The following is a 57,671-nucleotide window of genomic DNA, read 5'->3' as shown; positions in this document are numbered from 1 at the left end:
TCCCGACCTGCACCGCTACCTGCGCGAGAACGGCCCCTTCACCCCGGTCGCCGCCGCCCTGCTCACCGCGCAGATCGCGGACGCGCTCGCCGCCAGCCACGCCGACGGCGTGGTCCACCGGGACCTGAAGCCGGCCAACGTCCTGCTCAAGCAGGAGGGCGACCGGCTGCACCCGATGCTCACCGACTTCGGCATCGCCCGCCTCGCCGACTCGCCCGGCCTCACCCGCACCCAGGAGTTCGTCGGCACGCCCGCCTACGTCGCGCCCGAGTCGGCCGAGGGCCGCCCGCAGACCTCCGCCGTGGACGTCTACGGCGCCGGCATCCTGCTGTACGAGCTGGTCACCGGCCGTCCGCCGTTCTCCGGCGGCTCCGCGCTCGAGGTGCTGCACCAGCACCTGAGCGCCGAACCGCGCCGGCCCTCCACCGTCCCCGACCCGCTGTGGACGGTCATCGAGCGCTGCCTGCGCAAGAACCCCGACGAGCGCCCCAGCGCCGAGAACCTCGCCCGCGGCCTGCGCGTGGTCGCCGAGGGGATCGGCGTGCACGCGAGCACCGCGCAGATCGCCGCCGCCGAGAACGTCGGCGCGCTGCTCATGCCCGACCCGGCCCCCGCGCCGGTGCCCGGCTCGAACGGCTCGTCCGGGGACGCCGACCCCACGCAGGTGCTGCCGCAGGGAGCCGGCTCCTACGACCCGAACGCCGCGACCAGCGTGCTGCCGCAGACCGGCGGCCCGTCCGGGCCCGCCGGCCGGTCCGGCGCCGCCGACCCGACGGCCGTCATGCCTCCGGTGCCGCCGGGGCCGCCCGGCGGCCAGGCGCCCGGGCCCGAGGAGCCGCACCCCTGGCAGACCCAGCTGCGCGCGGCCCGCGACCGCAACGAGCAGACCCAGGTCCAGTACCTGGACCCCAGCCAGGACCCGCTGCGCCGCCGCCCCCAGCGGCAGGTCGCCCGGCCGCAGCAGCCTCCCCAGCGGCGCCCCCAGCCGCAGCAGCCGCCGGCCGGCTACGGCTACCCGCCCCAGCCGCAGCGCTACGCCACCCCGCAGCCGCCCGCGCCGCCGCAGCCCCAGCGGTACGCGCCGCCGCCCGCGCCCGAGCCGCAGCGGCCCCGGCGCGAACCCCGGCCGCCGCGGCAGCGCAGCGCCAACCCGATGCGGATCCCCGGCCTGGGCTGCCTCAAGGGCTGCCTGTTCACGCTGGTCATCCTGTTCGTCGCGGGCTGGCTGATCTGGGAGCTGAGCCCGCTGCAGGAGTGGATCGGCACCACCAAGGGCTACTGGGACCAGCTCACCGACTGGGTCGGCAGCGTGACCGGCTGGCTCGAGGAGCTCGGCGGCTCCGGCACGAACGATCCTGCGGCCTGAGAGCGGGCCAGAGCAGCCCTGGGCGGGATGGAGCAGTCCTGAGCGCCGACGGCGTGTTTGCTGATTTGTCGACATCCAGCAGGTGATTTCCGTCTCTGCGGTGAAGCCAGGCTTCCCGGACGCGTAGTTTTAGCGACAACACGCGTCGGTAGGAGCAGTCTTGGCACGGAAGATCGGCAGCCGGTACACCGCCCACCAGATCCTCGGGCGGGGCAGCGCCGGCACGGTGTGGCTGGGCGAGGGCCCCGAGGGGCCCGTCGCGATCAAGCTGCTGCGGGAGGATCTCTCCTCCGACCAGGAGCTGGTCGGCCGCTTCGTGCAGGAGCGCACCGCGCTGCTCGGTCTGGAGCACCCGAACGTCGTCTCGGTCCGTGACCTGGTGGTCGACGGCAACGATCTCGCACTGGTGATGGACCTGGTCCGCGGCACGGACCTGCGCACCCGCCTGGACCGCGAGCGCAGGCTCGCCCCTGAGGCGGCGGTGGCCATCGCGGCGGACGTCGCCGACGGGCTGGCGGCGGCGCACGCGGCCGGGGTGGTGCACCGGGACGTCAAGCCGGAGAACGTTCTGCTGGACATGCAGGGCCCGCTCGGCCCCGGCGGCTCGCACAAGGCGCTGCTGACCGACTTCGGCGTGGCGAAACTCATCGACGCCCCGCGCCGGACCCGGGCGACGAAGATCATCGGGACGCCCGACTACCTGGCACCGGAGATCGTGGAGGGCCTGCCGCCGCGCGCCTCCGTCGACATCTACGCCCTGGCCACGGTTCTGTACGAGCTGCTGGCGGGCTTCACGCCGTTCGGCGGCGGGCACCCCGGGGCGGTGCTGCGCCGGCACGTCACGGAGACGGTGGTGCCGCTGCCGGGGATCCCCGACGAGCTGTGGCAGCTGCTGGTGCAGTGCCTGGCGAAGGCGCCGGCCTCGCGGCTGCGGGCCTCGGAGCTGGCGGCGAGGCTGCGGGAGCTGCTGCCGCTGCTGGCCGGGATGCCGCCGCTGGACGTGGACGAGCCGGATGTGGAGCCGGTACGGGAGGAGGACGGCGAGCCGGAGGAGCCGGTGCCGTCGCCCGGGCCCGTGCGCAGGGGGGCGGTCCCGCTGGTGCCGGGTGCGCGCCCCTCCGACTCCAACCGGGACACCCACACGTCGATGCGGGTTCCCGCCCCCGACGAACTCGCCGGCGGCGCCCACGGTACGGCCCGGGCGCCCCGGGCCGCCGGTGCGCCCCGCCCGGGCTCCGCCCGCAACCGCGCCGCCACCCGCCGCCGGCGCCTCACCCTCGCGGCGTGCACCGTGGCCCTCCTCACCGCGGTGGGCGTAGGCACCTGGCTGGCCGCATCCTCCGACGAGGAGGCCCCGCCTCCCCAGGACACCAGGAACTCCGCCCCCGCCACACCCTGACCTGCCCGGTCCCCGCCCCTCGCGGCCCGGTGCGACCCACCACGGCCGGGCGCGCCTCGTGCTCCTGCCGCCTTCTCGCCGGCCTGCGCCGCCCGAGGCGTTGCGCGCGGGGTGGCCCTGGCGGTCGGGGGTGTGTGGCGGCCCGCGCGGTCGGGCGGGGCTCGTGTCCTTGCGCCGCCCTGTCGTCCTCCCGGGGCGCCCGATGGGGGGTGCCTTGAAGGGCTGGCTGCGCCCCGACGTGCGCGTTGGCCTTTCAGGTGACCGGTTCGGGTGGTGGGCGGGCACGGAACGGGGTCTGGGGCGCGGGGCCCCAGGCGGGAGCATTCAGGCTCGTCGGGTGGCGGGGTGGGCACCGGGCCCGGGGGCCGGGGCGGAGCCCCAGGAGGGTGCAGGAGGGTGGGGATGCAGCAAGGCGAGTCGCGTGGGTGGGAGGGAAGAGGGCGGGCCAGTGGGTGACCGGGGGCCGGACGGCGTGCACAGTGGGCGGAGGAAGCAGTACCGGGAGCCGTTACGCTGGAGGTGTGGCAGTCGTCGACGTATCCGAAGAGCTCAAGTCCCTCTCCTCGACCATGGAGTCGATCGAGGCCGTTCTGGACCTCGACAAGATGAGGGCAGAAATCGCCGTGCTCGAGGAGCAGGCGGCCGCGCCGTCCCTCTGGGACAACCCGGAAGAGGCGCAGAAGATCACCAGCAAGCTCTCCCACCTCCAGTCCGAGGTCAGGAAGGCTGAGGCACTGCGTGGCCGGATCGACGACCTCGCCGTGCTGTTCGAGATGGCCGAGGAGGAGGACGACCCGGACACCCGCGCCGAGGCCGAGGCCGAGCTCGCCGAGGTGAAGAAGGCCCTCGACGAGATGGAGGTCCGCACCCTCCTCAGCGGCGAGTACGACGCCCGCGAGGCGCTGGTCAACATCCGCGCCGAGGCCGGCGGCGTCGACGCCGCCGACTTCGCCGAGAAGCTCCAGCGCATGTACCTGCGCTGGGCCGAGCAGCACGGCTACAAGACGGAGCTCATCGAGACCTCGTACGCGGAGGAGGCCGGCATCAAGTCGACCACCTTCGCCGTCCGCGCCCCCTACGCCTACGGCACGCTCTCGGTCGAGCAGGGCACCCACCGCCTGGTGCGCATCTCGCCCTTCGACAACCAGGGCCGCCGCCAGACGTCCTTCGCCGGCGTCGAGGTGCTCCCCGTCGTCGAGCAGTCCGACCACGTCGACATCGACGAGTCCGACCTGCGCATCGACGTCTACCGCTCCTCCGGCCCCGGCGGCCAGGGCGTGAACACCACCGACTCGGCGGTGCGCATCACGCACATCCCCACCGGCATCGTGGTCTCCTGCCAGAACGAGCGGTCGCAGATCCAGAACCGCGCCACCGCGATGAACGTCCTCCAGGCCAAGCTGCTCGAGCGGCGCCGCCAGGAGGAGCAGGCCAAGATGGACGCACTCAAGGGCGACGGCGGCAACTCCTGGGGCAACCAGATGCGTTCGTACGTCCTGCACCCGTACCAGATGGTCAAGGACCTGCGCACGGAGTACGAAGTCGGCAACCCCGAGGCCGTGTTCAACGGCGAGATCGACGGCTTCCTCGAGGCCGGCATTCGCTGGCGCAAGCAGCAGGGCAAGTAAGCTCCCGCGGCGGGCGGGTCACCGCGCACGCCGCTTTGTCGACAAGGCAACTGCCGCCCCGCGGGCGGCGGTTGTCTTTCTCGTCGGTGCCACGCGCCCCGGATGTCTGGGTTTTACATCACACTCACAGCTTCGTCGTTCGGCAAAGCGCCCGTTCCAGGACATCGCGCACGCAACGCCCTTGACGTCCTTTTGAAAACTGGGAAGGGTGAAACGCGGCATGCGTATCTCTGGGGCGCATGTGAACCGGGGGGCGTTTCTGCACTGTCACCTCCGTCGATCACGGCCCCCGAGCGCCGCCTCACTGACGATGAGCTACTGGGGGTAGCAACCACATGACCAAGAAGACGCGGATCCGTGTCGCACGGATCGCGGCCGGCGCCGTGATCGCGGCCGGTGCCTCGCTGACCGCCGCCGGTGCGGCCTCCGCCCTCGACATAGGCGTGAGCGCCGGTGTCAACGAGGAGGGCGTCGGCGTCGGCGTCGGCGTGGGCCTCGGCGAGGAGGACGAGCCCGGCGAGGAGCCCACCGAGCCGGAGACCCCGCCCACCACCATTCCCGAGGAGCCCAGCGGGGAGCCGACGGAGCCGGAGGAGCCGACCGAGGAGCCCACCGAGCCGGGTGAGCCGACCGAGGACCCCACCGAGCCGGGTGAGCCGACCGGGGACCCCACCGAGCCGGGTGACGACGGCAACGCCGGCGGTGGCGGCAACGGCGTCGACCCCGACGGCGGCGCCGCCGCCCAGGAGGAGGGCTCGTCCTCCCTGACCGACACCGGCGAGGAGGCGCCCGCCGCCTCCGCCCAGGGCAACGGCAAGGAGCTCGCCGAGACCGGTGCCGCCGAGACGACCTTCCTGGTCATCGGCGCCGCCACGATGATCGCCGGTGGCATCGGCTTCCGTGTGCTGCCGCGCGTGATGGCCGGCCGCGGCGGTGCCGCCGCCTGACGGTAGCGGCCCGCGTACGGAGCGTACGCACAGGCGACACAGAGGGGCTCGGAGCGCGACCTGCGCTCCGGGCCCCTCGGGCGTTCGGGCGTCTGCCGCGTCCTGCCTGCTGCGTCCGCCGCGAGCAGGGGCGGGCGGCGGTGAGTCGGTGCGGCGGCTGCCGGCTACGTCACACGGTCTGGTGGGCGAGCAGCGCCAGCGCCGCCACCAGGACCGCGAGGAGCGCGATCAGCGTCATCGGGTTCAGCCCCGCGAAGAAGTTCTCCTGCTGCAGCCGCTCGCGGTTGGCGCGGCACACCGGGCACCGGCCCTCGTTCACGGGCGCTGCGCAGTTCGCGCACACCAGCCGGTCGTACGTCATGCGCTCGCCCTCCTTAGACCGGTTCCCTGCAGTCAACGCCCGCGGCGGTGCGAACGTTCCCCTTCCACTGTGCCAGGTTCCCGCCGAGCGTGCGCCGGACGCCCGCCAAAGGGGGGCTTGACAAGAGGGCGAAAGCGGCCTCCGGTGCCGGACAGTCCGTACAAAGCGCACAAGCCTCGCGCAACCCTCGCCGGTGACTGCGGTCCGGGTTCCGGTTCGCGTATGGTCACGCTCATCTACCCCCGGCGACCCGTGGTGCATCCGTGATCCGATTCGACAATGTCTCCAAGGTCTACCCAAAGCAGACCCGCCCCGCACTCAGGGATGTGTCCCTGGAAGTGGAGAAGGGCGAGTTCGTGTTTCTCGTGGGATCCTCCGGCTCCGGAAAGTCCACCTTCCTGCGGCTGATCCTCCGCGAGGAGCGGGCCAGCCACGGACAGGTGCACGTCCTGGGCAAGGATCTCGGCCGCATCTCCAACTGGAAGGTGCCGCAGATCAGGCGCCAGCTGGGGACGGTCTTCCAGGACTTCCGCCTGCTGCCGAACAAGACGGTCGCCGAGAACGTCGCCTTCGCGCAGGAGGTCATCGGCAAGTCCCGGGGCGAGATCCGCAAGTCCGTGCCGCAGGTGCTCGACCTGGTCGGGCTCGGCGGCAAGGAGGACCGCATGCCCGGTGAGCTCTCCGGCGGTGAGCAGCAGCGCGTGGCGATCGCCCGCGCCTTCGTCAACCGGCCCAAGCTGCTCATCTGTGACGAACCCACCGGCAACCTCGACCCGCAGACGTCCGTCGGCATCATGAAGCTGCTCGACCGCATCAACCGGACGGGCACCACCGTGGTGATGGCGACGCACGACCAGAACATCGTGGACCAGATGCGCAAACGCGTCATCGAGCTGGAGAAGGGCCGCCTCGTGCGCGACCAGGCACGCGGCGTCTACGGCTACCAGCACTGACCGACCGGCTCCACGGAAAGGCTTGACCAGACGCCATGCGCGCCCAGTTCGTTCTGTCGGAGATCGGTGTGGGTCTCCGCCGCAATCTGACGATGACCTTCGCCGTCATCGTCTCCGTAGCCCTGTCGCTCGCCCTGTTCGGCGGGTCGCTCCTGATGAGCGACCAGGTCAACACCATGAAGGGCTACTGGTACGACAAGGTCAACGTCTCGATCTTCCTGTGCAACAAGAACGATGCCGAGTCCGACCCCAACTGCGCCAAGGGCGCGGTGACCGAGGACCAGAAGAGCCAGATCAAGGCCGATCTGGAGAAGATGTCGGTGGTCGACACGGTCACCTACGAGTCGCAGGACGAGGCGTACAAGCACTACAAGGAGCAGTTCGGCGACTCCCCGCTGGCCAGCTCCCTCACCCCGGACCAGATGCAGGAGTCGTACCGCATCAAGCTCAAGGACCCGGAGAAGTACCAGGTCATCGCGACCGCCTTCGACGGGCGTGACGGGGTGCAGTCCGTGCAGGACCAGAAGGGCCTGCTGGACAACCTCTTCGAGCTGCTCAACGGCATGAACTGGGCGGCACGGGCGGTGATGGCGCTGATGCTGGTGGTCGCCCTGATGCTGATCGTCAACACGGTGCGCGTCTCCGCGTTCAGCCGCAGGCGGGAGACCGGCATCATGCGCCTGGTCGGTGCCTCCGGCTTCTACATCCAGGCGCCGTTCATCATGGAGGCCGCGGTCGCCGGGCTCATCGGCGGCACCCTCGCCTGTGCCTTCCTGCTGATCGGCCGGTACTTCCTGATCGACCACGGGCTCGCCCTGGCCGACCAGCTGGAGCTGATCAACTTCATCGGCTGGGACGTGGTGTTGGCGAAGCTGCCGCTCATCCTCGCCACGAGCTTCCTGATGCCGGCGTTGGCCGCGTTCTTCGCGCTGCGCAAGTACCTGAAGGTGTGACATGTGCCAAGAAGGGGCGTGCGGTCAACGGGCCGTGCGCCCCTTCGCGTTGTCCTAGACTCACCGGCATGTCAGGTCGTGACCTGTTCTGTCAGCCCCGCCGCATCCGCCGCGGGGCCGCCCTGACATTGGTGTTCGCCAGTGTGCTGGTCGCGGGCGCCGCCACCGGTTCGCTCCCCGAGGCGAACCGCAGGACCGCGGCGGAGTCGGGCCGTTCGGCCACCCGCGCCCCGCACCGGGCGGATGTCGCACGGGCGGCCGAGGAGGCGATGGCCGACGGCACCTCCCCGATGGAGGCCGCGCAGCGCGCCGTCAGCCGCAGCGGTGACCGCTGGGGCGCCGTCTACTCGGCGGGCGAGTACGAGGAGTTCGAGGAGATCCTCGACGGCGAGTACACCGGCGTCGGCCTGTGGGCCCGCGAGCGCGACGGCCGCATCGAGGTCACCCGGGTGGGCAGCGGCACCCCCGCCGAGGAGGCCGGCATCCGCCCCGGCGACCGGCTGCGCAGCGTCGACGGCCGGAAGGTGGACGGACGCCCGGTCACCGAGGTCGTCGCCATACTGCGCGGCGACACCACCGAGGAGCCCGCGGGCAGCTCCGTGCGCGTCGGCCTCGAGCGCGGCGCCCGGGTGTGGACCGAGACGCTGCGCCGGGTCCGCCTGTCGCGGGACTCCGTCACCGTCCGCGAGCTGCCGGGTCCGGTCACCCTGATCAAGGTGGCCGCCTTCACCAAGGGCTCCGGCGCCGAGGTCCGCCGGGCCGTGCGCCGCAGCCCGGCCGGCACCGGGATCGTCCTCGACCTGCGCGGCAACTCCGGCGGGCTGGTGGCCGAGGCCGTCACCGCCGCCTCCGCCTTCCTCGACGGCGGCCTGGTCGCCACCTACGACGTCGACGGCGAGCAGCGTGCCCTGCACGCCCGCGCCGGCGGCGACACCACCAGACCCCTGGTCGCGCTCGTCGACGGCGGGACGATGAGCGCGGCCGAACTGCTCACCGGCGCCCTGCAGGACCGCTCCCGGGCGGTGGTCGTCGGTTCCCGCACCTTCGGCAAGGGCTCGGTGCAGATGCCGACCCGGCTGCCCGACGGATCGGTCGCCGAGCTGACCGTCGGCCACTACCGCACCCCCTCCGGCCGTGGCGTCGACGGCCGGGGCATCACCCCCGACCTGGAGGCCGGTGAGCGGGCCCTGGAACGGGCCGAGACGATCCTCACCGGACTCGGCAGGTAGCGCCCCCGGCCTGGACCCGGCGGGCAGGGCTCTCGGTACGGCGGCCGCCCCCGCCGCCGTAAACGGCTTCCCGCCGACCCCCCGTGTAGTGCGAAAATGGCCGCACTATGGCTAAGGAAAAAGGGCGCAAGCTGATCGCGCAGAACAAGAAGGCGCGGCACGACTACCACATCATCGACACCTACGAGGCCGGCCTGGTGCTGACCGGCACCGAGGTGAAGTCGCTGCGCCAGGGCCGGGCGTCGCTGGTGGACGGCTTCGTCCAGCTCACCGATCACGAGGCCTGGCTGCACAACGTGCACGTGCCCGAGTACAGCCAGGGCACCTGGACCAATCACAGCGCCCGCCGCAAGCGCAAGCTGCTGCTGCACCGCGAGGAGATCGACAAGCTCGAGGCCAAGGCCCAGGAGACGGGCCACACCATCGTGCCGCTCTCGCTCTACTTCAAGGACGGCCGCGCCAAGATCGAGATCGCGCTGGCGAAGGGCAAGAAGGAGTACGACAAGCGGCAGACTCTGCGCGAGAAGCAGGACCGGCGCGAGGCCGAGCGTGCCATGGCGGCCGTGCGCCGCAGGCAGCGGGCCTAGGGGCCGGACGAGCCCGGCGGGGACGGAGCCCGGCGGGAACACCCCGGCGGCGCGGTGCGTTCCACCGAGTACGACGGCCGGCGGTACCACACCCGGGCGAGGGCCGGGAATAGGCTGGCATCGTCGGGCGTTGGTCACGTACGATGGCCCTGCACCTCACAGCGGGTGCATGCGACCCCTCTGCGGAGGGTTTGAGAAGTCAACATGGGGATGATCGGTTTCGACAGCGGCTGTCGAAACAGGGGAAGCGTGTCGAGGAAGCGGCCATGATCTCGTAAACCACAGGCCGAAAAAAATAATCGCCAATTCCAAGCGATCCATCTCCCAGGGCGAGCTCGCCCTCGCTGCCTGATCTTCAGGTAGCGAGCTGCGGCTCCCCTACTCAAAGGGAGTGTCAGCCCGGGGATGTTCCCGACCCGGTGTCTGGCATCAGCTAGGGAACTAAACCTCCAGCCCGGTCACGGGGCGAAGAGGGAAATCAAACAGTGACTGGGCCCGTCGGAGACTTGTCGGCGTGATCTCCGGGGCCGAGAAAAGCACAGCCGACTGCACACGGAGAAGCCCTGTTTCTGCACCGTTGGACGCGGGTTCGATTCCCGCCATCTCCACAATCTCCATGTGACGAGGCCCCGGTGGTGTGACACCACCGGGGCCTCGTCGTGCATGTGGGGCCCCGCCCCATGTCCGCGCGTCCCGTGGGCTCCTACGGCCAGCCCGTCGATCCGGGCACCGCGAGCGGCCAGTGCGGCACCACGGGTCCGTACTCCCCGACGTGAACCTGTGCGCCGCGCACCACCTCGCGGTCACCTGGAACCTCCTCTGACCGGCCTTCCGGCGGAACCACCCCTGACCAGGACCCCGACCGAGACCAGCAGCGCCGCCACGGCCGCTGGGCGGGATCGCCTGCGGCAGCGCGGCCGGGGACCGGGTGGTGGAGCGCGCCTCGGCCGCGGCCGGGCACGGCGTCCCGGTGGCCGCGGACCGGTGACCGCCGGCGTCATGCCCTCACAGCGTTCGTGCGCAGCACCCGGCGGTCACGCTCACCGCCGACGGGGAGCGGCTGCTGCCGTACGCACGCCGGGTGCTCCAGGCCCAGGACGAGCTGCTCGCCGCCGCGGGCGGACCCGGCCGCTGCTGGTGGACGTGAACTTCCCCGGCGCCGTCACCCCGCGCAGGGTGCTCCGGCGGGCGCGTCGGCCCGCCCACGGGCACGAGCTGCTGGCCCGCTACGAGAGCGGGCTGACCTGGGCGGCGGGGGAGTTGCTGGCGGGGCGGCTGGACGTGTCCTTCGGACGGTTCGCGGGGCTGGCTCCCGCGCTGCGCACCGGGCTGGAGCAGCAGCCGGTGCGGTACGAGCCGATGGCGGTGCTGTTGCCCGAGGAGCACGGGCCGGGCCGGCCTGGACCGGGGTGCCGCTCGCCCCCCCCGGCCGGAGAGACGGTGTACGCCGGGGCGGGCAATCCGCGTACGGCGGAGTGGACCGACCTGGCGCGGCTGCTGTTCGAGGGGCGGGACAAATCGCTCTGGCGCCGCCCGCGCCGCCGGTGCTGGGCGACGCGGAGTTCCAGCGGATCATGGCCGGGATGCACTGCCCGATCCTGGCGGTGGCGGACTTTCCGCTGCTGCCGGGAACCGTGCTGCGGCCGCTCGTGGACCCGGTTCCGCTGTCCCCTGTGTCGCTTGTATGGAGAAAAGGGCTGATTCACCCGGCTTTGGCCGACCTTCGACGGGCGGCGAACGAGCCGGCCCGCACGGAGGGGTGGTTGGACGGGTGGCTTCCGGCCATGGATCGTGTCGTCATGGCGTCCCCGTGATGTCTCACAATTGATACAGAAGGGCACGCTGCAAACACGGAACCTCCGCGTGCGCTACATTCGACGTCCGAGCACAGTGTGATAAACGGGGCGCTCGGACCTGGTGGGGGCCGGTCCGACGACGCGTGCTCCAGTCGAATGCGCACCCGTACCTGCCCGTGGGGGGAAGTGCGTACGCGTGGAGAAGTGGCGAGAAGACGCCCAACCGGAAGGCCCTGAGGCCCCGGAAGCGACCGAGGAACCCTCGGACGGCAAGAGGAACCGGGACCGGAAACCGGCCACCGTGCAGCGGGCTGCCGAGGGCGACGAGCCCGAGGACGCCCGTCCCGGCACGGCCCGGCCGGCCGATGCGACGCAGGTGCTGCGCACCCCGCCCGGCCTGACCGGGAAGCGGCCGGGCGACCGGGGCACCACCGGCAAGGAACCCGGGACTCTCAAGGAGTCCGCGGCGAGGGCCGCGCAGGGTGCCGGTGCGGCGGCGGACCGTTCCTCCGGCCCCAGGAGCCCCTGGGACGCCGTGACCGCACGTGCGCTCAAGGAGCGCGCCGCGCTGCAGGCCTCCGCGTCCCGCAAGGCCCCCGTGACCGCCGGTGCCCCGGCGGACGCCGTGCCGGACAGGCCCGCCGGGGGCGGGCGGCACGACGGCGAGCCGGCCGGTGCCGACGACGCGACCGCGATGCTGCCCCGCGCAGGTTCCGCCCCCGACGACCAGGACAAGACCACGGCCCTGCTGATCAAGCCGCGCACCTCGCCGGGGAACGGAGAGGCCATGCGTGCCCCCGGCGCGCCCGCCGCCCCCACCGCCCCCCTCGACCTGCCCGTGCGCGACCCCTGGGAGGAGGGCGCCGACGACGGCGCCGCCGAGGGCGCGCAGCACGACCCGCACGAAGTGACCGTGCAGCTGGACGCCGTGCAGTTCGTCGACGGCGAGCTGCGGCGGACCACCGGTCCCGGGCAGGAAGGTTCCGACGGGCCCGTCTTCGTCGACGAGTCCGGGCGCCGCAGCCGGCGCTTCCGCCGCATCGGCATGGCCCTCGGGCTGGCCTGCGCCGGGTACGCGGTCGTCATCGGCGCCACCCTGCTGTCCGGCAACTCCGACGCCCCCTGGCTGCCTGTGGAGGGGCCGGAGAAGGAGAAGCCCGCCAGCAAGGTGGAGACCACCCCCGGGCCCGGCGAGGACGACGCCACGCCCGGTTCCGGCAGCAGCCTCGACCCCGGCTCGGTCCCCTCGGCCGGCGCATCGGGCCTGCCCTCGCCCGGCACCAGCGTCCTCGCGCCCGGCACGACCGTGAGCGAGGGCCAGACCGGCGCGGCGACCGGCGACGCCGGCACCACGCCGAGCAAGAAGCCCACCCAGAAGGCCCCCACCGGAGGCGGCGCCGCGTCGACGCCGCCCGCCGAGACCTCGCAGGAGCCGTCGGCCGACCCCACGCCGCCGGCGGACGAACCGGCCGACGAGGTCACCCCGCCGGCCACCGGCGGAGGCGACGGCACGGGCACCGACAACGTCGTCGGAGCGCCCGCCCCCGACCCCGTCGTCGCCGACGGCGGCACCGCCGCCGAGCCGGACTCCGCCGCTCCCGCCACCCCCGCCGCACAGTCCCCGGAGCACATCCTCTGATGGCCATCCGCACTTCCCGCCCCGGGCCGCAAGCCCGCGCCCGAGGCGGCTCCCGGCGTCGCCGCGTGCCCCTGCGCCTGCTGGTGCCGCTGCTGTTCCTGATCGCCCTGATGGCGATGCTGCTGCTGCGCGGCTATGTGCACAGCGAGATCCTCGCCGACCACCGCATCAGCCCCGAGGCGGCCGCCGACAAGGTCCCGGACGAGATAAAGGACGGCGGCCCGGTCATCGACACCCGTGGCGACGAGCCGCAGTCCCTCACCGTCCCCGACGGGCATGTGGTGCTCACCTTCGACGACGGCCCCGACCCGGAGTGGACCCCCAAGGTCCTGGACGTGCTGAAGAAGCACGACGCGCACGCCGTCTTCTTCGTCACCGGGACCATGACCTCCCGCTACCCCGATCTGGTCGAGCGCATGGTCGAGGAGGGCCATGAGGTCGGCCTGCACACCTTCAACCACCCCGACCTGTCGCTGCAGTCCAAGGAGCGCATCGACTGGGAGCTGTCCCAGACGCAGCTCGCCCTCACCGGTGCCGCGGGCGTGCGCACCTCGCTGTTCCGGCCGCCGTACTCCTCCCAGGCCGCCGCCATGGACAACAAGTCCTGGCCGGTCACCGAGTACATCGGTGACCGCGGCTACATCACCGTCGTCAACACCGCCGACAGCGAGGACTGGCGCAAGCCCGGCGTCTCCGAGATCATCCGGCGCTCCACGCCCAAGGACGGCAAGGGCGCCGTGGTGCTGATGCACGACTCCGGCGGCGACCGCCACCAGACGGTCCAGGCCCTGGACCGTATGCTGCCCGACCTGAAGAAGCAGGGCTACGAGTTCGACAACCTCACCGAGGCCCTCGATGCGCCCAGCGCGCACAGCCCGGTCACCGGCCTCGAGCTGTGGAAGGGCAAGGCCTGGGTCCTCCTGGTGCAGGCCTCCGACAAGATCACCGGCGTGCTGGTGGTCGGCCTCGCGATCGTCGGCTTCCTGGTCATCGCCCGGTTCGTGATGATGCTGGTGCTGTCCGCGATCCACGCCCGCAAGGTGCGCCGCCGCGGCTTCGCCTGGGGCCCGCCGGTCACCGAGCCGGTGTCGGTGCTGGTCCCGGCGTACAACGAGGCCAAGTGCATCGAGAACACGGTCCGTTCCCTGGTGGCGAGCGACCACCCCATCGAGATCATCGTCGTCGACGACGGCTCCACCGACGGCACCGCCCGCATCGTGGAGTCCCTGGGCCTGCCCAATGTGCGCGTGGTGCGCCAGCTCAACGCCGGCAAGCCCGCCGCCCTCAACCGCGGTGTCGCCAACGCCCGCTACGACATCATCGTGATGATGGACGGTGACACCGTCTTCGAGCCCACCACCGTCCGGGAACTGGTGCAGCCCTTCGCCGACCCGCGCGTCGGTGCCGTCGCCGGCAACGCCAAGGTCGGCAACAAGGACAAGCTGATCGGTTCCTGGCAGCACATCGAGTACGTGATGGGCTTCAACCTCGACCGGCGGATGTACGACGTGCTGCAGTGCATGCCGACCATCCCCGGCGCCGTGGGCGCCTTCCGCCGCTCGGCGCTGGAGCGGGTCGGCGGCATGAGCGACGACACGCTCGCCGAGGACACCGACATCACCATGGCCATCCACCGCGACGGCTGGAAGGTGGTCTACGCCGAGAACGCCCGCGCCTGGACCGAGGCCCCCGAGACGGTTCAGCAGCTGTGGTCCCAGCGCTACCGCTGGTCCTACGGCACCATGCAGGCCATCTGGAAGCACCGCCGCGCCCTGGTCGAACGGGGTCCCTCCGGCCGCTTCGGCCGCGTCGGCCTGCCGTTCGTGTCCCTGTTCATGGTCGTCGCCCCGCTGCTGGCCCCGCTGATCGACGTCTTCCTCATCTACGGCCTGGTCTTCGGCCCCACCGGCAAGACGATCCTCGCCTGGTTCGGCGTCCTCGCCATCCAGGCGGCCTGCGCGGCCTACGCGTTCGTCCTCGACAAGGAGAAGCTCACCCCCCTCCTCTCACTGCCGCTGCAGCAGATCCTCTACCGGCAGCTGATGTACGTGGTGCTGTTGCAGTCCTGGATCACCGCGCTCACCGGCGGCCGGCTGCGCTGGCAGAAGCTGCGCCGCAAGGGCGGCGTCCAGGCCCCGCCCGGCGCCGCCCAGCAGCCCCTGGTGGACGGCCGCCCGGTGGCCTGAGCACCTCTCACCCCCCCGCGGGGGCCGGACACCACCCGGCCCCCGCACCACCAGAAAGACCCGCATGTGAACGCACCCGCTCGCCCGGCAGGCCACCGGAACTCCGCCGGGGCGGCCCCCGCCGGCCCGGCCACGCCCGGTCCGTCCCCGGCCGGTCCGACCGCCGCCGAGGCGGGCCCCCGCCCGCCCGCCCGCGACCGCTACTTCGACCTGCTGCGCGCCGTGGCCCTCTTCCGGGTGGTGCTCTACCACCTGATGGGCTGGGCCTGGCTGCCCGTCGTCTTCCCGTCCATGGGCGTGATGTTCGCCCTGGCCGGCAACCTCATGGCCCGCTCGCTGAAGCGGCCCGCCGTCCAGGTCGTACGCGGCCGGATGCGCCGCCTGCTGCCGCCGCTGTGGCTGCTCGGCGCGATCGGCGTCACCGGCATGCTCGCCCAGGGCTGGAGCCCGGATGAGGAGCACCCCGCCTGGTGGTGGGTGCACCTCACCTACTGGATCCTGCCGCTGAGCGACCCGCCCTACGCCGAGGGCGTCGCCGGGATCCAGGGCTGGATCGGCGAGGACTGGGCCGCCGAGCTCGCCGGTCCCCTCTGGTACATCCGCGCCTACCTCTGGTTCGTCCTGCTCTCCCCGCTGCTGCTGAGGGCCCTGCGCATCCAGCCCCTGGCCGCGCTCGCCGCGCCGCTGGTGCTCTCCGCCGCCCTGCAGTTCGGCTGGCTCACCATCCCCTTCGAGCGGGTCGACTCGGCGGTCACCGACTTCAGCACCTTCGGCGCCTGCTGGATCCTCGGCATGGCCCACCAGCAGGGCGTGCTGAGGCGCGTCCCGCGGTACGTGGTGCCCTCCATCGCGCCGGTCATCGCCTGCGCGGGCCTCTGGTACGCCTTCCACCAGGACTTCCGCACCGGCCACGACCTGGACTCCATCCCGTTCGCCCAGGCCCTGTGGTCCTTCGGCACCGTCCTGCTGCTCCTGCACCTCAGCCCGGCCTGGTCCGAGTGGCCGCACCGACTGCGCCGCTTCGACTGGCTGATCGGTCTCCTCAACTCCCGCGCGGTCACCATCTACCTGTGGCACAACATCTGCATCCTGACCGCCGCCACCCTCTACGACCGCCTCTGGAACGTCCCGGTGCTGGAGCAGAACGTCCCCTGGCTCCTGGAGAGCTCCTGGCCGGTCCTGCTCCTGGTGTGGATCCTGCTGTCCGCCTGCGTGCTCGCCTTCGGCTGGGTGGAGGACCTGGCGGCCAGGCGAAGGCCCCGCCTGTGGCCGTCCGCCTCCCGCTGAGCGGGCCCCGGTCCGGGGCCACCCCGCCCGACGCCCTATGATCACCTCACTGATGGCGAGGCCGAAGCGACGGGGGCGGAGGCGACGACGGCGTGGGCATACGTGAGCGAACCTCCGGGGGAGACACCGGGGCGGACCTGCGGGCGTCCGACCAGGACCTCACCCAGCTCGCCGAGGAACTGCACGACATGCAGGCGCACCTGGACAAGCAGTTCAGGCGCATGGACGCCATCGTCGACCGCATCGAGGCCGGCTGGCGCGGACCTGCGGGGAAGGCCTACCGCGGTTTCCACCGGGCCGCCGCCGAGGACGCCGTACGCATCCGGGACATCCTGCGCCACCTGGAGCAGGCCGTGCGGATGAGCCGCGACGGCTTCACGGAGCAGGAGCTGGACGTGGTGCGGCAGATGCGGCAGATCCAGGTGGACATCGACAGCGAGGTCGACCGGCTGTCCACGCCGAACACCGGGACCGCGGCGGCTCCGCAGACTCCTCGCAGCAGCCTGAGCTCCTACTGAGGCCGCCACCGGCCTCAGCTGCCGCCGACGCACGTCCTGGTACGACATGAACGGGGGAACCACCGTGGCCAACGGGGGCACCGACGACGATCACATCACCGTGTCGCTGGGCACGCTGAGCGAACTCGCCGGCGATCTCGAGGACATCCTCAAGAAGCTCAACGACCGGCTCGACGACCTCTACGACCGCGTCGTCCCGGTCGTGCTCTCCTGGGAGGGGGAGGCCCGGGAGGTCTTCGTCGACAAGCTGGACGAGTGGGACCGTTCGGCGCAGGACCTGGAGGCCGCGCAGAAGTGGCTGCACGCATGTGCCACCAGCAGCCACGTCAACTACACGGCCGCGCACCAGGCCGTGCTGCGGGGCTGGGGAGCGCGCTGATGGCCGGACCGGGAGCCCCGGCGGCCGGGCCGGGCGGGCAGAGCGGGACGATCGACGTCAAGCCGTCCGATCTGCACCGTGTCTCCTCCGGGGTCGCCGCTCAGCAGACGCCCATGGACAAGGGCGCCAAGAGCCTCCTCGAGGACCTCAGGAAGTACCCGGACGCCGGCGGCTGCGGAACCGCCCCCGAGGCGTTCGCCGCCTCCTACGTCAAGGTGGGCAACCGCTTCCTCGAGGTGTGGGCGCGCAGCGTGGTGAGCATAGGCGGCGCGGCGGTCGGCTTCGCCACCACGGCCAACAACTACGCCGAGGCGGAGGCCGCCAACGACCCCTCCGGCAGCACCCGCGCGCTCACCCAGCCGCCCCCGCAGGTCATCGACAAGGCGCCGTCGTACGGTCCCGTGCCCAACCTCACATGGGGTGACGACGACGGGGGCGACGACTTCATCAGGAGTCTGCTGGAGTGGGTGCCCGGACCCGTCAAGGAAGCGCTGCGGCCTGTCGTGAAGCACGCCTTCCGGATGGGGAAGGTGGCGGACGTCTACCCCTTTCCCCAGCAGCACTACCTGAGTTCGCTGTCCAAGGCGTGGATGACGACGACCGTCACGCTCTCCACGGCCGAGGGCGCGCTGACCGGCAACGTCAGCAGCATCACCCAGCAGAGCAACAGCGAATGGCACGACGCCATGCGCAAGTTCTGCAGCTCGCTGTGGGGGACCACGGCGTGGGGGACGCAGCACGAGGGCTACGAGTGGCGGCACGACTCCGGGTCGTCGGCGACGGCCAGCCACCCGGTGATGACGGTGCTGTTCGACACCGCGCAGAAGATCGGCGATCTGCTGTACGACTACGCCGAGGCCGCCGTCTACCTCAACGGCGAGGTGTGGGACGTCTATGTGGAGGCCGTCAAGGACGCGATCCCCAAGGTCGAGGTGAACCTCAAGGACGGCGTCGGCCTGGACGACGTCAAGGGCCTCATCAAGGGCGTGGCCAAGGGGGTCGTCAAGGGGGCCCAGCAGCTCGGCACGGGCATCGTCCTCAACATGGACACCGCCAGGCTCAACGCGATCGTCACCGAGTACAACCGGCGCGTCAACGCGCTGGTGCCCGAACTCGACGCGCTGATGGGGCCGCTGGACGAGGCCCACCGCAGCGCGCCGAGCTTCCACGCGGAGGAGGCGCGGGCCCAGGCCTTCGGTGCGCGGGCGCTCAACGAGTTCAGGACGGAGCACACGTACACCGTTCCGGGGGATGACCCCAGGGACCACTACTTCCCGCTGGACCTGGCCGGCCAGGAGGGCATCCACGGAAGCCATGTCGTGGACAAGCACGTCGGACTCACCGACGAACAGCTGACGCAGCGCCTGAGGGACCAGCCGAACGCACCGTCCGCCTCCGCCTTCAAGGACCTCGCCACGGCGCAGCGGCTGACCCAGCAGGTGCTCGACAACGACGCCAACGCGATCCGGGTCGACGAGTGGATCCAGGGCGTGGAAAGACGAATGGCCGCGAGGCCCAACTACAACCCCGATGCCTCCAGCATCCAGCCCCCGCTGCAGCTCACGGTGAACGAAGTGGTGGGGCGTACCGTGACCCGCGACCAGTACGACGCACACGGTATGAATGCCACCGCGCAGGACGTGCACACCGTGCAGGTCGCGCTGAAGTACAAGCGGGGGCTCGATCCGCCCTTCGTCGTCGTGACCGCGTACCCTGTCAGCCCTTAGGGGGTTCGACGGTGTCCAGGTGCTTCGAGGTGACGGTGAGGACGGTGACGGCTTGATCCTGCATACCGCGCGGCTTTTCATCGACGGCCCGGTCAAAAGAGTTCTGGATCTCGCCGCCACGGTACGCGAGTCCGAAGGGACGCTGGATCTCGATACCGAGCTGCGGCGTTTCATCCGGCTCACGCACACCACCATGGCGACGGACTGGATCTGCCCGATCGCCACGGTGAACGCGATGCTCGACCATGTGGCGCGTCTGTGCGCCGAGGGCGGCGAGGAGATCCCGCGCGAATTCCGGGCGCTTCTGCAGCGAGCCGCGGGCGATGCGGACGCCACGGAGTTCCTGCACGCGCTGGCGGGCAGGCTGCGCGCGCTGGAGCAGAACCGGTCCGAGGACTACGACGTGCTCCCCCTTTCGCGCTGGGAGATCGAGGTCCGGTTTCCGCAGCTCTACGGTTTCGGATACAACTGGCTCTACGAGGGGGAACACGAAAGCATTCGGGACGCCGTCGAGGCCTGTACGGCCGGCGAGCACCCCTACTGTGCCGAATTCCTGTCCCCCATGGCCGCCGAGGCGCAGACCGCACTCGTGCTCTTCCCGGGAGAGCAGGAAATGAAGGAGAATCTCGCCTCCGTCGTTTTCTGGGCGACCCCGGGGAACGTCCGTGAATTCCTCGACGCCGTGAACGAGCACATGCGGCGAGAACACGTCCCCCAGCCCTGAGCCCGCCACCCCCGAGGTCCTTCCGTCATGCCATCCGTGAACCGGTCCGCCACCTACCCCGACCGTGAGACCGCCCAGTGGGCCACCCAGCAGGTCGTCACCGCCAACGAGCAGCTCATCCACCGCTGGCTCGCGCAGGGCACCCGGCCACGCCTGACCATCGAGGCGTCCTGGCCCTCGCGGGCCGAACCGGTGGGCCGGGTGCTGCTGAGGGGGATGATGCTGGCCGGCCGGGACCCGGTCGACGTGCGTGCCGCGCGGGTCGTGCTCCGGCGGGAGCCCTCCGCCCCGCACGGCTTCGTCGTCCACGCCACCTTCCCCGTCTATCTGTAAGGCCGATCGCAGTGCCCCTGAGCCCCCTCGAACACGACCGCCGCTACGGCGAACTGGACCAAGTGATGCGTGCCTACACCGGGCAGGCGGCGGACGACACCGCGGACGCCCCCGGCCAGGCCTTCACGGCGTACCTGAGGCACACGTGGCACACCCGGCCCTGGGCGCTGGCCGTGGCGGAACGGCAGCTGCGGGAGTACGCCGAGAACCCGCCGGGACGGCTGCGCCTGCGGCTGGGGGAGTTCTACGCCATCCCCGACGTGGGCCTGCCCGAGGGGCAGGTGCGGCAGTGGCTGTTCCGTCTGGCCGACCACATCAGGCACAGCATCGACAACGGCGAGGTGCCGCCGCCCGCCACCCCGGCCACCCACTGGGAGTGGCACGCCCGCTTCCCCGAGCTGGGCCAGTTCCTCGGCGGCTGGTTCTCGCAGGACATGCCGGACGAGTTCGCGGACCACGAGGCGGCGGTCGCCGACTACCGCGCCACCACCGACCGGCGGCTGGTCGCCCGGCTCGTCGGCGAACTGCACGAGCTGCTGGCCCTCGGCCTCGACGAGGCCGACTACGCGCAGGCCCTCGCCGAGCTGGGCATGGAGGTCGATCCGCCGGAGTCGTACACCCACGCCGCCTGGCTGGCCCAGCTGGCCGGCCACCTGGCGCAGCCGCTGCCCGACTACGGCAACCCGGACGCCCGGTAGGGCCGAGGTGTCCCCGGCGCAGAGCGTGTGGAACACTGCACGGCGCCGCGGAAGCGGTCAGAGTGATCCGAGCTGGAACGGGGGCGGGCGGGAATGAGCAAGCGGCGGACGCAGGGCATGCTGCGTTTGATGGCGAGCGGGGAGCCGGTGGAGGTCACCAGCCCCATGGCGTCCGTGAAGACGCTGGCCAGGCTCGCCTTCATCGCCCAGCAGTTCGGGTACGAGTACGCCGATGTGCGCACCGGCGGGTACAACAACTCCTCGCTGGTGATGCTGATCGTGCCGGACCCGTCGCCGCAGGCGCGGGCGCGGGCCGCGCAGAACTGGGCGCAGTACCCGAACGCCGGCGACGGGGTGTCGCTGCCGCCCCTGGTGCCGGACGCGGTGGAGCTGCTCAAGGCCCGCATCAACTTCGACCTCACCGGCAGGAGCGCCGAGAAGCGGATGCTCTACGGGGCGATCGGCACCACCGTGGGCGCGGTGGTCGTCGCGCTCAGGAGCGGGGGTGACGGGCTGCTCTGGGGTGGTCTGTTCTGGGCCCTCCTGATGGGCATCCTCGCCGTCGGGTTCGTCGTCACCCGGCGGCGCAACGCCACGTTCGCAGCCCGGCTCCAGGCCGCCGGATTCGTCCAGGTCACCGACGAGACCGGGCGGCTGCGCTATCTGCCGCCGGGCGGGCAACTCCCCGGTCACGGCAATCCGTTCGCCCAGCAGCAGCCGCAGTACGGCGGGCAGCAGCCTCACTTCCCGCAGCAGGAGTCCCAGTCCCAGCAGCAGCCGCAGTACGGGCAGGCCCAGACCGCGTACGGTCAGCAGGCTCCCTACGCCCAGCCCCAGCAGCCGCGGATGCCCGCACCGCCCGCCGCGCCCGCGTACCCCCAGTACCCGCAGCAGGCTCCGTACGGCCGGCAGCCCCAGTACGCCCAGCCCCAGCCGCCCCAGCAGAACCCCCACTGGCAGCCCCCGCAGGGCTGACGCACCGGCGGCGCGGCACCCGGGCCTCACGGGTCGCCGGCGGCCCATGGCGGAAACCTCTCATCACGCCCTTTTCCGGGGTGAGAGCAACGTTCCCTCGCGGTCACCGGGTGCCACAGACCGGAAACGCCACCTCCCTACCTTCGGGACGCGGGACCAGCCCCGAGCGGCATCGTCCGCACCCCGGAGAACGTGGAGGCGTCATGACAGCACCAGGCCGCTGGATCCAGCACTGGGATCCGGAGGACGAGACCTTCTGGAAGACCACCGGCGAGAAGGTGGCCCGCCGCAACCTCTGCTTCTCCGTGCTGTCCGAGCACATCGGCTTCTCGGTGTGGACCATGTGGTCCGTGCTGGTGCTCTTCATGGGCCCCGAGTACGGACTGAGCCCGGCCGACAAGTTCCTGCTGACATCGATGGTCACGCTGGTCGGCGCGGTGGTCCGCATCCCCTACACCTTCGCCGTGGCGGTCTTCGGCGGCCGGAACTGGACCGTCGTCTCCGCCGCCGCGCTGCTGGTGCCGACCGTCGCCGCGTTCGCCGTGATGGAGCCGGGCACCTCCTTCTCCACCTTCCTGCTGGTCGGCCTGCTGGCGGGCATCGGCGGCGGCAACTTCGCCTCCTCCATGACCAACATCAACGCCTTCTTCCCGCTGCGGCAGAAGGGCTGGGCGCTCGGCCTGAACGCCGGCGGCGGCAACATCGGCGTCCCGGTCATCCAGGTCGCCGCGCTGGCCGTCATCGGCGCCGGCGGCGGGCCGCGGGTGCTGCTCGGCGTCTACATCCCGCTCATCGTGGTCGCCGCCGTGCTCGCCGCGCGGTACATGGACAACATCGCCTCGGTGAAGAACGACACCGGGGCCGCCAAGGAGGCCGCGAAGGACGCGCACACCTGGATCATGTCCTTCCTCTACATCGGCACCTTCGGCTCGTTCATCGGCTACAGCTTCGCCTTCGGGCAGGTGCTGACCACCCAGTTCGGCCGCACCCCGCTGCAGGCCGCCTACGTCACCTTCATCGGCCCGCTGCTCGGCTCGCTGATCCGCCCGGTCGGCGGCCGGCTCGCCGACCGTTACGGCGGCGCCCGGATCACCCTGTACACCTTCGTCGCCATGGGCGCGGCCACCGCGGTACTGATCGCGGCGTCCATGCAGAAGTCGCTGGCGCTGTTCACCGTCGCCTTCGTGGTGCTGTTCGTGCTGACCGGGCTCGGCAACGGCTCGACGTACAAGATGATCCCCGGCATCTTCCAGACCAAGGCGCTGGCCAAAGGGCTGCGCGGCGAGGACGCCGCGGCCTACGGGCGGCGGCTCTCGGGAGCGTCCATGGGCCTGATCGGAGCGGTGGGCGCGCTCGGCGGAGTCGGCATCAACCTGGCCTTCCGCCAGTCCTTCCTCTCCTACGGATCCGGCACCGGTGCCTTTGTCGCCTTCCTCGCGTGCTACGCGGTCTGCTTCGTGGTCACCTGGTCCGTATACCTTCGCCGCCGGCCGGCCCCGGCGATCACCACCAGCCCGGCCACCGAGGAGAAGCCGCAGCTCAGCTACGCCGAAGTGTGACGTAACACGGGTGACATCGAGCCGAACCGAGCCTGTCACGGATCATTGACAGGCTCGGTTCGGCATGGAGGCGGAGCCGCGCCTCACGCAGCACGCCGACTCGAGTGCGGGACGAGAGCCATGTACGACGAACCACAGCGAACGGACCACGGGCCCCTCGCGGGTTTCACCGTGGGCGTGACCGCCGCGCGCCGCGCCGACGAGCTCGGCGCGCTGCTGCAGCGCCGCGGGGCCGCGGTGCTGCACGCCCCCGCCCTGCGCATCGTGCCGCTGGCCGACGACAGCGAACTGCTCGCGGCCACCAAGGAGATCATCCAGCAGGCACCGGACATCGCCGTGGCCACCACGGCGATCGGCTTCCGCGGCTGGGTGGCCGCCGCCGACGGCTGGGGGCTCGGGGAGGATCTGCTGGCGCGGCTGCGCGGGGTGCGGATCCTCGCCCGCGGCCCGAAGGTGAAGGGTGCGATCCGGGCGGCCGGGCTGACCGAGGAGTGGTCGCCGGCCTCCGAGTCGATGGCCGAGGTGCTCGACCGGCTGCTCGAGGAGGGCGTCGACGGGCTGCGGGTCGCGGTCCAGCTGCACGGCGAGCCGCTGCCCGGTTTCGTGGAGGCGCTGCGGGCCGGGGGAGCGGAGGTGGTGGGCGTGCCGGTCTACCGCTGGCTGCCGCCGGAGGACCTCGGGCCGGTGGACCGCCTGCTGGACGCGACCGTGGCCCGCACCCTGGACGCGGTGACGTTCACCAGCGCACCCGCCGCCGCGTCCCTGCTGTCCCGCGCGGAGCACCGCGGCCTGCTGGACGAGGTGCTCACCGCGCTCCGCCACGACGTGCTGCCCGCCTGCGTCGGCCCGGTCACCGCGCTGCCGCTGCAGGCGCGCGGCCTGGACACCGTGCAGCCGGACCGCTTCCGGCTCGGCCCCCTGGTGCAGCTGCTCTGCCAGGAACTCCCCGCCCGCGTCCGCTCGTTGCCGGTCGCCGGGCACCGGCTGGAGATCCGCGGCCACGCCGCCCTGGTGGACGGCGACCTGCGGCCCGTGCCGCCGGCCGGGATGTCGCTGCTGCGTGCCCTGGCCCGGCGCCCCGGCTGGGTCGTCTCCCGCGCGGACCTGCTGCGCACCCTGCCCGGCGCGGGCCGCGACGAGCACGCCGTGGAGACCGCGATGGCCCGGCTGCGCAACGCCCTGGGCACCCCCAGGCTCATCCAGACGGTGGTCAAGCGCGGCTACCGCCTGGCCCTCGACCCGCACGCGGACGCCAAGTACGCGGACGCCTAGGCCACGTACGCCGGCGCCTCGCCGTGCCGGGCGGGCGTGTGGTCCACGTCAGCCCGGGCGCACCCGGCGTGCAGGCGAAGCGGCCGGAGGGGTTCCGGGCGCGGCGGCGGGCGGGCACTGTAGGGAGAACGGTTGCTCTGGGCTCCTCCTCGCATCCCACCGGCCCTCACACGACCGGGGTGCACCTAGGCGGTGACGGGAACATGGCGCTGGGAACCTCCACGGCGGCGCAGGCGTACGAGCTGCGGTTCGACACCGGGCGGATCTGTCTGGACCTCCTCGCCACCACGCATCCGGTGGAGCGGCTCGGCTCGCTCGAGGTGCTGCGTGCCTGGATCACCGGGTCCGGTCTGGTGCCGCCCGGCACCTCGCTGGCGCACGCCGATCCCTCCTGGCCGGCCGCCTTCCGTGAACTGCGCGGCTGGCTCGGCCCGTTGGTCCGCAGCCGGCCGGCGCCGGGCAGCGCCTCCTGGGACCGCGCGCTCTCCCGCGTCAACGACCTGGCCCGTGCGGCGCCGCCCGCCCCGTGCGCGGTGCCCGGGGACGACGGCGCGCTGGTGCGGTGCCTGGACGGGCCGCCGGGGCTGGCCGCGCTGCTGGCGGCGGTCGCGCGGGACGCGGTGGACCTGCTCACCGACCCGGTGGCACGGGCGAGCCTGCGGCAGTGCGAGGGCGACAACTGCCCCATCGTGTACGTCGACACCTCACGGGGGCGCAGGAGGCGCTGGTGCTCCAGCGAGGTCTGCGGGAACCGGGAACGGGTGGCCCGGCACCGACGCCGCGCGGCGCTCACCCGGACCTGAATGACCGTGATGTTCCTTCTGCGGCAGGGCTTCCGGAAAATCCCGCGCGTGATTTCGCTAACACGAAGTTTGGTTGCCTTGGGGTACGGGTAAAGGCGCCGGACCCTCGATTGTGGCGGAAATGTAAAGAGGGATCGGGGGGAATGTGGTCGCATGTCTGGCTCGTCACGTCACCGCTGAGAAAACTGTCACCTCGCGTTGAACATCCAACGCCCCCCGCACGTACCGCTTGTCGAGCGACCGACTGGGGGATCCCCCGGACACCGGAGGTGGGCGTGCGCAAGGATGCGGCCGTGGCCAATGAACGTGGATCGAGGGCCCGACATCGCATGTCCTCACAGCCCTCGGAACCTGACGAGGAGCTGATGCGTGCTCTGTACCGCGAGCACGCCGGCCCCCTGCTCGCCTATGTGCTGCGGCTGGTCGCCGGAGACCGGCAACGCGCCGAGGACGTCGTGCAGGAAACGCTCATCCGTGCCTGGAAGAACGCCGGTCAGCTCAATCGGGCGACCGGTTCGGTACGCCCCTGGCTGGTGACGGTCGCCCGGCGCATCGTCATCGACGGCCACCGCAGCCGGCAGGCCCGGCCGCAGGAGGTCGATCCGTCGCCGCTGGAGGTCATCCCCGCGGAGGACGAGATCGACAAGGCGCTGTGGCTGATGACGCTGTCGGACGCGCTCGACGACCTGACCCCGGCTCACCGGGAGGTGCTCGTCGAGACGTACTTCAAGGGGCGTACCGTCAATGAGGCGGCAGAGACGCTCGGCATACCCAGCGGCACCGTCCGCTCCAGGGTGTTCTACGCCCTGCGTTCGATGAAGCTGGCACTGGAGGAGCGGGGGGTGACGGCGTGATGAGTGTGTACGGGGGAAACCAGGGATTCGGCGCGGGTGGTGCGGGTATGTCTGGTCCCATGAAGGGGACACCGGTGCCGAACGAGCACGAGACCGTCGGCGCCTACGCCCTCGGTATCCTCGACGACGCCGAAGCAAGCGCTTTCGAGATGCACCTCGCGGGCTGCGAATGGTGCGCCCAGCAGCTCGACGAACTCGCCGGCATGGAACCGATGCTGGCCGCGCTCGCGGACATGCCCGGTTCGGGCACCCCCTCCGTCGGCGAGTCGCTCTCCGCCAAGCCGTCCCCGCGCGTGGTGGAGAAGCTGATCGACGAGGTCGCCGAGCGCCGCGCCAAGAAGCGCCGCCGCAACTTCTACATGGTCGCCGCCGCGGGCGCCCTGATCGTCAGCGGCCCGTTCGTGGCCGTCGCCACCAGCAACGGCGGCGACTCCGGCTCGGGCGGCGGGGGCACCAGCACCACGCTCTCGGCGAACCCGGCCAAGGAAGCCTTCGACCTGATCCCCGACAAGATCACGGCCACCGACCCCTCGACCAAGGTCGCCGCGACCGTCGCCCTGCAGAAGAAGGACTGGGGCACCGCCACGGTCGTGGAGATCAAGAACGTCAAGGGTCCGGAGAAGTGCTCGCTGATCGCCGTCGGCAAGAACGGCGAGCGGGAGACGGTCACCTCCTGGTCCGTCCCGGACTGGGGCTACGGCCTGGCCGACGCCAAGACCGACAAGGCCAAGCAGCCGCTGTACGTGCAGGGCGGCGCCTCCTTCGAGCCGAACCAGATCGATCACTTCGAGATCATGACGTTCGGCGGGGAGAAGATCGTGGAGATCGACGCGTAGAGCCTTCTGCCCCACCGGCCCGCGGGACGTCGAAGGGCGGCCCGCCCGCGTCCGCGGGCCGGTCCGGACGAAAGGCCCGGCCGCCGCCGTAGCCTCGCACGGCCCCCTTCGCGTACGGTTGACGGCTGCCCAGCACGTCAGAAGGGGGCCCGGTGGCCGCTCAGGCTCAGCAGGAAACCGCGGTCGTTCACGACTCCGTACGCGACCGTGAGATCCGCGTCGAACAGGAACACCTGGACCGGGTGTACCGACGCCTCGAGGAGAAGATCCACGAGGCCGAGTTCCTCATGCGCGACGCCGCCCAGCGCGGCCAGGTCGGCACACCCGGCGCGCTCGCCGAGCGTGACGCCCAGGTCTTCCGCGCGGGTCTCCACCTGAACCGGCTGAACAGCGAGTACGAGGACTTCCTCTTCGGCCGGATCGACCTGCTGCGCGGCAAGGACGGCAAGAAGGGCCCGGACGGCGCCTACACCGCCGTGGAGCCCGCCGAGGGCGCCGTCCGCCCCGACAACACCGCCGACATCGCCGAGACCCTGCACATCGGCCGCATCGGCGTCCTCGACGAGGACTACGCCCCGCTGGTCATCGACTGGCGCGCCCCGGCCGCCGCGCCCTTCTACCGCTCCACCCCGGTCGATCCCGGCCGGGTGGTGCGCCGCCGGGTCATCCGCTCCAAGGGCCGCCGCGTCCTCGGGGTCGAGGACGACCTGATGCGCCCCGAGCTGAAGGCGTCCCTGGACGGCCGTGAGCTGCCCGTCATCGGCGACGGCGCCCTGATGGCCGCGCTCGGCCAGGCCCGCACCCACACCATGCGGGACATCGTGGCCTCCATCCAGGCCGAGCAGGACCGGGTGATCCGCGCCCCCGCCGCCTCGGTCACCCACGTCGAGGGCGGCCCCGGCACCGGCAAGACCGCAGTCGCCCTGCACCGCGCCGCCTACCTGCTCTACCAGGACCGGCGCCGGTACGCGGGCGGCATCCTGATCGTCTCGCCCACCCCCCTCCTGGTCGCCTACACCGAGGGCGTGCTGCCCTCCCTGGGCGAGGAGGGCCAGGTGGCGATCAGGGCCCTCGGCTCCCTCGTCGACGGAGCCGAGGCCACCCTGTACGACTCCCCGTCCGTGGCCCGCGTCAAGGGCTCGTACCGCATGCTGAAGGTGCTGCGGAAGGCCGCCCGCGGAGCACTGGAGCTGAACGATTCACCGGAGCGGCTGCGGGTCGTCGCCTTCGGCCGCCGCCTGGAGCTCCAGACCGCGGAGCTGGAGCGGATCCGGCGCACCGCGCTCGGCGGCACCGCACCGGTGAATCTGCTGCGCCCGCGCGCCCGCAGACTGCTCCTGGACGCCTTGTGGGAGCGCTCCGGCGCCGCGAACCGGCACACCGACCCCGAGCTCGCCGCCGAGCTGCGCTCCTCCTTCGACGAGGACATCACCTCGGAGGACGCGTTCATCGCCTTCCTCGACGCCTGGTGGCCCGAGCTGACACCGGCGGCCGTGCTGGACGCCATGGCCGACGAGCGGCGCCTGGTCCGCTGGGCGCGGCGCGTCCTCGACCAGGGCGAGGCCCGCGCGGTGGCCCGCTCGCTGCGCAGGGACGGCTTCTCGGTGCACGACATCGCCCTGCTGGACGAGCTGCAGGCCATCCTCGGCACCCCGCCCCGGCCCCGCAAGAAGCGCGAGATCGACCCGCTGGACCAGCTCACCGGCCTGGAGGAGCTGATGCCGGTGCGCGAGGAGACCCAGCGCGAGCGGGCCGAACGGCTGGCCCAGGAGCGCGTCGAGTACGCCCACGTCATCGTCGACGAGGCGCAGGACCTCACGCCCATGCAGTGGCGGATGGTCGGCCGCCGCGGCCGGCACGCCACCTGGACGATCGTCGGGGACCCGGCCCAGTCCTCCTGGTCCGACCCGGACGAGGCCGCGCACGCCCGCGACGAGGCGCTCGGCAGCCGCCCGCGCCGCCGTTTCGAGCTCACCGTGAACTACCGCAACCCGGCCGAGATCGCGGATCTGGCGTCGAAGGTGCTCGCCCTCGCCATGCCCGGCTCGCGGGCGCCGCGCGCGGTGCGCTCCACCGGCGTGCAGCCGCGGTTCACCGTGGCGGACGGCGATCTGGGCGCCACCGTGCGAGCGGAGGCCGCCCGGCTGCTCGAGCGGGTGGACGGCACGGTCGGCGTGGTCGTCGCCATGCAGCGCCGCGCCGAGGCCCGGCGCTGGCTCGAAGGGCTGGGCGACCGGGTGGTGGCGCTCGGCAGCCTGGAGGCCAAGGGGCTGGAGTACGACGCCACGGTGGTCGTCTCCCCGGCCGAGATCGCCGACGAGTCCCCGGCCGGCCTGCGTGTGCTCTACGTCGCCCTGACCCGCGCCACGCAGCAGCTGACGGTGGTGTCGGACGTGCGCGACGAGCCGGACGCCCAGGGCGTGCCCGACCTGCTGCGGGACTGATCGGTGAATCCGCTGCCGGACCGGGCCGAGGGCTGCGCCGGGACGTGACCGCGGCCGTGCCCCGGGACGGAACCGGGGATCGGTGCCGGGGCCGTACCGGGGGGCGCACGGGAGCAACCGGGGGAACGCCGCCCCGCGCGGGAATCGCCCTGCGCGATCCGTTTGTTAGCCTGGGCGTGACACCGGCCCGATCCAAGCCCCCGGGCCCAACCTTCGTCGCTTCGAGCGACCACTTGCCGCGAGGCGAGCATGGCGGGTCGGTGTCGTGAACGCCGGAGAGGCCCACGTCGAGGAAGTGACGTGGGCCTCTTTCGTTGCCTCAGCGCCTCTCGTATTGTGGAAGTCAGTTTCCGTCAGCGGGAAGTGCGCTTTCGTACGCCCGTGAACAAAACGTCCGTAATCCGAGGTGGTTACCGCGTACTCAGCGGTAGGTGCGACGATCGGACGGCACAACAGAGCGACACGGTGAAAGCAGAGGAAGTCGGCCATGGCAACGGCGCCCAGCGTCTCCTACTCGATGACCATTCGGCTGGAGGTGCCCGCGAGCGGAACGGCCGTCTCGCAGCTCACCACGGCCGTGGAGTCCTCCGGAGGCTCGGTCACCGGCCTCGACGTCACCGCGTCCGGACACGAGAAGCTCCGCATCGACGTCACCATCGCCGCCACCTCGACCGCGCACGCCGAGCAGATCGTCGAGCAGCTCCGCCGGATCGAGGGCGTCACGCTCGGCAAGGTCTCCGACCGTACCTTCCTGATGCACCTCGGCGGCAAGATCGAGATGGCGTCCAAGCACCCCATCCGCAACCGTGACGACCTCTCCATGGTCTACACGCCCGGCGTGGCCCGGGTCTGCATGGCGATCGCCGAGAACCCCGAGGACGCCCGCCGGCTCACCATCAAGCGCAACTCGGTCGCGGTGGTGACGGACGGCTCCGCGGTGCTCGGCCTGGGCAACATCGGCCCCAAGGCCGCGCTGCCCGTGATGGAGGGCAAGGCCGCCCTGTTCAAACGCTTCGCCGGCATCGACGCCTGGCCGATCTGCCTGGACACCCAGGACACCGACGCGATCGTCGAGATCGTCAAGGCCATCGCCCCCGGCTTCGCGGGCATCAACCTCGAGGACATCTCCGCCCCCCGCTGCTTCGAGATCGAGGCGCGGCTGCGCGAGGCCCTGGACATCCCCGTCTTCCACGACGACCAGCACGGCACCGCCATCGTCGTGCTCGCCGCCCTCACCAACGCCCTGCGGGTCACGCAGAAATCCATCGAGAGCATCCGCGTGGTGATGTCCGGTGCCGGTGCGGCCGGTACCGCCATCCTCAAGCTGCTGCTCGCCGCCGGCGTCAAGAACGCCGTGGTGGCCGACATCCACGGTGTGGTGCACGCCGGCCGCGAGGACCTCGTCGACGCGGCCCCCGGCTCCGCGCTGCGCTGGATCGCCGACAACACCAACCCCGAGAACCTCAGCGGCACCCTGAAGGAGGCCGTGCGCGGCGCGGACGTCTTCATCGGCGTCTCCGCCCCGAACGTCCTGGACGCCACCGACGTCGCCGCCATGGCCGACGGCGCCATCGTGTTCGCGCTCGCGAACCCGGACCCCGAGGTGGACCCGGCAATCGCCCGTCAGACGGCGGCCGTTGTGGCCACCGGACGCTCGGACTTCCCGAACCAGATCAACAACGTGCTGGTCTTCCCGGGTGTGTTCCGCGGCCTGCTCGACGCGCAGTCCCGCACCGTCAACACGGAGATGATGCTGGCCGCCGCCAAGGCGCTGGCGGACGTGGTCACCGAGGACGAGCTGAACCCGAACTACATCATCCCCAGCGTCTTCAACGACAAGGTCGCGGGCGCGGTCGCCGGAGCGGTGCGGGACGCCGCCAAGGCGGCCGGTGTCGCCGCCCACTGACGCGCACCCCTGGACCACCGGCGCCCGCGCCCGGCCGCGGGTGTACCTCGCCGGATCACGGGAACACGGTGCCGGACCGCCGGAACGCGCGGGAAGGACGGGGCAGCGCGGGAAAGCGGCGCCGACCGGCTGTGAGGAGCGCCACGGCGTGCGGAAACGGCGCGTCGCGGAACCTCAGGGTCCTGGCCGACCTCTAGTGTGGCGACCAGGGCCTGCCGTTCGGATCAGGTCGCAGGAGGTCTGCGGCACCTCGCCGACGGTGGTGACCCCGCGTCAGCGGGCTGATCCCGGCGGCAGGGACCTGGGCCTGCGTGTGACACTCACGAGTGTTCTCACGACTCCTGCGGGTGCCGGATTGGCTTTCCCGCCGCAGGTGGAGGCAGGATGCCTCCCTGGGCGCGAGGGTTCGACGTCGGACCCGGGTCCGGGGCCTCACCGAGAACCCTGGCAGCATCGGCTTGGCCGTGCCCGACATGCGGCCCCGCCGCGTGGCACGCCTCAACGGCAAGAAGAACACGGGAGTAACAACATGAACCGCAGTGAGCTGGTGGCCGCGCTGGCCGACCGCGCCGAGGTGACCCGCAAGGACGCCGACGCCGTGCTGGCCGCGTTCGCCGACATCGTCGGCGATGTCGTCTCCAAGGGCGACGAGAAGGTCACCATCCCCGGCTTTCTGACCTTCGAGCGGACCCACCGCGCCGCTCGTACGGCTCGCAACCCGCAGACGGGTGAGCCGATCCAGATCCCGGCCGGGTACAGCGTGAAGGTTTCGGCGGGCTCCAAGCTGAAGGACGCGGCCAAGGGCAAGTAAGGGCACCCGAGCAGACTCCGGCCGGGCGCCCGGGGCGGCCGCCGGTCCTCGTGACCGGCGGCGCGCATCCGGCGCCCCGTCAGGGTGCTTCAGCAAAGCCGATGGGGCGGTCACCCGGGTCCGGGTGACCGCCCCATCGGCGTGCGGATACGCGGGCGTCAGCCGAGCGCCTTGCCCGGCAGCTCCGCCTTCGCGCCGAGCTCGACCAGCTTCTCCATGAAGTTCTCGTAGCCCCGGTTGATCAGCCCGATGCCGTGCACCCGGCTGGTGCCCTGGGCGGCGAGCGCGGCGATGAGGTACGAGAAGCCGCCCCGCAGGTCCGGGATGACGAGGTCGGCGGCCTGCAGCGGGGTCGGGCCCGAGACCACCGCCGAGTGCAGGAAGTTGCGCTGGCCGAAGCGGCAGTCGGAGCCGCCCAGGCACTCGCGGTAGAGCTGGATGTGGGCGCCCATCTGGTTGAGCGCGCTGGTGAAGCCCAGCCGGGACTCGTAGACCGTCTCGTGGATGATGGACAGGCCCGTGGCCTGGGTCAGGGCGACCACCAGCGGCTGCTGCCAGTCGGTCTGGAAGCCGGGGTGCACATCGGTCTCCAGCGCGATGGACTTCAGCTGGCCGCCCGGGTGCCAGAAGCGGATGCCCTCGTCGTCGATCTCGAAGGCACCGCCGACCTTCCGGTAGGTGTTCAGGAACGTCATCATCGAGCGCTGCTGGGCGCCGCGGACGTAGATGTTGCCCTCGGTGGCCAGCGCCGCGGACGCCCAGGAGGCGGCCTCCAGGCGGTCCGGGATGGCGCGGTGGGTGTAGCCGCCGAGTTTCTCCACACCGGTGACCCGGATGGTGCGGTCGGTGTCCATCGCGATGATCGCGCCCATCTTCTGCAGCACGCAGATCAGGTCCTCGATCTCCGGCTCCACGGCGGCGTTGGACAGCTCGGTGACGCCCTCGGCGAGGACGGCCGTCAGCAGCACCTGCTCGGTCGCGCCGACCGACGGGTAGGGCAGCCGGATCTTGGTGCCGCGCAGCCGCTGCGGGGCCTCCAAGTACTGGCCGTCGGCGCGCTTCTCGATGGTGGCGCCGAACTGGCGCAGCACGTCGAAGTGGAAGTCGATCGGCCGGCCGCCGATGTCGCAGCCGCCCAGACCGGGGATGAAGGCGTGCCCCAGCCGGTGCAGCAGCGGGCCGCAGAAGAGGATCGGGATGCGCGAGGAGCCGGCGTGGGCATCGATGTCGGCGACGTTCGCGCTCTCCACCGACGTCGGGTCCATCACCAGCTCGCCCGGCTCGTGCCCGGGGCGGACCGTCACTCCGTGCAGCTGCAGCAGACCCCGTACGACGCGGACGTCGCGAATGTCCGGAACATTGCGCAGCCGGCTCGGAGCGCTGCCGAGCAGCGCGGCCACCATGGCCTTCGGTACGAGGTTCTTCGCACCGCGGACACGGAGCTCGCCCTCCAGCGGGGTTCCGCCGTGGACAAGCAGTACGTCATCAGCGCCGTTGACGGTCATGAATCTCGCGTTCCGTGGAGTAGGTCGGGGGCCAGGAGGGAAAGACTAATCGCCCTCCACCCCCCTTCTGTAAGCCCGAGCACGGACCAGCCACGTCATGGATCTGTCACAACACGAACCGTTCACCGGCGTGTGCGAGCGGTCACCGGCCGGCCCCGTGCGCCGGGGGTGCTTCCGTCCCCCCTGAGCTGCGTTCACTCCCGTACCCGCATTGCCTCCCCACACGCGGCGAAGATGCGGGATCATGTCTGGCATGACCGAGGTGTCCTCGCTCACAGGGCGGCTGCTCGTGGCCACCCCCGCCCTGGCGGACCCGAACTTCGACCGCGCGGTGGTGCTTCTCCTCGACCACGACGAGGAGGGCTCGCTCGGTGTCGTCCTCAACCGCCCGACCCCCGTCGACGTGGGGGACATCCTGGAGGGCTGGGCCGACCTGACCGGCGAACCGGGTGTCGTCTTCCAGGGCGGACCCGTCTCCCTCGACTCGGCCCTCGGCGTGGCCGTGGTGCCGGGCGACGCGGACGCCGAGGCGGCACCGCTCGGCTGGCGCCGGGTGCACGGCGCGATCGGCCTGGTCGATCTGGAGGCCCCGCCGGAGCTGTTCGCCTCCGCGCTCGGCTCCCTGCGCATCTTCGCCGGGTACGCCGGATGGGGCCCCGGCCAGCTGGAGGAGGAGCTCGCCGACGGCGCCTGGTACGTCGTCGAGTCGGAGCCCGGCGACGTGTCCTCCCCGTCCCCGGAGCGGCTGTGGCGCGAGGTGCTGCGCCGCCAGCGCAGCGAACTCGCCATGGTCGCGACCTATCCGGACGACCCGACGCTCAACTGAAGCGGGTGCGCTTCAGTACCCTGGGCTCTATGAGCACTCTTGAGCCCGAGCGCGGGACTGGTACGGGGACCCTCGTCGAGCCGACGCCGCAGACCTCGCACGGCGACGGTGACCACGAGCGCTTCGCCCACTACGTCCAGAAGGACAAGATCATGGCGAGCGCCCTCGACGGCACGCCCGTCGTGGCGCTGTGCGGCAAGGTCTGGGTGCCCGGCCGCGATCCGAAGAAGTACCCCGTCTGCCCCATGTGCAAGGAGATCTACGACTCCATGGGTTCCGGGGACGACAACGGCAAGGGCGGCAAGGGCGACAAATAGCCGCCGGGCCGGACAGACCTTCTCGAGGCCCCCGAGGGTGCGCTGACGCGCGCCCTCGGGGGCCTTCGTGCTGTCCGGCGCTGTCCGCCCGCCCGGGCCTCTCGCGCCGCCCCCTCTCCTGAGGTCTCTCGCGACGGCCGCGCGTTGCACAGGATGCGTCGGCCGGTCACAGAGTGGTTGAGACCTCTGGTCCACCTCTTGTGGCGTGGTTCACGCGTCCCTAGCCTCCGAGGTGTTGTGCACAGCGAAACCATCATTGCGCATGTTGCAACGCATCGGAGGAGCACTCCATGAAGCTGTCCGTCCGCCTCGTCGCGCTCGCGGCCCTCGTCGCCACCGCCGCCTGCGCCCCCCAGACCTCAGGCGACACCTCCTCCGGCAAGGACGAGAAGTCCGGGACGCTGCGCGTCTGGCTCTTCCAGGAGGTCAACAACAAGCCCAAGGAGCAGGTCGTCGACTCCGTCGTGGCCGAGTTCGAGAAGGCGCACAAGGGCACCGAGGTCACCGTCGAGTACATCCCGGTCGAGACCCGCGCCCAGCGCATCAAGGCCGCCTTCAACGACCCCAAGTCCGCACCCGACCTCATCGAGTACGGCAACACCGACACCGCCGGCTATGTGAAGGACGGGGGACTGGCCGACATCACCGAGGAGTTCGGCGCCTGGGACGAGGCGAAGGACACCGACCCGACCGCCAGACAGTCGGTCACCGTCGGCGGCAAGGTCTACGGCGCGCCCTACTTCGTCGGCGTGCGCGCCCTGTACTACCGCACGGACGTGTTCAAGGAACTGGACCTGAAGGTGCCCCGCACCCAGGCCGAGCTGATCTCCACGGCGAAGAAGATCCGGGCCGAGAAGCCGGAGCTGTACGGGCTCGCCGTCGGCGGCGCCTACACCTACGGAGCGATGCCCTTCATCTGGGCGCACGGCGGCGAACTCGCCGAGGCCGAGAGCGGTTCGTACGCTTCCGCGATCGACAGCCCGGCCGCCCGCAAGGGGATCGAGGCGTACACCTCGCTCTTCGGCGACGACAACTGCCCGGCCGCCAAGTGTGCCGGCATGGGCGGCAACGACACGGTGACCGCGTTCGCCTCCGGCAAGGCCGCCATGGCCATCGGCGGCGACTTCAGCCACGCGGCCGTGGAGGCGGGCAAGGTCAAGGGCAAGTACGCGGTGGTACCGCTGCCCGGCGTGAAGGCCGGGTCGATCGCCCCCGCGTTCGCGGGCGGGAACAACCTCGGGGTGCTGAAGTCCACCTCGCACCGCACGCTCGCCGTCGACCTGATGAAGCGGCTGGCCTCCAAGAAGACCCAGGGCGAGCTGTTCGAGGCGATGGGCTTCCTGCCGACGTTCTCCGATGTGCGCGAGCAGGCGGCCGCCAAGGAGCCGTTCGTGAAGCCGTTCGTCCAGACCCTCGAGGCGGGGACGAAGTTCGTGCCGGCCTCCCCGGCCTGGGGGCAGATCGACTCCTCGCTGGTGCTGCCGACGATGTTCCAGGAGATCGTCAGCGGCAAGAAGAGCGTGGCCGAGGCCTCCGGTGACGCGGCGAAGAAGATGGACGCGGCGTTCGGGTCGGCCGGATGAGCGCACCCGTGAAGTCCGAGCCGCTCGGGCGGGCGCGGGTGCCGGTGCCCAGCGGTGCCCCGCGCACCTCCCCGCGCCGTGTGCGGCGGCGCAGCGCGGGGCCCTGGCTCTATCTCGCGCCCGCCCTCGTCGTCCTCGGCGGGCTGCTCGCCTACCCGATCTATCAGCTCGGCCTGATCTCGCTGTTCCACTACACCCAGGCGCAGGTCAGCGGCGGGGAACCGACCAGCTTCCAGGGGCTGGGCAACTACCGGAGGCTCTTCGCCGACCCGCAGTTCTGGCAGGTGCTGTCCGCGACCGTGGTGTTCGCCGCCGCCTGTGTGGTGAGCACCCTGGTGGTGGGGTGCGCGCTGGCCGTCCTGCTCACCCGGGTGCGGGCGCTGCCCCGGCTGGCGCTGATGCTGGCCGCGCTCGGCGCCTGGGCCACACCCGCCATCACCGGCTCCACCGTGTGGCTGTTCCTCTTCGACCCGGACTTCGGCCCCGTCAACCGGGTGCTCGGCCTCGGCGACCACTCGTGGACCTACGGGCGGTTCAGCGCGTTCTTCCTGGTGCTGCTCGAAGTGGTGTGGTGCTCCTTCCCGTTCGTGATGGTCACCGTCTACGCCGGCATCCGGGCGGTGCCGTCGGAGGTGCTGGAGGCGGCCGCGCTCGACGGGGCCTCCCAGTGGCGGATCTGGAGGTCGGTGCTGGCGCCGATGCTGCGGCCGATCCTGGTGGTGGTCACCATCCAGTCGGTGATCTGGGACTTCAAGGTCTTCACCCAGATCTATGTGATGACCAACGGTGGCGGTATCGCCGGCCAGAACCTGGTGCTCAACGTCTACGCCTACCAGCAGGCGTTCGCGTCCTCGCAGTACAGCCTGGGCGCGGCGATCGGCGTGGTGATGCTGCTGATCCTGCTCGCCGTGACGCTGGTCTATCTGCGGCTGCTGCGCCGCCAGGGGGAGGAACTGTGAATCTTCCGCGTGCGCGGGTGCGCCGTCCGTGGCGGCTGGCGGCGGAGGCCTCGGCGCTGGTGATCGCCGCGGTGGTGGCCTTCCCGCTCTACTGGATGGTGCTCGGCGCCTTCAAACCGGCTGGGGAGATCGAGTCGACCGAGCCGCGGCCGTGGACGCTGTCGCCCACCCTGGACTCCTTCCGGCGGGTGTTCGGACAGCAGGAATTCGGCCGCTACTTCCTCAACAGCGTCGTGGTGGCGGTGGCCGTGGTGATCGCCTCCGCGCTGATCGCCTTTCTCGCCGCGACCGCCGTGACGCGTTTCCGGTTCCGGATGCGCACCACCTTGCTGATCATGTTTCTGGTGGCGCAGATGGTGCCCGTGGAGGCACTGACCATCCCGCTGTTCTTCGTGATGCGGGATCTCGGGCAGCTGAACACGCTGTGGTCGCTGATCCTGCCGCACATCGCCTTCTCACTGCCCTTCGCGATCTGGATGCTGCGCGGGTTCGTGAAGGCCGTTCCCACGGCGCTGGAGGAGGCCGCCTGCATCGACGGGGCGAGCCGGGCCCGGTTTCTCTGGCAGATTCTCTTCCCCCTCGTCCTGCCGGGGCTGGTCGCCACGAGCGTGTTCTCCTTCATCTCCACCTGGAACGACTTCCTGTTCGCCAAGTCGTTCATCATCAGTGACATCTCGCAGTCGACCCTGCCGATGGCCCTGCTGGTCTTCTACAAGCCGGACGAGCCCGACTGGGGCGGAGTGATGGCGGCGTCGACGGTGATGACCATTCCGGTGCTCGTCTTCTTCGTACTCGTACAGCGGCGGCTGGTCTCCGGACTCGGCGGCGCGGTAAAGGACTGATGTGACCTCACCGACTTCCCAGGCACGCCCGGGTTCCCCCCTGGAACTCCTCCCCGCCCCCCGTGTCGTCGTCCCTTCCCGCGGCGAGGTGCGGCTGACCGAGCACTCGCGTCTTCACGCGGGCCCCGGTGCCGAGGCCGTCGGCCGCTGGCTGACGGGTGCGCTCCGCCAGGCCACCGGACTGCCGCTGCCGGAGCACCGGGAGGCCGCCGGCGCGGCGGGCGACGGCATCGCCCTCAGGCTCGACGCGGCGCTCGCCGGCGAGGAGTACCGCCTCGTCAGCGGCCCGCACGGGGTGCTGATCGAGGGCGGCACCGCGGCCGGGGTCTTCCGCGGTGCCCAGACGCTGCGCCAGCTCCTCGGCCCCGACGCCTTCCGCAGGGCGCCGCTGCGCAGCGACCGCGCCTGGACCGTGCCGCACGTCAGGATCGAGGACGCGCCCCGCTTCCGCTGGCGCGGTCTGATGCTCGACGTGGCCCGGCATTTCCTGCCGAAGGACGGGGTGCTGCGCCAGCTCGATCTGATGGCCGCCCACAAACTCAATGTGCTGCATCTGCATCTGACGGACGACCAGGGCTGGCGCATCGAGATCCGGCGCCACCCGAGGCTCACCGAGGTCGGTTCCTGGCGTGCCCGGACGAAAATCGGACACCGTGCCTCACCGCTGTGGGACGAACGGCCGCACGGCGGCTACTACACCCAGGACGACATCCGGGAGATCGTCGCCTACGCCGCCGAACGGCATATCGAGGTGGTCCCCGAGATCGACGTACCCGGGCACTCGCAGGCGGCCATCGCGGCATATCCGGAACTCGGCAACACCGATGTCGTCGACACCGCCTCCCTCGGTGTCTGGGACACCTGGGGCGTCAATCCGAACGTCCTCGCCCCCACCGACCACACCCTGCGGTTCTACGAGGGCGTGTTCGAGGAAGTGCTGGAGCTGTTCCCCTCCGAGTTCATTCATGTCGGCGGGGACGAATGCCCCAAGGACCAGTGGCGGCGGTCCCCGGCCGCACAGGCCCGTGTCCGGGAACTCGGACTCGCCGGTGAGGACGGACTCCAGGCGTGGTTCATCGGCCACTTCGGCGAGTGGCTCGCCGCGCGCGGACGCCGGCTCATCGGCTGGGACGAGATCCTCGAAGGCGGACTCGCCCAAGGCGCCGCGGTGTCGTCCTGGCGCGGATACCGGGGCGGGATCGCCGCCGCGCGTGCCGGGCACGACGTGGTGATGTGCCCCGAGCAGCAGGTGTATCTGGACCACCGTCAGGACGCGGGCCCCGGCGAGCCCGTGCCCATCGGGTACGTGCGCACCCTGGAGGACGTCTACCGGTTCGAACCGGTTCCACCGGAGCTGACGCCCGAGGAGGCCCGGCATGTGCTGGGCACCCAGGCCAATGTGTGGACGGAGGTGATGGAGGACCAGCAGCGCGTCGACTACCAGGTCTTTCCCCGGCTCGCCGCCTTCGCGGAGGTCGCCTGGAGCAGCCTGCCCGCCCCCGAGGACCGGGACTTCGCCGGCTTCGAGCAGCGGATGACCGCCCACTACCGGCGGCTCGACGCCCTGGGCGTCGCCTACCGCCCGCCCACCGGACCCCGGCCCTGGCAGCGGCGGCCCGGCGTGCTCGGCCGCCCCCTCGACGGGCCGCCGCCCCTGCGCTAGGCGGCCCTCGCGGTGGGCACTCCCCGACCGGTGACGTAACCCTGCACATCACCGAAGAGTCTCAATTCGGACACTCTTCGCGATGCGGTGACCTCTGGCCGGAATGCTCCCATGTGTGGGACGAGACGGGCGAACGCCTCCTAGCGGACCCCTGTCTTCGGCGCTTGCCAAGATGTGCCAGAGTTGCCACGTCCGCCCTGTCAGCACGTACCGTACGGCAACACAGGCGGGTCCAGGCGACACCAGGTGGGAAGCGGGAAGGGGCAGCCGGCTTTGAGCACGCACGCACCGCAGGCGGCGCAGGCCGTCACCCTGCCCACGACTCTGGACGAGGCCGTGGCGGCGCTCGCGGCCATGCCCGCCGCCGTACCCGTCGCGGGCGGCACCGATCTGATGGCCGCCGTCAACTCGGGGCAGCTCAGGCCCGCCGCCCTGGTCGGCCTCAACAAGATCAGCGAGATCCGCGGCTGGCAGTACCTCGACGGGCATGCGCTGCTCGGCGCCGGACTCACCCACGCCCGGATGGGCCGCCCCGACTTCGCCGCCCTCATCCCCGCGCTCGCCGCCGCCGCCCGCGCCGCGGGCCCGCCGCACATCCGCAACGCGGGCACCCTCGGCGGCAACATCGCCTCCGCCGCGCCCACCGGCGACGCGCTGCCGGTGCTGGCCGCCCTGGAGGCCACCCTGATCATCGCGGGCCCGGGCGGCGCCCGCCGCGAGATCCCCGTGTCGCACCTGCTGGCCGGGGTGGAGATGCTGCGCGCCGGTGAACTCATCGGCTTCGTGCGCGTACCGCTGCTGCACGCACCCCAGGTCTTCCTCAAGGCCACCGGCCGCACCGGACCAGGGCGCGCGGTCGCGTCCGTCGCCCTCGTCCTCGACCCGGCCCGGCGCGGGGTGCGCTGCGCGGTGGGCGCCATCGCCCCCATGCCGCTGCGCCCCCTGGAGGCCGAGCAGTGGGTGGCCCAGCTGATCGACTGGGACAACAACCGCGCCATCGTGCCGGAGGCGCTGAACGCGTTCGGCGAGTACGTCGCCGCGGCCTGCATCCCGGACGCCGCCCCCGGCGAGGACGGCACGGTCCCGCCGCTGCCGCCCGCCGTACTGCACCTGCGGCGCACCGTCGCCGCGCTGGCCCGACGAGCACTGGGGAGGGCGCTGTCGTGACCGACGACCAGCACGGAGACCGGCACCGCGAGGGCGCGCCCGGCAGCGGCGGCCGCTGGGACCCGCTGCCGCAGGGCGACTACGACGACGGTGCGACGGCCTTCGTGCAGCTTCCCGAGGGCGGCATCGACGCCATGCTGTCCGGTGCCGACAGCCCGCTCGCCGCGCCGGGTCACGGCTATGTGCCGCCGCCGATAACGGTCGCCCCCGCCACCACCGCGGGCACCGACCCGGCGGCCACCGGCACCTGGTCCGTGCCGGGTGCGGGCGCCCCCGTGGACGGCGCCCGGTGGAACAACCCCGGCGCGCAGAACAGCGGCCAGACGGACCAGGGCGGCCAGGGCGGTGCGTCCGGCGCGTCCGGCCAAGGCGGCCAGGACGGGTACGGCTACGACCCCGGGGCCACCGGCCAGTGGTCCTACGGCGACCCGAACACCCCCGAGAGCAGCCCTGAGGGGGGCGCACCCGGCCAGGACGCGTCCGGGCCGTGGTCCATCCCCGTGGCGAACGACATCCCCGACGAATCGGGCGAGTTCACCCGGTCCTCGCTGGTCGAGCAGTGGGGCGGCAACCCGCCGGCCATTCTCCCGGGCGGCGCCCCCGCGCCCTGGGCCAACACCCAGTCCATCGGCCGCCCCTGGGGCCCCGGCGTGCCCGGAGTCCCGCAGGACGACCACGACACGCCCCGCGACCGCGGCCCCGAGCACCCCGGCGCGGCCCGGCAGGGCGAGGACCAGCGGCACCCCGCCGGCGGCCACACCCACGCGGAGGCGCCGCCCGCGCAGGACGGCACCGGCCGCGGACACGACGGCCACCCCGCGCAGGGCGCGCCCGACGGCCAGGGCGGCCTGCCGGACGACCGGGCGCAGGACGGGAACGCCGAGACCCAGCAGCTCCGGGCGCTGCGGCAGCACAGCGCCGGGTCCTATCCCGCGCCCTCCGGCGAGCCGCACTGGCGGCCGGGAGAGCGCCAGGAGCCGGGCGCCGAGGCCGCCGGCCGCGGCGCGTCCCGCGAGCACCCGCAGAACGACGCCCGCCCCGGCGACGGACCCGGTGAGCCCGGCGTGTCCGACGAGCCCGCCCACCAGGGGCGCGAGCAGGACGCCGGGCAGGACGACCGCCCGCAGGCACGGAACGAGGAGGGCGACCGCCCCGCCGACGGCGAGGAGACGGACGCCGCCGCCCCCGAGGGCCGGCCCTCCCACGAGCAGGTCGCCGACGCCGGCTCCCGCCCGCAGGACAAGGACGGCACCGGGGGCGAGTCCCCCTCCGACGACGGCGCCCCGTCCGCGCAGGACCAGCTCCCCGCGCCCGTCTACGACGACCACCCCCTCGCCTCCTACGTGCTGCGCGTCAACGGCACCGACCGCCCCGTCGCCGACGCCTGGATCGGCGAGTCGCTGCTCTATGTGCTGCGCGAGCGGCTCGGTCTCGCGGGCGCCAAGGACGGCTGCTCGCAGGGCGAGTGCGGCGCCTGCAACGTGCAGGTCGACGGGCGTCTTGTCGCCTCCTGCCTGGTCCCCGCGGTCACCGCGGCCGGCAGCGAGGTCCGCACCGTGGAGGGGCTCGCCCAGGACGGGCAGCTCTCCGACGTGCAGCGGGCGCTCGCCCGGTGCGGTGCGGTGCAGTGCGGCTTCTGCGTGCCGGGCATGGCGATGACCGTGCACGACCTGCTCGAGGGCAACCCGGCGCCGACCGACCTGGAGACCCGCCAGGCGCTCTGCGGCAACCTGTGCCGCTGCTCCGGTTACCGGGGCGTGGTGGACGCCGTGAAGCAGGTCGTCGCCGAGCGCGAGGCCCTCGCCGCGTCCACCGCACCCGAGACCGAGACGCCGGCCGAGGCGGACGAGCCCCGTATCCCGCACCAGGCGGGCCCCGGCGCCGGCGGCGTCGACCCGTCGGCGTTCCAGCCCTCGAACGACCAGCCCTACGGCCAGGACGGAGGCCAGGCGTGAGCAACGAAGCAGCCACCGCGCGGGCCGCCGAGGCACTGACCGAGCCGGAGACCATCCCGCACGGGCTCGGCGCCTCCGTGCCGCCCGCCGACGCCCGCGCGAAGACGGAGGGCACCTTCCCGTACGCCGCCGACCTGTGGGCCGAGGGCCTGCTGTGGGCGGCCGTGCTGCGCTCGCCCCACCCGCACGCGCGCATCCTGTCCATCGACACCAGCCACGCGCGCACCATGCCCGGGGTGCGGGCCGTCGTCACCCACGAGGACGTGCCCGGCGAGCCGGTCCACGGCCGCGGCAAGGCCGACCGCCCGGTCTTCGCCTCCGAGATCGTGCGCCACCACGGCGAGCCCATCGCCGCCGTCGCCGCCGACCACCCGGACACCGCCCGGATGGCCGCCGCCGCCGTGATCGTCGAGTACGAGGTGCTCGACCCGGTCACCGACCCCGAGCAGGCCTTCGAGGCCGAGCCGCTGCACCCCGACGGCAACCTGATCCGGCACATCCCGCTGCGGCACGGCGACCCCGACGTGGTCGGCGACGTCGTGGTGGAGGGCGCGTACCGCATCGGCCGCCAGGACCCCGCCCCCATCGGCGCCGAGGCCGGGCTCGCCGTGCCGCGACCCGACGGCGGCGTGGAGCTGTATCTGGCGTCCACCGACCCGCACGCCGACCGGGACACCGCCGCCGCCTGCTACGGCCTGGAACCCGAACGCGTCAAGGTCGTCGTCACCGGCGTCCCCGGAGCCACCGCCGACCGCGAGGACCGCAGCTTCCAGCTCCCGCTCGGGCTGCTGGCGATGAAGACCGGCTGCCCGGTGAAGCTCGCCGCCTCCCGTGAGGAGTCCTTCCTCGGCCACACGCACCGGCACCCCACCCTGCTGCGCTACCGGCACCACGCCGACAGCGAGGGCAAGCTGGTCAAGGTCGAGGCGCAGATCCTGCTGGACGCCGGCGCCTACGCCGACACCTCCTCCGACGCGCTGGCCGCCGCGGTCGCCTTCGCCTGCGGCCCGTACGTGGTGCCGAACGCCTTCATCGAGGGCTGGGCCGTGCGCACCAACAACCCGCCCAGCGGCCATGTGCGCGGCGAGGGCGCGATGCAGGTGTGCGCCGCGCACGAGGCGCAGATGGACAAGCTCGCCAAGAAGCTCGGCATCGACCCGGCCGAGCTGCGGCTGCGCAACGCCATGGCCACCGGCGACGTGCTGCCCACCGGCCAGACGGTGACCTGCCCCGCCCCGGTGGCGGAGCTGCTGCAGGCGGTGCGCGACCATCCGCTGCCGCCGCTGCCCAAGGACACCCCCGAGGAGGAGTGGCTGCTGCCCGGCGGCCCCGAGGGCGCGGGCGAACCGGGCGCGGTGCGCCGCGGCGTGGGCTACGGCCTGGGCATGGTGCACATGCTGGGCGCGGAGGGCGCCGACGAGGTGGCCACCGCCACGGTGAAGGTGCAGGGCGGCGTGGCGACCGTGCTGTGCGCGGCCGTCGAGACCGGCCAGGGCTTCTCCACGCTGGCCCGGCAGATCGTCCAGGAGACGCTCGGCGTCGAGGAGGTGCACGTCGCGCCGGTGGACACCGACCAGCCGCCGGCCGGCGCGGGCTGCCGGGGCCGGCACACCTGGGTGTCGGGCGGTGCGGTGGAACGCGCGGCGAAGATGGTCCGCACCCAGCTGCTCCAGCCGCTCGCCCACAAGTTCGGCATGTCCGCGGAACTGCTGCAGATCACCGACGGCAAGATCACCTCGTACGACGGTGTGCTGTCCACGACCGTCGCCGAGGCGCTGGACGGCAAGGAGCTGTGGGCCACCGCCCAGTGCCGCCCCCACCCCACGGAGCCGCTGGACGAGACCGGCCAGGGCGATGCCTTCGTCGGCATGTCCTTCTGCGCCGTCCGCGCCGTCGTCGACGTCGACATCGAGCTGGGCTCGGTACGGGTGGTGGAACTGGCGGTCGCCCAGGACGTGGGCCGGGTGCTCAACCCGGCGCAGCTGGCCGCGCGGATCGAGGCGGGCGTGACCCAGGGCGTGGGCGTGGCCCTCACCGAGAACCTGCGCACCCCGCGCGGTGTGATCCGCCACCCCGACCTGACCGGCTACGCCCTCCCCACGGCCCTGGACGCCCCCGACATCCACATCGTGAAGCTGGTGGAGGAGCGGGACGTGGTGGCCCCCTTCGGCGCCAAGGCGGTCAGCGCGGTCCCCGTGGTGACCTCCCCGGCGGCCATCGCCTCCGCGGTACGCGCCGCCACCGGCCGCCCGGTCAACCGCCTCCCCATCCGCCCGCAGGCGGCGGTCGTCACCAACCCCTGACCCGGTGCCGGGGTTTCCCGGAGCGGGGGCAACGTCCCTGCCCCCTCGTGCGTCTGATGTGGTGCAGGCACTTGTCAGTGGCGGCGCGTAAGGTGCGGAACGCCGGTGACGGCAGCCGGGCACACGCACACGGGGGGCTCATGACGACGACGGGAACGACGGGCATCGCCGCCCGGACGACACGCACCGGCACGGCCTTCTCGCTCGCCCTGGCGCGGGAGTTCGGCCGCGGCGGGGTCTACCGCTTCGAGGAGCTCGACTTCCCCGCCACGCTGACCCACGAGCCGACCCGCCGCTTCCTGAGCGAGACGGGCCTGCCCGAGGACGGCGGCGTCTTCACCCTGGACACCGAACTCCCGCTGCGCACCCTCACGGAGTACTACGCCTACGCCTGGGACTTCGGGGACGGCTGCCTGCCGCAGACCCTGCCCGCCCACTCGGACCGCCTCATACGCCTCGGCTCCCTGTTCGACGGCAACAGCCTCCTGGTGCACGGCACCACGGGCGAGGTCCTGCACTGGAACGACTGGACCAGCACCCTCCGCCCGCTCAACGCCGACGTGGCGACCCTCGCCTTCGCCCTGTGGCTCCTCCACCGCAGGACGACCCCCGGCGCGGTGGCCGGCATCGAACCGGCGTAGCGCGCCCTCTTCGCCGAGGTCGTCGAGCGCTACGGGAGCACCTTCCGGGCCTTCACGGGCCGGGCCCTGAACGAGGAGAGCGACCCGCGCGCGGCCTTCGCGAGAATGCCGGACGAGGCAGCCGTCGCCTGCACCGACCCCGACCACCCGGCGGGCTGCCTGATCGTCGGCGCGGCCACCGACTGCTCCCCGCAGACCGCCGACATCGAGGAGACCCTGCGCGCCCGCAGAACGGCCGACGTCCGCCTGTTCGAGACCCGGCTGGAAGAGGCGGTGGCCCGCGGCCCGCTCCCCGGGGACACCGGCACCCGGTCCCTGGCGGTCTGCTTCGCCGCCGTCGTCCAGGGCATGTCCCAGCAGGCCCGCGACGGCGCCACCGAGGACCGGCTCCGCCGCACGGCCGAGTACGCGACGGCGGCCTGGCCCGCCCCCTCCGCCTGAGACGCGGCCGGGCATCCGCCACGACGGCGCAGGGGGCGGCACCCGCTGGAGTGCCGCCCCCTGTCCGCCCGCTCGGGCCGCAAGAAGCCGTGGCGGGAATCGAACCCGCGTAACTCGCTTTGCAGGCGAGCCCCTCAGCCACTCGGGCACACGGCCTTGGTCGGTGCATCGACCGTAGGGGCCCGGTGCCGGCCGGCTCAAGGGACGCGGGCGGGCTGCAACGGGACTGCCATGTGCTGTTCATGAAAGGGGCTCGGGGCGTAGGGCCAAGGGCGTAGCGGGGGACCGACTCCCGACAGGGGTCTCGGGGGTGCTTGGCCCTTACCCTGGCGGGCATGAGTGCCCTCGAACCGCGTGACACCGATGTCGCCGCCGACGCCCTGGCCATGGAGCCGAAGGACACCGTGCTGAGCCGGTCGTACCGTGCGCTGAGCATCGGCATCGTGTCCGTCGTGCTGCTGATCGCCTTCGAGGCGACCGCCGTCGGCACGGCGATGCCGGTGGCGGCGCGGGAGCTGGACGGCGTCTCGCTGTACGCCTTCGCCTTCTCGGCGTTCTTCACCACCAGCCTGTTCGGCATGGTGCTCTCCGGCCAGTGGTCGGACCGCAGCGGGCCGCTCGGTCCGCTGACCGCCGGGATATCCGCCTTCGCGGCCGGGCTGCTGCTGGCCGGGACGGCGGTGTCGATGTGGCCGTTCATCCTCGGCAGGGCCGTGCAGGGGCTGGGCGGCGGGCTGGTGATCGTCGCGCTGTACGTCGTGGTCGGCCGGGCGTATCCGGAGCGGCTGCGGCCGGCGATCATGGCGGCGTTCGCGGCGAGCTGGGTGGTGCCCTCCATCGTCGGCCCGCTGGCCTCCGGGGCGGTGACCGAGCACATCGGCTGGCGCTGGGTGTTCCTCGGCATCCCGGTTCTGGTGCTGCTTCCGCTGGCGCTGGCGCTGCCGCAGATACGCCGGAAGACCGCGGGGCCGGTCGGCGGCGAGCCGGGGGAGAGCGGGGTGGAGCGGGCCTCGTTCGACCGCCGGAGGATCAAGCTGGCGCTGGGGATCTCGGTGGGCGCCGGGCTGCTGCAGTACGCGGCGCAGGATCTGCGCTGGTTCTCGCTGCTGCCGGGCGCCGCAGGACTGGCGCTGCTGGTGCCGGCCGCGCTGGGCCTGCTGCCGCGCGGCACCTACCGGGCCGCCCGCGGCCTGCCCTCGGTGGTGCTGCTGCGCGGTCTGGCCGCGGGCTCCTTCATCTCCGCGGAGTCCTTCGTGCCGCTGATGCTGGTCACCCAGCGGGGGCTGAGCCCGACCCTGGCCGGCTTCTCGCTCGCGGCGGGCGGTGTGACCTGGGCGCTGGGCTCCTGGGTGCAGTCACGGCCCCGGCTCGAGGCGTACCGGGAACGGCTCACCACGTTCGGGATGCTGCTGGTGGCCGCCGGTATCGCCGCCGCTCCCAGTGTGCTCGTCCAGGAGGTGCCCGCGTGGACGGTGGCCGTCGCCTGGGCGTTCGGCTGCTTCGGGATGGGGCTGGTGATCTCCTCCAGCAGCGTGCTGCTGCTCAAGCTCTCCCCGCCCGAGGAGGCCGGCACCAACTCCGCCGCCCTGCAGATCTCGGACGGCCTGTCCAACACCCTGCTCCTCGCGGCGGGCGGGGCCGCCTTCGCCGCGCTCGGCGGCGGTGCGGTCAGCCATGCGGCCACCCAGGCCGGCGCGGTCTCCGGCTCCCGTCCGGCCGCGTTCGCCGCCGTGTTCCTGCCGATGGCCGCGGTGGCCCTCGTCGGAGTGTGGGTGACCACGAGGCTGCGGGTCCGGTGAGCCGCCGGCCGGAGTCCGGGCAGCAGAACGGCGAGACTCCAGAGGGCGGCCTCGTACTGCTGTGATGTCGGTCCCACCCGCGAGGGGTGCGGTGGCGTCCGCGCATGAACGGCGGCGGGCCGCCGGTAGGGTGGCCCGGTTGTCATACGTAGCCGCTCGACCCCCACGGAGACCGTGACTACCACCGCCGGCACCCCGTCGCACTCGCACCACCTGTCACCCGCCTTCCCCGGGCGGGCCCCCTGGGGAACCGCCAGCAAGCTGCGTGCCTGGCAGCAGGCCGCCATGGACAAGTACATCCAGGAGCAGCCGCGTGACTTCCTGGCCGTGGCGACCCCCGGCGCCGGTAAGACGACGTTCGCCCTGACGCTGGCCTCCTGGCTGCTGCACCACCACGTGGTGCAGCAGGTGACGGTGGTCGCACCGACCGAGCATCTGAAGAAGCAGTGGGCCGAGGCGGCCGCGCGCATAGGGATCCGCCTGGACCCCGAGTACAGCGCAGGACCGCTGAGCAAGGAGTACCACGGCGTCGCCGTCACCTACGCCGGTGTCGGCGTCCGCCCCATGCTGCACCGCAACCGCGTCGAGCAGCGCAAGACCCTCGTCATCCTCGACGAGATCCATCACGCCGGTGACACCAAGTCCTGGGGCGAGGCCTGCCTGGAGGCGTTCGAGCCGGCCACCCGGCGGCTCGCGCTGACCGGTACGCCGTTCCGCTCGGACACCAACCCCATCCCCTTCGTCACCTACGAGGAGGGCGACGACGGCATCCGGCGGTCCGCCGCCGACTACACCTACGGATACGGCTCCGCCCTCGCGGACGGTGTCGTGCGCCCGGTCATCTTCCTGAGCTACAGCGGCAACATGCGCTGGCGCACCAAGGCCGGCGACGAGATCGAGGCCCGCCTCGGCGAGCCGATGACCAAGGACGCCGTCAGCCAGGCCTGGCGGACCGCGCTCGACCCGCGCGGCGAGTGGATGCCGGCCGTGCTGCGCGCCGCCGACCAGCGCCTGACCGAGGTCCGCAAGTCGGTCCCCGACGCGGGTGCCCTGGTGATCGCCTCCGACCAGGAGGCGGCCCGCGCCTACGCCAAGCTCATCCGGGACATCACCGGCCACAAGGCGACGCTGGTGCTCTCCGACGACGCCGGCGCGTCCAGGCGGATCGACGAGTTCAGCGCCGGCGACGACCGCTGGATGGTCGCCGTCCGCATGGTGTCCGAGGGCGTCGACGTGCCTCGCCTCGCGGTCGGCGTGTACGCCACGACGATCTCCACCCCGTTGTTCTTCGCGCAGGCCGTCGGCCGTTTCGTACGGTCCCGGCGGCGCGGCGAGACCGCGTCCGTGTTCCTGCCGACCATCCCCGACCTGCTCTCCTTCGCCAACGAGATGGAGCGCGAGCGCGACCATGTGCTCGACAAGCCCAGGAAGGGCGGCGAGGAGGACCCGTACGCCGAGTCCGAGAAGGAGATGGAGGAGGCGAACAAGCAGCAGGACGAGGACACCGGCGAGCAGGAGATGCTGCCGTTCGAGGCGCTGCAGTCCGATGCCGTCTTCGACCGGGTCATGTACAACGGGGCCGAGTTCGGCATGCAGGCCCACCCCGGCAGCGAGGAGGAACAGGATTATCTGGGCATCCCGGGCCTTCTGGAGCCGGATCAGGTGCAGTTGCTGCTGCAGAAGCGGCAGGCCCGGCAGATCGCGCACAGCCGCAAGAAGCCGGCCGAGGAGGCCGACCTGCTCGAACTGCCCGCCGAGCGGCGGCCGGTGGTCTCCCACAAGGAGATGATGGAGCTGCGCCGCAAGCTCAACAGCCTCGTCGGCGCCTACGTCCACCAGAGCGGAAAGCCGCACGGAGTCATCCACACCGAGCTGCGCCGGGTCTGCGGCGGGCCGCCCGCCGCCGAGGCCACGGCGGGGCAGCTGAGGCAGCGGATCGCCAAGGTGCAGGAGTGGGCCACGCGCATGCGGTGACGGGGACTTATGTGGTCAAAGTTCGCTCAATGCTGAACTTCCATGACCGGATTCTGGACGGAGCCTTCCGCTGGCCGAACAGGCTCGCTACTGTCCCGCTACGCACACGCCCCGTGGCAGCGTCGCCGCGGAGCGCAGCCGTGAAGCGACTGTGCCCGGAAACGACCGGGCCGCCGGCCGATCGGCGGCCTCTGTAGCGCGTCTCCGACCGGGACTCGGCGACGCAACGACAGCGAGGAGGTCGCCGACCTCACCACTAAGGAGTGGGCGTCGTGACCGCGGAGACCTCTCAGACGCTCGACAGGGGACTGCGTGTCCTCAAGCTGCTGGCCGACACCGACCATGGGCTGACCGTCACCGAGCTTTCCCAGAAGCTGGGCGTGAACCGGACCGTTGTGTACCGGTTGCTCGCCACGCTGGAGCAGCATGCCCTCGTACGTCGTGATCTGGGCGGGCGGGCCCGGGTGGGGCTGGGGGTGCTGCGGCTGGGGCGGCTGGTGCATCCGCTGGTGCGGGAGGCGGCGATGCCGGCGCTGCGGTCGCTGGCGGAGGACATCGGGGCGACCGCGCATCTGACGCTGGTGGACGGTGCGGAGGCGCTGGCGGTCGCCGTGGTGGAGCCGTCGTGGACGGACTATCACGTGGCGTACCGGGCGGGGTTCCGGCACCCGCTGGACCGGGGAGCGGCGGGCAAGGCGATACTCGCGGCCCGGCAGCAGCCGAACGGGGATCCCGGGTACACGCTGACGCACGGAGAGCTGGAAGCGGGGGCGTGCGGGGCCGCGGCGCCGTTGCTGGGGGTGACGGGGGTCGAGGGGAGCGTCGGCGTGGTGATGCTGGCGGAGGCCGTGCCGGAGCGGGTCGGCCCCCGGGTCGTGGAAGCGGCGCGGGAGGTCGCGGAGGCGTTGCGCTGATCCGCGCCTGCCACCGCGTCGGCAGGGACACGACCGGGTGCGCGGCGGCTCGGGGGAGAGCGGTCGGCCGCCCCGGCCGGTTGCCGGCGGGCGCACGTTAGATTGACTGCGTGCTCTCTCGTCTCTCGCGTCCCCGGGCGATCGCCGTGTGCGGCGCCCCCGTCGTCGCCCTCCTGGCCACCGCCGCCTTCGCCCCGCTGCCCTTCTCCGTCGCCCAGCCCGGCATGACGGCCGATGTGCTCGGTGAGAACAAGGGGACGCAGGTGATCACCATCTCCGGGGCGCCCGTGCGCAGGACCAGCGGGCAGCTGCGGATGACGACGATCGAGGCGACCTCCCCGGACACCCGCGTCACCCTGCCCCAGGTGATCGACAGCTGGTTCCGCACCGACCAGGCGGTGATGCCGCGCGACTCCGTCTACCCGACCGGGGACACCACGCGGGAGATCCAGCAGTACAACCGCGCGCAGATGAAGAAGTCGCAGGACGCGGCGACCGCGGCCGCGCTGAACTACCTGAAGCTGGAGGACGAGGACATCGACGTCAAGCTGGAGCTGGCCGACGTCGGCGGCCCCAGCGCCGGGCTGCTGTTCTCGCTCGGCATCGTCGACAAGCTCGAGGGCAACGGCGACGGCGGCGATCTCACCGGCGGCCGGGTCGTCGCCGGCACCGGCACCATCGACGCCCGCGGCAAGGTCGGCGCCGTGGGCGGTGTGCCGCTCAAGACCCAGGCCGCCCGCCGGGACGGCGCCACCGTCTTCCTGGTGCCCGAGGCGGAGTGCGCCGAGGCGAAGGCCGAGCTGCCCGAGGGCCTGCGGCTGGTCCCGGTCACCACCCTCAAGGGCGCCGTCGACGCGCTGGTCGCGCTGGACAAGGGCACGGGCAAGGTCCCCAGCTGCTGAGCGGACAGGAACCCCCCGCAGCGGCTACCCCTCCTTCACGAACCCCTTCTCGACCATCCAGTCCAGGGCCACCTGGTGCGGGTCCTCGCCCTCCACGTCCACCTTGGCGTTGAGGTCCTGCGCCACCGTGTTGTTCAGGGCCGCCGTCACCGGTGCCAGCACCTCGGCGATGGCCGGCCACTTCTTCAGCGTCTCGCTGTGGATGGTCGGCGCCGCGTTGTAGTTCGGGAAGAACTTCTTGTCGTCCTCCATCACCACCAGGTTCATCGACTTGATCCGCCCGTCGGTGGTGAAGACCTCGCCGTAGGTGCAGGCGCCCTTGGCGGTCTGGGTGTAGATGATCCCGGTGTCCATCTGGGTGACGTTCCGCGTGGGGATGTCCATGCCGTACGCCTTCTCCATGCCGGGCAGCCCGTCCGCGCGGTTGGCGAACTCGCCCTCCACGCACAGCGTGACCGCGCCCGGGTCCCGCCTGGACAGCTCGGCCACCTCCGAGAGGGTGCGGGTGCGGTACTTCTTGTAGTTGGACTGGTTCATCGCGAGGGCGTAGGTGTTGTTCAGCTCGGACGGCTCCAGCCAGGTCACCCCGTTCTTCCGGTCGGCGTCGCGCACCGCCAGCCACTGCTCGCGCGGGTCGGGGATGGGCTCGGAGTTGCCCTGGTAGGTGATCCAGGCGGTGCCGGTGTACTCGTAGCCGGCGTCCGCCTCCCCCTTGACCACCGCCTCCCGGGAGCCGACCGAGCCCTGGATGCCGGTGCGGTCGACGACCTCGGCACCGGCCGCCTGGAAGGCGATGCCCATGATCGCGCCGAGGATCAGCTGCTCGGTGAACTCCTTGGAGGTGACGGTCAGCTGCGCGCCCTCGAGCGGCTTGCCCTGTCCGATGGAGCCCGGCTCCACGTCGTCGACCATGGGGGAGCCGCTGGTGAGACCGCAGGCGGAGGCCGCCGCCAGCAGCACCGCCCCGGCGAGCAGCAGCCGGGTGCGGCCGCCCATCAGGAGCAGTGCGCGTCTCATGACTCCGCCTCCAGCCCGCGCGGCCGCATCAGCAGCTCCGCCAGTGACGCCAGCCAGTCCACGAGGAGCGCCAGCGCCACCGTGAGGATCGAGCCGATCATCAGTACCGGCATCCGCTGGCTGGTGATCCCGGTGGTGATCAGCACGCCCAGGCCGCCGCCCCCGCCGAAGGTGGCGAGCGTCGCCGTGCCCACGTTCAGCACCAGGGCGGTGCGCACCCCGGCGAGGATCAGCGGCACCGCCAGCGGCAGCTCCACCCGGGTGAGCACGCCCATCGGGGACATGCCGATGCCGCGCGCCGCCTCCAGCAGCGCCGGGTCGTTGGCCTGCAGGCCCGCGATGGTGTTGGACAGCACCGGCAGCACGGCGTAGGCGATGATGCCGATGAGCGCGGCCCGGCGGCCGATGCCCAGCCAGATCACCAGCAGCGCCAGCAGACCGATCGCCGGGGTGGCCTGGCCCATGTTGGCGAACGCCATCACCCCGGGGGTGAACCGGCGCAGCAGCGGCCGGGTCAGCAGGATGCCGAGCGGGATCGCGATGATCAGCACGAAGAAGGTGGAGATCGCGGTCAGCTCGATGTGCTGCCACAGCGCCTTGCTCACCCGCCCGTCGGACAGCGCGTTGCGGGTCAGCTGGTCCAGGTCGGCCTGCTCGAACCACAGCCAGGTCACCAGCAGCAGCACGATCAGGGCGACCGGCAGGACGGTCAGCTTCTGCCAGGTCACCCGGGGTGCCTTCGCCGCGGACCGCTGGGGCGGGGCCTCCTGTGCTTCGTCCTCCTCCGGGACGGGCGGCCCCGGCTCGCGGGAAGAGGTCCTCACGCCTTCGGCTCCCCTCCCACGCCCTCCTGCTCGGCGTGCGTGTGGGCCTGCCGCTGCTCCTGCAGCTCGTGCTGGGCCTCCAGCGCCTCCAGCCGGTCGGCCTCCATCAGCTCGTGCACGGAGTTCATCAGCGTCTCCACGTCGACGACTCCCTCGTACGCGCCGCGCCGCCCGGTGACCACCACCCGGCCGGTGTTGTCGGTGAGCACCGCCTCCAGGGCGTCCCGCAGGGTCGCGTCCCGGGTCACCGTGTCGCTGACCAGGGTGCCCGCGCGGGCCAGCGAGCCCTTGGCCCGCATCAGGTCGCCGCGCCGCAGCCACTTGTAGGGGCGGCCCCGCCGGTCGAGCAGCAGGATCTCGTTGGTGCCGCTGGAACGCAGCCGGTTGAAGATCTCCTGCAGCGGGTCGTCGAGGGTGACCGTCGGATAGTCGGTGATCTCCACGTCCCGTACGCGGGTGAGGTTGAGCCGCTTCAGGGCGGCGCCCGCGCCGACGAAGCCGGAGACGAAGTCGTCCGCCGGGTTGGTGAGGATCGCCTCCGGGGTGTCGAACTGGGCGATGTGCGAGCGTTCGCGCAGCACCGCGATCCGGTCGCCGAGCTTGATCGCCTCGTCGAAGTCGTGGGTGACGAAGACGATCGTCTTGTGCAGCTCGCGCTGCAGCCGGATCAGCTCGTCCTGCAGATGGTCGCGGGTGATCGGGTCGACCGCGCCGAACGGCTCGTCCATCAGCAGCACCGGCGGGTCCGCGGCCAGCGCCCGCGCCACGCCCACGCGCTGCTGCTGACCGCCGGAGAGCTGCCGCGGGTAGCGGTCGTGGAACTCGCCCGGGTCGAGGCCGACCAGGTCCAGCATCTCCTCCACCCGCTCGCGCACCCGGGCGGCCGGCCAGCGCAGCATCTTCGGCACCAGCGCGATGTTCTGCGCCACCGTCATGTGCGGGAAGAGACCGCTGGCCTGGATGGCGTAGCCGATGGTGCGGCGCAGCTTCACCGGGTCCATGTGCGTGACGTCCTGGCCGCCGATGCGGATACGGCCGCTGGTGGGCTCGATCAGCCGGTTGATCATCTTCAGGGTGGTGGACTTCCCGCACCCGGACGGGCCGACCAGGATCACGGTCTCACCGGCCCGGATCTCCATGTTGACGTTGTCCACGGCGGGCTGGGCGCTGTGCGGGTAGCGCTTGGTGAGGTTCTCCAGCTCGATGGTGGCGCCGGACGTGCCGTGCTCGGGCAGCGAGGCCTCGGCGGACTCGGACTCGGGAACGGATCCCTCTCGGGACGACGATTCAGGCACGGATCCCCCTCGAGACTTCTCAGGCACGGATCCCCCTCGAGATGGTCAGCCGCCCGATCAGTACGTAGGCGGCGTCGAAGAGCAGCGCGAGGATGATGATTCCGAGCGTGCCCGCGAGGACCTGGTTGAGGGCGTTCTTGCTGCCCAGCGAGGCGATCCCGCGGAAGATCAGGTTGCCCAGGCCGGGGCCGGAGGCGTAGGCGGCGATGGCGGCGATGCCCATCAGCATCTGGGTGGAGACCCGGATGCCGGTGAGGATCGGCGGCCAGGCCAGCGGCAGCTCCACCCGCATCAGCCGGGCCGCCCGGGACATGCCGATGCCGGTGGCGGCGTCCACCAGGGACGGGTCGACGCCGCGCAGGCCCACGATGGAGTTGCGCACGATCGGCAGCAGCCCGTAGAGGGTGAGCGCGATCACCGTCGGCGGCACCCCGAGCCCCACCACGGGGATCAGCAGACCGATCATGGCCAGGGACGGGATGGTCAGCAGGGTGGCGGTGGTGGTCGTGGCCAGGCTGCCCGCCCACTCGCTGCGGTAGGTGATCACTCCGATCACCACGCCCAGCGCGGTCGCCACCACCATGCACTGGAAGACCACGCTGGCGTGCTGGTAGGCGTCAATGAGCAGCTGCTGGTGCCGGCTGACCAGGTACTCCCAGAAGTTCACCCGCGCTCACCCCCAGCTCGGCCAGGAAGGTCTCGTCGTTCAGTCGTCTTTGCCGCCGAGCGCCGCCTGCTCGACCAGCGGGATGATCCGCAGCGGGACGGGGTTCTCCATGACGATCGCCGTGGAGGCTCGGACGATGCCATCAAAACCGACGACGCGGTCGATCACCCGTTGAAGATCGGCGTTCGAGCGAGCCACGAGCCGGCACAGCATGTCGCCGGTGCCGGTGGTGGTGTGCAGCTCCAGCACCTCCGGCACGGTCGCCAAGTGGGCCCGTACATCGGCTCCTTGACCCTGCCGGATCTGCAGCGTGGCGAACGCGGTGACCGGGTAGCCGAGGGCCGCCGGATCCACCTGGGGGCCGAATCCGCGGATGACTCCGTTCGACTGAAGCCGGTCCAGCCGTGCCTGCACCGTGCCGCGCGCGACCCCCAGCCGCCGGGACATCTCCAGCACCCCGATCCGCGGCTCGCGCGCCAGCAGCGTGATGATCCGGCCGTCCAGTCCGTCGATCCCCATACGCCACCCCTCCCAGCTCTGGTCATCCTGTACAGAAAGCCCGCCGCAACCGGCATTCGGCTGAGCAGATTGCCCAGTGATTCCACGAACTATTGCGCACCTTGCGAGGCTGCACCACCCTGCCCCTATGACGCAGACCACACAGCACACTCCCGAGACCACCGCCCGGCAGGACGACCCCTTCCCGGTCAAGGGAATGGACGCGGTCGTCTTCGCCGTGGGCAACGCCAAGCAGGCGGCGCACTACTACTCGACCGCCTTCGGCATGAAGCTGGTCGCCTACTCCGGACCGGAGAACGGCAGCCGCGAGACCGCCAGCTACGTCCTGGAGAGCGGCTCCGCCCGCTTCGTGTTCACCTCGGTGATCAAGCCCTCCACCGAGTGGGGCACCTTCCTCGCCGAGCACGTGGCCAAGCACGGCGACGGCGTCATCGACCTCGCCATGGAGGTGCCGGACGCGCGCGCCGCGTACGCCTACGCCGTCGAGCACGGCGCCCGCTCGGTCGCCGAGCCCTACGAGCTGAAGGACGAACACGGCACGGTCGTCCTCGCCGCGATCGCCACCTACGGCGAGACCCGCCACACCCTGGTCGACCGCAGCGGCTACGACGGCCCCTACCTGCCCGGCTTCGTCGCCGCCGAGCCGATCGTGGAGCCGCCCGCCCAGCGCTTCTTCCAGGCGATCGACCACTGCGTCGGCAACGTCGAGCTCGGCCGGATGAACGAGTGGGTCGAGTTCTACAACAAGGTGATGGGCTTCACGAACATGAAGGAGTTCGTGGGCGACGACATCGCCACCGAGTACAGCGCGCTGATGTCGAAGGTCGTGGCCGACGGCACGCTCAAGGTCAAGTTCCCGATCAACGAGCCCGCCGTCGCCAGGAAGAAGTCCCAGATCGACGAGTACCTGGAGTTCTACGGCGGGGCCGGCGTCCAGCACATCGCGCTGAACACCAACGACATCGTGCAGACGGTCCGCCAGATGCGCGCGGCCGGCGTGGAGTTCCTGGACACCCCGGACTCCTACTACGACACCCTCGGCGAGTGGGTCGGCGAGACCCGGGTGCCGGTCGACACGCTGCGCGAGCTGAAGATCCTCGCCGACCGCGACGAGGACGGCTACCTGCTGCAGATCTTCACCAAGCCGGTCCAGGACCGACCGACGGTGTTCTTCGAGCTGATCGAGCGGCACGGCTCGATGGGCTTCGGCAAGGGCAACTTCAAGGCGCTGTTCGAGGCGATCGAGCGCGAGCAGGCCAAGCGCGGCAACCTCTGACGCCGCGGTGCGCGGACGGACCTGACACCGCCACCAGCGGGCGGGGCGGGGTTCCCCCGGCGACCGCCCCCCCCCCCCCCCCCCGGTGCCCACCCCCCCCCCCCCCCCCAGT

At 71.8% G+C, this 57,671-nt stretch carries 49 protein-coding genes, 1 tRNA gene, 1 other RNA gene and 1 pseudogene (1 of these 52 running past the window's edge); 44 read left to right on the top strand and 8 right to left on the bottom strand.

Translation table 11 applies throughout. From position 1 onward, the window contains the following. The 4 genes from HCJ93_RS26065 to HCJ93_RS26050 form a co-directional block, all read left to right on the top strand. Window positions 1-1,366, top strand: the 3' portion of a protein-coding gene (locus tag HCJ93_RS26065) for a serine/threonine-protein kinase (protein ID WP_167998266.1). 302 nt of this gene lie to the left of the window's left edge; 1,366 of the gene's 1,668 nt are visible here — the last part of the coding sequence; its start codon lies off the left edge, out of view; its stop codon occupies window positions 1,364-1,366. Between the two features lie 160 nt (window positions 1,367-1,526). Next, window positions 1,527-2,765 carry a serine/threonine-protein kinase gene (locus tag HCJ93_RS26060; RefSeq protein WP_167998265.1) on the top strand — a complete coding sequence of 413 codons (1,239 nt, stop codon included), beginning with the start codon at window positions 1,527-1,529 and terminating at the stop codon, window positions 2,763-2,765. 521 nt (window positions 2,766-3,286) lie between these two features. Further along, window positions 3,287-4,393: a peptide chain release factor 2 gene (gene prfB, locus HCJ93_RS26055; RefSeq protein ID WP_167998264.1), complete on the top strand. Its 1,107-nt coding sequence runs from the start codon at window positions 3,287-3,289 to the stop codon at window positions 4,391-4,393. 335 nt (window positions 4,394-4,728) lie between these two features. Further along, on the top strand, window positions 4,729-5,340 hold the full coding sequence (locus HCJ93_RS26050) for a hypothetical protein (RefSeq protein ID WP_167998263.1): 612 nt from the start codon (window positions 4,729-4,731) through the stop codon (window positions 5,338-5,340). Between the two features lie 169 nt (window positions 5,341-5,509). Here the strand turns inward: HCJ93_RS26050 and HCJ93_RS26045 are convergent, their stop codons facing one another. Continuing rightward, complete coding sequence (locus tag HCJ93_RS26045; protein WP_167998262.1) at window positions 5,510-5,701, bottom strand: hypothetical protein; 192 nt, start codon at window positions 5,699-5,701, stop codon at window positions 5,510-5,512. 263 nt (window positions 5,702-5,964) lie between these two features. On the opposite strand from HCJ93_RS26045, the gene ftsE reads away from it, so the two are divergent. The 24 genes and pseudogenes from ftsE (at window position 5,965) to HCJ93_RS25920 (ending at window position 32,170) form a co-directional block, all read left to right on the top strand. Continuing rightward, window positions 5,965-6,654, top strand: coding sequence for a cell division ATP-binding protein FtsE (gene ftsE / locus HCJ93_RS26040; protein ID WP_167998261.1), 690 nt, complete (start codon window positions 5,965-5,967; stop codon window positions 6,652-6,654). A 35-nt stretch (window positions 6,655-6,689) separates the two neighbouring features. Beyond that, on the top strand, window positions 6,690-7,607 hold the full coding sequence (gene ftsX / locus HCJ93_RS26035) for a permease-like cell division protein FtsX (protein ID WP_167998260.1): 918 nt from the start codon (window positions 6,690-6,692) through the stop codon (window positions 7,605-7,607). Window positions 7,608-7,675: 68 nt separating this feature from the next. Further along, complete coding sequence (locus tag HCJ93_RS26030) at window positions 7,676-8,836, top strand: S41 family peptidase (RefSeq protein ID WP_206317969.1); 1,161 nt, start codon at window positions 7,676-7,678, stop codon at window positions 8,834-8,836. Window positions 8,837-8,943: 107 nt separating this feature from the next. Further along, window positions 8,944-9,423: an SsrA-binding protein SmpB gene (smpB, locus tag HCJ93_RS26025; protein ID WP_167998259.1), complete on the top strand. Its 480-nt coding sequence runs from the start codon at window positions 8,944-8,946 to the stop codon at window positions 9,421-9,423. 206 nt (window positions 9,424-9,629) lie between these two features. Further along, window positions 9,630-10,034: a transfer-messenger RNA gene (ssrA, locus tag HCJ93_RS26020) on the top strand. A gap of 402 nt (window positions 10,035-10,436) precedes the next feature. After that, a pseudogene (locus HCJ93_RS29720) lies at window positions 10,437-11,237 on the top strand (LysR family transcriptional regulator); the annotation flags it as partial. Window positions 11,238-11,520: 283 nt separating this feature from the next. Next, the gene (locus tag HCJ93_RS26010) at window positions 11,521-12,858 is read left to right on the top strand and encodes a hypothetical protein (RefSeq protein WP_167998258.1); all 1,338 of its coding nucleotides are present in this window, start codon (window positions 11,521-11,523) and stop codon (window positions 12,856-12,858) included. Continuing rightward, complete coding sequence (locus tag HCJ93_RS26005; RefSeq protein ID WP_167998257.1) at window positions 12,858-15,044, top strand: bifunctional polysaccharide deacetylase/glycosyltransferase family 2 protein; 2,187 nt, start codon at window positions 12,858-12,860, stop codon at window positions 15,042-15,044. Before HCJ93_RS26010 ends, HCJ93_RS26005 begins: the two co-directional genes overlap by 1 nt. A gap of 66 nt (window positions 15,045-15,110) precedes the next feature. Next, the gene (locus tag HCJ93_RS26000) at window positions 15,111-16,331 is read left to right on the top strand and encodes an acyltransferase family protein (protein WP_167998256.1); all 1,221 of its coding nucleotides are present in this window, start codon (window positions 15,111-15,113) and stop codon (window positions 16,329-16,331) included. A 92-nt stretch (window positions 16,332-16,423) separates the two neighbouring features. Continuing rightward, window positions 16,424-16,849 carry a WXG100 family type VII secretion target gene (locus tag HCJ93_RS25995; protein WP_373563616.1) on the top strand — a complete coding sequence of 142 codons (426 nt, stop codon included), beginning with the start codon at window positions 16,424-16,426 and terminating at the stop codon, window positions 16,847-16,849. Window positions 16,850-16,895: 46 nt separating this feature from the next. Then, on the top strand, window positions 16,896-17,228 hold the full coding sequence (locus HCJ93_RS25990) for a WXG100 family type VII secretion target (RefSeq protein WP_206317968.1): 333 nt from the start codon (window positions 16,896-16,898) through the stop codon (window positions 17,226-17,228). Further along, on the top strand, window positions 17,228-18,955 hold the full coding sequence (locus tag HCJ93_RS29715) for an RNase A-like domain-containing protein (RefSeq protein ID WP_240967876.1): 1,728 nt from the start codon (window positions 17,228-17,230) through the stop codon (window positions 18,953-18,955). The genes HCJ93_RS25990 and HCJ93_RS29715 overlap by 1 nt, the downstream gene beginning before the upstream one ends. 52 nt (window positions 18,956-19,007) lie before the next feature. Beyond that, window positions 19,008-19,679, top strand: coding sequence for a hypothetical protein (locus HCJ93_RS25975; protein ID WP_167998255.1), 672 nt, complete (start codon window positions 19,008-19,010; stop codon window positions 19,677-19,679). A 27-nt stretch (window positions 19,680-19,706) separates the two neighbouring features. Further along, window positions 19,707-20,012, top strand: coding sequence for an RNase A-like domain-containing protein (locus tag HCJ93_RS25970; protein WP_167998254.1), 306 nt, complete (start codon window positions 19,707-19,709; stop codon window positions 20,010-20,012). An 11-nt stretch (window positions 20,013-20,023) separates the two neighbouring features. After that, entirely contained in the window at window positions 20,024-20,710 is a 687-nt protein-coding gene (locus tag HCJ93_RS25965) for a contact-dependent growth inhibition system immunity protein (protein ID WP_167998253.1), read from the top strand. Window positions 20,711-20,803: 93 nt separating this feature from the next. Continuing rightward, window positions 20,804-21,685, top strand: coding sequence for a hypothetical protein (locus HCJ93_RS25960; protein WP_167998252.1), 882 nt, complete (start codon window positions 20,804-20,806; stop codon window positions 21,683-21,685). A gap of 203 nt (window positions 21,686-21,888) precedes the next feature. Further along, entirely contained in the window at window positions 21,889-23,244 is a 1,356-nt protein-coding gene (locus HCJ93_RS25955) for a nitrate/nitrite transporter (protein ID WP_167998251.1), read from the top strand. A 120-nt stretch (window positions 23,245-23,364) separates the two neighbouring features. After that, entirely contained in the window at window positions 23,365-24,516 is a 1,152-nt protein-coding gene (locus tag HCJ93_RS25950; RefSeq protein ID WP_167998250.1) for a uroporphyrinogen-III synthase, read from the top strand. Window positions 24,517-24,719: 203 nt separating this feature from the next. Further along, a complete protein-coding gene (locus HCJ93_RS25945; protein ID WP_167998249.1) occupies window positions 24,720-25,319 on the top strand; it encodes a CGNR zinc finger domain-containing protein in 600 nt (199 codons plus the stop codon). Between the two features lie 269 nt (window positions 25,320-25,588). Further along, complete coding sequence (locus HCJ93_RS25940; RefSeq protein WP_030167252.1) at window positions 25,589-26,173, top strand: sigma-70 family RNA polymerase sigma factor; 585 nt, start codon at window positions 25,589-25,591, stop codon at window positions 26,171-26,173. Further along, complete coding sequence (locus HCJ93_RS25935; protein ID WP_373563615.1) at window positions 26,173-27,009, top strand: anti-sigma factor family protein; 837 nt, start codon at window positions 26,173-26,175, stop codon at window positions 27,007-27,009. Before HCJ93_RS25940 ends, HCJ93_RS25935 begins: the two co-directional genes overlap by 1 nt. 152 nt (window positions 27,010-27,161) lie before the next feature. Beyond that, a complete protein-coding gene (locus HCJ93_RS25930; protein WP_167998247.1) occupies window positions 27,162-29,453 on the top strand; it encodes a HelD family protein in 2,292 nt (763 codons plus the stop codon). Between the two features lie 487 nt (window positions 29,454-29,940). Beyond that, entirely contained in the window at window positions 29,941-31,359 is a 1,419-nt protein-coding gene (locus HCJ93_RS25925; RefSeq protein ID WP_167998246.1) for an NAD-dependent malic enzyme, read from the top strand. A gap of 529 nt (window positions 31,360-31,888) precedes the next feature. Further along, window positions 31,889-32,170 (top strand): HU family DNA-binding protein, encoded by a 282-nt coding sequence (locus HCJ93_RS25920; RefSeq protein ID WP_167998245.1) that lies wholly within the window; start codon window positions 31,889-31,891, stop codon window positions 32,168-32,170. Between the two features lie 158 nt (window positions 32,171-32,328). Here HCJ93_RS25920 and murA read toward each other — a convergent pair whose 3' ends face one another. Next, window positions 32,329-33,675, bottom strand: coding sequence for a UDP-N-acetylglucosamine 1-carboxyvinyltransferase (murA, locus tag HCJ93_RS25915; protein ID WP_167998244.1), 1,347 nt, complete (start codon window positions 33,673-33,675; stop codon window positions 32,329-32,331). 253 nt (window positions 33,676-33,928) lie between these two features. Here murA and HCJ93_RS25910 point away from each other — a divergent pair, with 253 nt between their 5' ends. The 11 genes from HCJ93_RS25910 to HCJ93_RS25860 all read left to right on the top strand — a co-directional run bounded on the left by HCJ93_RS25910 (window position 33,929) and on the right by HCJ93_RS25860 (window position 46,372). Next, entirely contained in the window at window positions 33,929-34,501 is a 573-nt protein-coding gene (locus HCJ93_RS25910) for a YqgE/AlgH family protein (RefSeq protein ID WP_167998243.1), read from the top strand. A 29-nt stretch (window positions 34,502-34,530) separates the two neighbouring features. After that, complete coding sequence (locus HCJ93_RS25905) at window positions 34,531-34,818, top strand: DUF3039 domain-containing protein (protein ID WP_167998242.1); 288 nt, start codon at window positions 34,531-34,533, stop codon at window positions 34,816-34,818. Between the two features lie 290 nt (window positions 34,819-35,108). Beyond that, on the top strand, window positions 35,109-36,401 hold the full coding sequence (locus HCJ93_RS25900; RefSeq protein WP_167998241.1) for an extracellular solute-binding protein: 1,293 nt from the start codon (window positions 35,109-35,111) through the stop codon (window positions 36,399-36,401). Further along, window positions 36,398-37,360 carry a carbohydrate ABC transporter permease gene (locus HCJ93_RS25895; RefSeq protein WP_167998240.1) on the top strand — a complete coding sequence of 321 codons (963 nt, stop codon included), beginning with the start codon at window positions 36,398-36,400 and terminating at the stop codon, window positions 37,358-37,360. Before HCJ93_RS25900 ends, HCJ93_RS25895 begins: the two co-directional genes overlap by 4 nt. After that, a complete protein-coding gene (locus HCJ93_RS25890) occupies window positions 37,357-38,202 on the top strand; it encodes a carbohydrate ABC transporter permease (RefSeq protein WP_167998239.1) in 846 nt (281 codons plus the stop codon). The genes HCJ93_RS25895 and HCJ93_RS25890 overlap by 4 nt, the downstream gene beginning before the upstream one ends. A 1-nt stretch (window position 38,203) precedes the next feature. Continuing rightward, window positions 38,204-39,865, top strand: a complete 1,662-nt coding sequence (locus HCJ93_RS25885) for a beta-N-acetylhexosaminidase (protein ID WP_309141506.1) — start codon at window positions 38,204-38,206, stop codon at window positions 39,863-39,865. 273 nt (window positions 39,866-40,138) lie between these two features. Further along, the gene (locus tag HCJ93_RS25880) at window positions 40,139-41,032 is read left to right on the top strand and encodes an FAD binding domain-containing protein (RefSeq protein ID WP_167998238.1); all 894 of its coding nucleotides are present in this window, start codon (window positions 40,139-40,141) and stop codon (window positions 41,030-41,032) included. Beyond that, the gene (locus HCJ93_RS25875; RefSeq protein WP_167998237.1) at window positions 41,029-42,987 is read left to right on the top strand and encodes a 2Fe-2S iron-sulfur cluster-binding protein; all 1,959 of its coding nucleotides are present in this window, start codon (window positions 41,029-41,031) and stop codon (window positions 42,985-42,987) included. Before HCJ93_RS25880 ends, HCJ93_RS25875 begins: the two co-directional genes overlap by 4 nt. Next, the gene (locus HCJ93_RS25870) at window positions 42,984-45,290 is read left to right on the top strand and encodes a xanthine dehydrogenase family protein molybdopterin-binding subunit (protein WP_167998236.1); all 2,307 of its coding nucleotides are present in this window, start codon (window positions 42,984-42,986) and stop codon (window positions 45,288-45,290) included. The genes HCJ93_RS25875 and HCJ93_RS25870 overlap by 4 nt, the downstream gene beginning before the upstream one ends. A 140-nt stretch (window positions 45,291-45,430) precedes the next feature. After that, window positions 45,431-45,931, top strand: coding sequence for an SUKH-4 family immunity protein (locus tag HCJ93_RS25865; protein ID WP_309141505.1), 501 nt, complete (start codon window positions 45,431-45,433; stop codon window positions 45,929-45,931). Between the two features lie 105 nt (window positions 45,932-46,036). Next, window positions 46,037-46,372: a TetR family transcriptional regulator C-terminal domain-containing protein gene (locus tag HCJ93_RS25860; protein WP_167998234.1), complete on the top strand. Its 336-nt coding sequence runs from the start codon at window positions 46,037-46,039 to the stop codon at window positions 46,370-46,372. Between the two features lie 84 nt (window positions 46,373-46,456). Here HCJ93_RS25860 and HCJ93_RS25855 read toward each other — a convergent pair. Further along, window positions 46,457-46,528 (bottom strand) — tRNA-Cys (locus HCJ93_RS25855). Between the two features lie 179 nt (window positions 46,529-46,707). Here HCJ93_RS25855 and HCJ93_RS25850 point away from each other — a divergent pair. The 4 genes from HCJ93_RS25850 to HCJ93_RS25835 all read left to right on the top strand — a co-directional run bounded on the left by HCJ93_RS25850 (window position 46,708) and on the right by HCJ93_RS25835 (window position 51,961). After that, complete coding sequence (locus HCJ93_RS25850; protein WP_167998233.1) at window positions 46,708-48,171, top strand: MFS transporter; 1,464 nt, start codon at window positions 46,708-46,710, stop codon at window positions 48,169-48,171. 174 nt (window positions 48,172-48,345) lie between these two features. After that, entirely contained in the window at window positions 48,346-50,145 is a 1,800-nt protein-coding gene (locus HCJ93_RS25845; RefSeq protein ID WP_167998232.1) for a DEAD/DEAH box helicase, read from the top strand. A 272-nt stretch (window positions 50,146-50,417) separates the two neighbouring features. Then, window positions 50,418-51,059 carry an IclR family transcriptional regulator gene (locus HCJ93_RS25840; RefSeq protein WP_167998231.1) on the top strand — a complete coding sequence of 214 codons (642 nt, stop codon included), beginning with the start codon at window positions 50,418-50,420 and terminating at the stop codon, window positions 51,057-51,059. A 110-nt stretch (window positions 51,060-51,169) separates the two neighbouring features. Next, complete coding sequence (locus tag HCJ93_RS25835; RefSeq protein WP_167998230.1) at window positions 51,170-51,961, top strand: S16 family serine protease; 792 nt, start codon at window positions 51,170-51,172, stop codon at window positions 51,959-51,961. Window positions 51,962-51,985: 24 nt separating this feature from the next. Here HCJ93_RS25835 and HCJ93_RS25830 read toward each other — a convergent pair whose 3' ends face one another. From HCJ93_RS25830 to HCJ93_RS25810, 5 genes are all read right to left on the bottom strand, one after another. Next, window positions 51,986-52,978, bottom strand: coding sequence for a glycine betaine ABC transporter substrate-binding protein (locus tag HCJ93_RS25830; protein WP_240967874.1), 993 nt, complete (start codon window positions 52,976-52,978; stop codon window positions 51,986-51,988). Beyond that, on the bottom strand, window positions 52,975-53,802 hold the full coding sequence (locus HCJ93_RS25825) for an ABC transporter permease (RefSeq protein ID WP_167998229.1): 828 nt from the start codon (window positions 53,800-53,802) through the stop codon (window positions 52,975-52,977). The genes HCJ93_RS25830 and HCJ93_RS25825 overlap by 4 nt, the downstream gene beginning before the upstream one ends. Next, window positions 53,799-55,037: a betaine/proline/choline family ABC transporter ATP-binding protein gene (locus tag HCJ93_RS25820; RefSeq protein WP_206317971.1), complete on the bottom strand. Its 1,239-nt coding sequence runs from the start codon at window positions 55,035-55,037 to the stop codon at window positions 53,799-53,801. The genes HCJ93_RS25825 and HCJ93_RS25820 overlap by 4 nt, the downstream gene beginning before the upstream one ends. A 79-nt stretch (window positions 55,038-55,116) precedes the next feature. Next, complete coding sequence (locus HCJ93_RS25815) at window positions 55,117-55,764, bottom strand: ABC transporter permease (protein WP_167998227.1); 648 nt, start codon at window positions 55,762-55,764, stop codon at window positions 55,117-55,119. A 39-nt stretch (window positions 55,765-55,803) separates the two neighbouring features. Beyond that, window positions 55,804-56,283, bottom strand: a complete 480-nt coding sequence (locus HCJ93_RS25810) for an Lrp/AsnC family transcriptional regulator (RefSeq protein WP_167998226.1) — start codon at window positions 56,281-56,283, stop codon at window positions 55,804-55,806. A gap of 127 nt (window positions 56,284-56,410) precedes the next feature. On the opposite strand from HCJ93_RS25810, the gene hppD reads away from it, so the two are divergent. Next, on the top strand, window positions 56,411-57,559 hold the full coding sequence (gene hppD / locus HCJ93_RS25805; protein ID WP_167998225.1) for a 4-hydroxyphenylpyruvate dioxygenase: 1,149 nt from the start codon (window positions 56,411-56,413) through the stop codon (window positions 57,557-57,559). The last annotated feature ends 112 nt before the right edge of the window (window positions 57,560-57,671 follow it).

The sequence above is a fragment of the Streptomyces composti genome (genome assembly GCF_012034205.1).
GTDB lineage: Bacteria > Actinomycetota > Actinomycetes > Streptomycetales > Streptomycetaceae > Streptomyces > Streptomyces composti.
This window is presented reverse-complemented; position numbering and strand designations above follow the sequence as displayed.

Bases quoted from the DNA above. Each gene is read 5' to 3' on its own strand.
- HCJ93_RS26050 (WP_167998263.1), top strand. From the start codon at position 4,729: ATGACCAAGAAGACGCGGATCCGTGTCGCACGGATCGCGGCCGGCGCC.
- HCJ93_RS26045 (WP_167998262.1), bottom strand. From the start codon at position 5,701: ATGACGTACGACCGGCTGGTGTGCGCGAACTGCGCAGCGCCCGTGAAC.
- ftsX (WP_167998260.1), top strand. From the start codon at position 6,690: ATGCGCGCCCAGTTCGTTCTGTCGGAGATCGGTGTGGGTCTCCGCCGC.
- HCJ93_RS26030 (WP_206317969.1), top strand. From the start codon at position 7,676: ATGTCAGGTCGTGACCTGTTCTGTCAGCCCCGCCGCATCCGCCGCGGG.
- smpB (WP_167998259.1), top strand. From the start codon at position 8,944: ATGGCTAAGGAAAAAGGGCGCAAGCTGATCGCGCAGAACAAGAAGGCG.
- HCJ93_RS26005 (WP_167998257.1), top strand. From the start codon at position 12,858: ATGGCCATCCGCACTTCCCGCCCCGGGCCGCAAGCCCGCGCCCGAGGC.
- HCJ93_RS25990 (WP_206317968.1), top strand. From the start codon at position 16,896: ATGAACGGGGGAACCACCGTGGCCAACGGGGGCACCGACGACGATCAC.
- HCJ93_RS29715 (WP_240967876.1), top strand. From the start codon at position 17,228: ATGGCCGGACCGGGAGCCCCGGCGGCCGGGCCGGGCGGGCAGAGCGGG.
- HCJ93_RS25970 (WP_167998254.1), top strand. From the start codon at position 19,707: ATGCCATCCGTGAACCGGTCCGCCACCTACCCCGACCGTGAGACCGCC.
- HCJ93_RS25960 (WP_167998252.1), top strand. From the start codon at position 20,804: ATGAGCAAGCGGCGGACGCAGGGCATGCTGCGTTTGATGGCGAGCGGG.
- HCJ93_RS25955 (WP_167998251.1), top strand. From the start codon at position 21,889: ATGACAGCACCAGGCCGCTGGATCCAGCACTGGGATCCGGAGGACGAG.
- HCJ93_RS25950 (WP_167998250.1), top strand. From the start codon at position 23,365: ATGTACGACGAACCACAGCGAACGGACCACGGGCCCCTCGCGGGTTTC.
- HCJ93_RS25945 (WP_167998249.1), top strand. From the start codon at position 24,720: ATGGCGCTGGGAACCTCCACGGCGGCGCAGGCGTACGAGCTGCGGTTC.
- HCJ93_RS25935 (WP_373563615.1), top strand. From the start codon at position 26,173: ATGAGTGTGTACGGGGGAAACCAGGGATTCGGCGCGGGTGGTGCGGGT.
- HCJ93_RS25925 (WP_167998246.1), top strand. From the start codon at position 29,941: ATGGCAACGGCGCCCAGCGTCTCCTACTCGATGACCATTCGGCTGGAG.
- HCJ93_RS25920 (WP_167998245.1), top strand. From the start codon at position 31,889: ATGAACCGCAGTGAGCTGGTGGCCGCGCTGGCCGACCGCGCCGAGGTG.
- murA (WP_167998244.1), bottom strand. From the start codon at position 33,675: ATGACCGTCAACGGCGCTGATGACGTACTGCTTGTCCACGGCGGAACC.
- HCJ93_RS25910 (WP_167998243.1), top strand. From the start codon at position 33,929: ATGACCGAGGTGTCCTCGCTCACAGGGCGGCTGCTCGTGGCCACCCCC.
- HCJ93_RS25905 (WP_167998242.1), top strand. From the start codon at position 34,531: ATGAGCACTCTTGAGCCCGAGCGCGGGACTGGTACGGGGACCCTCGTC.
- HCJ93_RS25900 (WP_167998241.1), top strand. From the start codon at position 35,109: ATGAAGCTGTCCGTCCGCCTCGTCGCGCTCGCGGCCCTCGTCGCCACC.
- HCJ93_RS25895 (WP_167998240.1), top strand. From the start codon at position 36,398: ATGAGCGCACCCGTGAAGTCCGAGCCGCTCGGGCGGGCGCGGGTGCCG.
- HCJ93_RS25865 (WP_309141505.1), top strand. From the start codon at position 45,431: ATGACGACGACGGGAACGACGGGCATCGCCGCCCGGACGACACGCACC.
- HCJ93_RS25860 (WP_167998234.1), top strand. From the start codon at position 46,037: ATGCCGGACGAGGCAGCCGTCGCCTGCACCGACCCCGACCACCCGGCG.
- HCJ93_RS25850 (WP_167998233.1), top strand. From the start codon at position 46,708: ATGAGTGCCCTCGAACCGCGTGACACCGATGTCGCCGCCGACGCCCTG.
- HCJ93_RS25830 (WP_240967874.1), bottom strand. From the start codon at position 52,978: ATGAGACGCGCACTGCTCCTGATGGGCGGCCGCACCCGGCTGCTGCTC.
- HCJ93_RS25810 (WP_167998226.1), bottom strand. From the start codon at position 56,283: ATGGGGATCGACGGACTGGACGGCCGGATCATCACGCTGCTGGCGCGC.
- hppD (WP_167998225.1), top strand. From the start codon at position 56,411: ATGACGCAGACCACACAGCACACTCCCGAGACCACCGCCCGGCAGGAC.